Source organism: Candidatus Streptomyces philanthi (assembly GCF_059553635.1).
The window spans coordinates 1-47,544 of the sequence record NZ_JCANQV010000011.1 but is presented as its reverse complement, the minus strand read 5'-3'; the positions used below and the strand labels follow the sequence as shown (position 1 = coordinate 47,544).

42 protein-coding genes, 2 pseudogenes and 2 riboswitches are annotated in these 47,544 nt (G+C 72.8%); of the genes and pseudogenes, 19 read left to right on the top strand and 25 right to left on the bottom strand.

The features are described 5' to 3' along the window. Positions 1–358 precede the first annotated feature (358 nt). The gene (locus AC51EU_RS03330; RefSeq protein WP_496265090.1) at positions 359–2,350 is read left to right on the top strand and encodes an ATP-binding cassette domain-containing protein; all 1,992 of its coding nucleotides are present in this window, start codon (positions 359–361) and stop codon (positions 2,348–2,350) included. A gap of 234 nt (positions 2,351–2,584) precedes the next feature. After that, positions 2,585–3,322 (top strand): class I SAM-dependent methyltransferase, encoded by a 738-nt coding sequence (locus tag AC51EU_RS03325; protein WP_496265089.1) that lies wholly within the window; start codon positions 2,585–2,587, stop codon positions 3,320–3,322. Positions 3,323–3,375: 53 nt separating this feature from the next. On the opposite strand, the gene AC51EU_RS03320 is transcribed toward AC51EU_RS03325, so the two are convergent. Then, positions 3,376–4,002: a LysE/ArgO family amino acid transporter gene (locus AC51EU_RS03320; protein ID WP_496265088.1), complete on the bottom strand. Its 627-nt coding sequence runs from the start codon at positions 4,000–4,002 to the stop codon at positions 3,376–3,378. Positions 4,003–4,072: 70 nt separating this feature from the next. On the opposite strand from AC51EU_RS03320, the gene AC51EU_RS03315 reads away from it, so the two are divergent. Next, positions 4,073–4,978 (top strand): LysR family transcriptional regulator ArgP, encoded by a 906-nt coding sequence (locus AC51EU_RS03315; RefSeq protein WP_496265087.1) that lies wholly within the window; start codon positions 4,073–4,075, stop codon positions 4,976–4,978. Between the two features lie 85 nt (positions 4,979–5,063). Here the strand turns inward: AC51EU_RS03315 and AC51EU_RS03310 are convergent, their stop codons facing one another. Together AC51EU_RS03310 and AC51EU_RS03305 are read right to left on the bottom strand one after the other, a co-directional pair. Continuing rightward, positions 5,064–5,774, bottom strand: coding sequence for an SDR family oxidoreductase (locus tag AC51EU_RS03310; protein ID WP_496265086.1), 711 nt, complete (start codon positions 5,772–5,774; stop codon positions 5,064–5,066). Positions 5,775–5,877: 103 nt separating this feature from the next. Next, on the bottom strand, positions 5,878–6,279 hold the full coding sequence (locus tag AC51EU_RS03305; protein WP_496265085.1) for a VOC family protein: 402 nt from the start codon (positions 6,277–6,279) through the stop codon (positions 5,878–5,880). Positions 6,280–6,544: 265 nt separating this feature from the next. Here AC51EU_RS03305 and AC51EU_RS03300 point away from each other — a divergent pair, with 265 nt between their 5' ends. After that, positions 6,545–7,837 (top strand): flavin monoamine oxidase family protein, encoded by a 1,293-nt coding sequence (locus AC51EU_RS03300; protein ID WP_496265084.1) that lies wholly within the window; start codon positions 6,545–6,547, stop codon positions 7,835–7,837. Between the two features lie 85 nt (positions 7,838–7,922). Here the strand turns inward: AC51EU_RS03300 and AC51EU_RS03295 are convergent, their stop codons facing one another. Beyond that, positions 7,923–8,570, bottom strand: a complete 648-nt coding sequence (locus tag AC51EU_RS03295) for a TetR/AcrR family transcriptional regulator (RefSeq protein WP_496265083.1) — start codon at positions 8,568–8,570, stop codon at positions 7,923–7,925. A 132-nt stretch (positions 8,571–8,702) separates the two neighbouring features. Here AC51EU_RS03295 and AC51EU_RS03290 point away from each other — a divergent pair, with 132 nt between their 5' ends. Then, positions 8,703–9,533 carry a phytanoyl-CoA dioxygenase family protein gene (locus tag AC51EU_RS03290; protein ID WP_496265082.1) on the top strand — a complete coding sequence of 277 codons (831 nt, stop codon included), beginning with the start codon at positions 8,703–8,705 and terminating at the stop codon, positions 9,531–9,533. Between the two features lie 11 nt (positions 9,534–9,544). Next, positions 9,545–9,964 (top strand): RidA family protein, encoded by a 420-nt coding sequence (locus AC51EU_RS03285; protein ID WP_496265081.1) that lies wholly within the window; start codon positions 9,545–9,547, stop codon positions 9,962–9,964. 91 nt (positions 9,965–10,055) lie between these two features. Here the strand turns inward: AC51EU_RS03285 and AC51EU_RS03280 are convergent, their stop codons facing one another. Both AC51EU_RS03280 and AC51EU_RS03275 read right to left on the bottom strand, forming a co-directional pair. Then, on the bottom strand, positions 10,056–10,667 hold the full coding sequence (locus AC51EU_RS03280; protein WP_496265080.1) for a phosphatase PAP2 family protein: 612 nt from the start codon (positions 10,665–10,667) through the stop codon (positions 10,056–10,058). Then, the gene (locus AC51EU_RS03275; RefSeq protein WP_496265079.1) at positions 10,660–12,003 is read right to left on the bottom strand and encodes a diacylglycerol/lipid kinase family protein; all 1,344 of its coding nucleotides are present in this window, start codon (positions 12,001–12,003) and stop codon (positions 10,660–10,662) included. The genes AC51EU_RS03280 and AC51EU_RS03275 overlap by 8 nt, the downstream gene beginning before the upstream one ends. A 229-nt stretch (positions 12,004–12,232) precedes the next feature. Between AC51EU_RS03275 and AC51EU_RS03270 the strand changes: the two genes are divergently transcribed. From AC51EU_RS03270 to AC51EU_RS03260, 3 genes and pseudogenes are all read left to right on the top strand, one after another. Continuing rightward, complete coding sequence (locus AC51EU_RS03270; RefSeq protein WP_496265078.1) at positions 12,233–12,838, top strand: LysE family translocator; 606 nt, start codon at positions 12,233–12,235, stop codon at positions 12,836–12,838. A 130-nt stretch (positions 12,839–12,968) separates the two neighbouring features. Beyond that, positions 12,969–14,474, top strand: a complete 1,506-nt coding sequence (pdxR, locus tag AC51EU_RS03265; RefSeq protein WP_496265077.1) for a MocR-like pyridoxine biosynthesis transcription factor PdxR — start codon at positions 12,969–12,971, stop codon at positions 14,472–14,474. Between the two features lie 81 nt (positions 14,475–14,555). Next, positions 14,556–15,316, top strand: a pseudogene (locus AC51EU_RS03260) (class I SAM-dependent methyltransferase). 27 nt (positions 15,317–15,343) lie between these two features. Here AC51EU_RS03260 and AC51EU_RS03255 read toward each other — a convergent pair. Beyond that, on the bottom strand, positions 15,344–15,976 hold the full coding sequence (locus AC51EU_RS03255; RefSeq protein ID WP_496265076.1) for a cysteine hydrolase family protein: 633 nt from the start codon (positions 15,974–15,976) through the stop codon (positions 15,344–15,346). 146 nt (positions 15,977–16,122) lie between these two features. On the opposite strand from AC51EU_RS03255, the gene AC51EU_RS03250 reads away from it, so the two are divergent. The 3 genes from AC51EU_RS03250 to rox all read left to right on the top strand — a co-directional run bounded on the left by AC51EU_RS03250 (position 16,123) and on the right by rox (position 20,142). Then, the gene (locus AC51EU_RS03250) at positions 16,123–16,587 is read left to right on the top strand and encodes a pyridoxamine 5'-phosphate oxidase family protein (protein WP_496265075.1); all 465 of its coding nucleotides are present in this window, start codon (positions 16,123–16,125) and stop codon (positions 16,585–16,587) included. Positions 16,588–16,731: 144 nt separating this feature from the next. After that, positions 16,732–18,183: an acyl-CoA synthetase gene (locus AC51EU_RS03245; protein ID WP_496265074.1), complete on the top strand. Its 1,452-nt coding sequence runs from the start codon at positions 16,732–16,734 to the stop codon at positions 18,181–18,183. A gap of 531 nt (positions 18,184–18,714) precedes the next feature. Next, positions 18,715–20,142 (top strand): rifampin monooxygenase, encoded by a 1,428-nt coding sequence (gene rox / locus AC51EU_RS03240; RefSeq protein WP_496265073.1) that lies wholly within the window; start codon positions 18,715–18,717, stop codon positions 20,140–20,142. 148 nt (positions 20,143–20,290) lie between these two features. On the opposite strand, the gene AC51EU_RS03235 is transcribed toward rox, so the two are convergent. After that, on the bottom strand, positions 20,291–21,199 hold the full coding sequence (locus AC51EU_RS03235; RefSeq protein ID WP_496265072.1) for a LysR family transcriptional regulator: 909 nt from the start codon (positions 21,197–21,199) through the stop codon (positions 20,291–20,293). A 75-nt stretch (positions 21,200–21,274) separates the two neighbouring features. On the opposite strand from AC51EU_RS03235, the gene AC51EU_RS03230 reads away from it, so the two are divergent. Continuing rightward, complete coding sequence (locus tag AC51EU_RS03230; RefSeq protein ID WP_496265071.1) at positions 21,275–22,384, top strand: DMT family transporter; 1,110 nt, start codon at positions 21,275–21,277, stop codon at positions 22,382–22,384. 219 nt (positions 22,385–22,603) lie between these two features. On the opposite strand, the gene AC51EU_RS03225 is transcribed toward AC51EU_RS03230, so the two are convergent. Next, the gene (locus tag AC51EU_RS03225; protein ID WP_496265070.1) at positions 22,604–23,938 is read right to left on the bottom strand and encodes an aminotransferase class I/II-fold pyridoxal phosphate-dependent enzyme; all 1,335 of its coding nucleotides are present in this window, start codon (positions 23,936–23,938) and stop codon (positions 22,604–22,606) included. Positions 23,939–23,961: 23 nt separating this feature from the next. Between AC51EU_RS03225 and AC51EU_RS03220 the strand changes: the two genes are divergently transcribed. Together AC51EU_RS03220 and AC51EU_RS03215 are read left to right on the top strand one after the other, a co-directional pair. Continuing rightward, positions 23,962–24,636: a pyridoxamine 5'-phosphate oxidase family protein gene (locus tag AC51EU_RS03220; RefSeq protein WP_496265069.1), complete on the top strand. Its 675-nt coding sequence runs from the start codon at positions 23,962–23,964 to the stop codon at positions 24,634–24,636. 12 nt (positions 24,637–24,648) lie between these two features. Then, positions 24,649–25,311: an FMN-binding negative transcriptional regulator gene (locus tag AC51EU_RS03215; RefSeq protein WP_496265068.1), complete on the top strand. Its 663-nt coding sequence runs from the start codon at positions 24,649–24,651 to the stop codon at positions 25,309–25,311. Positions 25,312–25,374: 63 nt separating this feature from the next. Here the strand turns inward: AC51EU_RS03215 and AC51EU_RS03210 are convergent, their stop codons facing one another. The 3 genes from AC51EU_RS03210 to AC51EU_RS03200 all read right to left on the bottom strand — a co-directional run bounded on the left by AC51EU_RS03210 (position 25,375) and on the right by AC51EU_RS03200 (position 28,254). After that, positions 25,375–26,364 (bottom strand): DMT family transporter, encoded by a 990-nt coding sequence (locus AC51EU_RS03210; RefSeq protein WP_496265067.1) that lies wholly within the window; start codon positions 26,362–26,364, stop codon positions 25,375–25,377. 244 nt (positions 26,365–26,608) lie between these two features. Next, complete coding sequence (locus tag AC51EU_RS03205; RefSeq protein WP_496265066.1) at positions 26,609–27,637, bottom strand: EamA family transporter; 1,029 nt, start codon at positions 27,635–27,637, stop codon at positions 26,609–26,611. 83 nt (positions 27,638–27,720) lie between these two features. After that, positions 27,721–28,254: a peptidase gene (locus AC51EU_RS03200; RefSeq protein ID WP_496265065.1), complete on the bottom strand. Its 534-nt coding sequence runs from the start codon at positions 28,252–28,254 to the stop codon at positions 27,721–27,723. A gap of 278 nt (positions 28,255–28,532) precedes the next feature. Between AC51EU_RS03200 and AC51EU_RS03195 the strand changes: the two genes are divergently transcribed. After that, a complete protein-coding gene (locus tag AC51EU_RS03195; protein ID WP_496265064.1) occupies positions 28,533–29,354 on the top strand; it encodes a PhzF family phenazine biosynthesis protein in 822 nt (273 codons plus the stop codon). 29 nt (positions 29,355–29,383) lie between these two features. On the opposite strand, the gene AC51EU_RS03190 is transcribed toward AC51EU_RS03195, so the two are convergent. Together AC51EU_RS03190 and AC51EU_RS03185 are read right to left on the bottom strand one after the other, a co-directional pair. Beyond that, a complete protein-coding gene (locus AC51EU_RS03190) occupies positions 29,384–30,124 on the bottom strand; it encodes a CPBP family intramembrane glutamic endopeptidase (RefSeq protein ID WP_496265093.1) in 741 nt (246 codons plus the stop codon). 325 nt (positions 30,125–30,449) lie between these two features. Then, a complete protein-coding gene (locus tag AC51EU_RS03185; RefSeq protein ID WP_496265063.1) occupies positions 30,450–32,021 on the bottom strand; it encodes a glutamate-cysteine ligase family protein in 1,572 nt (523 codons plus the stop codon). Positions 32,022–32,585: 564 nt separating this feature from the next. Here AC51EU_RS03185 and AC51EU_RS03180 point away from each other — a divergent pair. Both AC51EU_RS03180 and AC51EU_RS03175 read left to right on the top strand, forming a co-directional pair. Next, positions 32,586–33,170: a hypothetical protein gene (locus AC51EU_RS03180; protein WP_496265062.1), complete on the top strand. Its 585-nt coding sequence runs from the start codon at positions 32,586–32,588 to the stop codon at positions 33,168–33,170. 311 nt (positions 33,171–33,481) lie between these two features. Beyond that, positions 33,482–33,679: a DUF5999 family protein gene (locus tag AC51EU_RS03175; RefSeq protein WP_496265092.1), complete on the top strand. Its 198-nt coding sequence runs from the start codon at positions 33,482–33,484 to the stop codon at positions 33,677–33,679. Between the two features lie 87 nt (positions 33,680–33,766). Here AC51EU_RS03175 and gcvP read toward each other — a convergent pair whose 3' ends face one another. Further along, a complete protein-coding gene (gene gcvP / locus AC51EU_RS03170) occupies positions 33,767–36,652 on the bottom strand; it encodes an aminomethyl-transferring glycine dehydrogenase (protein ID WP_496265061.1) in 2,886 nt (961 codons plus the stop codon). 64 nt (positions 36,653–36,716) lie between these two features. After that, positions 36,717–36,831, bottom strand: a riboswitch (glycine riboswitch). Position 36,832: 1 nt separating this feature from the next. Then, a riboswitch (glycine riboswitch) is annotated at positions 36,833–36,930 on the bottom strand. Positions 36,931–37,044: 114 nt separating this feature from the next. Here gcvP and AC51EU_RS03165 point away from each other — a divergent pair. Continuing rightward, positions 37,045–37,428, top strand: coding sequence for a PRC-barrel domain-containing protein (locus AC51EU_RS03165; RefSeq protein ID WP_496265060.1), 384 nt, complete (start codon positions 37,045–37,047; stop codon positions 37,426–37,428). Here the strand turns inward: AC51EU_RS03165 and AC51EU_RS03160 are convergent. From AC51EU_RS03160 to clsA, 10 genes and pseudogenes are all read right to left on the bottom strand, one after another. After that, positions 37,338–38,792 carry a DNA polymerase IV gene (locus AC51EU_RS03160; protein WP_496265059.1) on the bottom strand — a complete coding sequence of 485 codons (1,455 nt, stop codon included), beginning with the start codon at positions 38,790–38,792 and terminating at the stop codon, positions 37,338–37,340. The two genes, AC51EU_RS03165 and AC51EU_RS03160, sit on opposite strands and share 91 nt — an antisense overlap. Positions 38,793–38,870: 78 nt before the next feature. Continuing rightward, positions 38,871–39,476 (bottom strand): MerR family transcriptional regulator, encoded by a 606-nt coding sequence (locus tag AC51EU_RS03155; RefSeq protein ID WP_496265058.1) that lies wholly within the window; start codon positions 39,474–39,476, stop codon positions 38,871–38,873. 195 nt (positions 39,477–39,671) lie between these two features. Continuing rightward, a pseudogene (locus AC51EU_RS03150) lies at positions 39,672–40,136 on the bottom strand (bifunctional nuclease family protein); the annotation flags it as partial. 53 nt (positions 40,137–40,189) lie between these two features. Next, on the bottom strand, positions 40,190–40,942 hold the full coding sequence (gene ftsR / locus AC51EU_RS03145) for a transcriptional regulator FtsR (RefSeq protein WP_496265057.1): 753 nt from the start codon (positions 40,940–40,942) through the stop codon (positions 40,190–40,192). Positions 40,943–40,959: 17 nt separating this feature from the next. Further along, positions 40,960–41,751, bottom strand: a complete 792-nt coding sequence (locus tag AC51EU_RS03140) for an FHA domain-containing protein (protein WP_496265091.1) — start codon at positions 41,749–41,751, stop codon at positions 40,960–40,962. Between the two features lie 148 nt (positions 41,752–41,899). Then, entirely contained in the window at positions 41,900–42,790 is an 891-nt protein-coding gene (locus AC51EU_RS03135; RefSeq protein WP_496265056.1) for a DUF881 domain-containing protein, read from the bottom strand. 5 nt (positions 42,791–42,795) lie between these two features. Then, positions 42,796–43,128, bottom strand: coding sequence for a small basic family protein (locus AC51EU_RS03130; protein WP_003984969.1), 333 nt, complete (start codon positions 43,126–43,128; stop codon positions 42,796–42,798). Continuing rightward, positions 43,125–44,048, bottom strand: a complete 924-nt coding sequence (locus AC51EU_RS03125; RefSeq protein ID WP_496265055.1) for a DUF881 domain-containing protein — start codon at positions 44,046–44,048, stop codon at positions 43,125–43,127. Before AC51EU_RS03125 ends, AC51EU_RS03130 begins: the two co-directional genes overlap by 4 nt. A gap of 85 nt (positions 44,049–44,133) precedes the next feature. Further along, positions 44,134–46,629, bottom strand: a complete 2,496-nt coding sequence (locus AC51EU_RS03120; RefSeq protein ID WP_496265054.1) for a sugar phosphate nucleotidyltransferase — start codon at positions 46,627–46,629, stop codon at positions 44,134–44,136. A 116-nt stretch (positions 46,630–46,745) separates the two neighbouring features. Then, positions 46,746–47,354, bottom strand: coding sequence for a cardiolipin synthase ClsA (gene clsA, locus AC51EU_RS03115; protein WP_496265053.1), 609 nt, complete (start codon positions 47,352–47,354; stop codon positions 46,746–46,748). Between the last annotated feature and the right edge of the window lie 190 nt (positions 47,355–47,544).

Below are 47,544 nucleotides of genomic sequence, written 5' to 3'. Positions count from 1 at the left end.
CGGAGCGGGCCACCGGAGCGGGCCACCGGAGCGGGGTGCGCCGCCGCAGGCGGGCGCACCCCGCCGTCCTGGTGCGCCCGGCCCCGGCCTCCGCACTCCCCTGGCCAGCACTCCGGGCGGCGTTACGTGGAGGGCCGGGAGCTCGTTCCTAGGTCACCAGTTCCGTTGAACACTCGCTGGAGGGCCTCATGGTTCCTGTCCTGGTTGCCGCGTGCGCGTCCGTCATATTCTGTCTCCCGCCCGCCGTCCTTCTCCGCCGTCCCGCCGGACGCTTCCGCCCGCTCCCCATGCGGCGGCTCGCGGGAGGCGGCGTCGCCGGCCCCGTGGCGTGTGCCGGGGCGATCACCGGGTGGCGCGGATGACGCGGTCGGAGTCGGACTGGGGAGGGGTTTCGGCCGCCGAGCAGGAGCTGTTCGGCGGCCGGCTGCGCTGGGACCAGTCGTACATCGAGCACGAGGACGCGGTGGCGCGGGTGGGATTCGGCCAGATGGCCTCCGCCCTGCCGCGGACGGTCGCGGTCGTTCTGCGCGCCGGTTGGGCCGCTGACCGGCGTGCGCTGGCCGGGCTGGTCGTGTCGCAGGTCGGTCAGGGGGTGACGGCGGCGTCCGGGCTCGTGGCGGTCAACGGCGTGCTCACGCAGTTGTTCGCCGACGGCCCCACGGCGGACAAGCTGCGGCAGTCGCTGCCGGCCCTGTTCGTGCTGGCGGTGGTGTCGGTGGGGTCGGCGCTGCTGTCGGCGTGGTCGACGGCGATGTCCGGTCGGCTCGAACCCCAGGTGGAACGGACGATCTCGCTGCGGTACTACCGTGCGGTCGCGCGGGTGGAGATGGCGGCGACCGAGCGCCCCGAGATCCAGCGGCACCTGGAATCCGGGAAGTTCGGTACGGATTCGGCACGGCGCATGCTGGGGCTGTCGGTCGGGGTCGCCAATGTGCTGATCAGCATGGTGGCTTCGGCGGTCGTGCTGGCGTCGCTGCACTGGGCACTGTTGCCGATGCTGCTGGCGATCGCTCTGCCCAAGGGGTGGGGGGCGGTTCGTTCGGCACGTCGCGAGTACATCTCGCGGCGGCACTGGATCGACCACCGGCGAGCGGTGGCGACCCTCCTGCAGTACCTGACGATGCCGCACGCCGCGGCCGAGATCCGCGCGCACGCGGCCGGGGATCTGCTGCTGCGCGGGTACGGGGAGATGTCGGGGCTCATGGAGGACGAGCAGCGGCGTCTGGCCAGGGCCCAGGCGCACACCGACCTGGTGGCGGGCGCGTTCTCCGGTCTGGCGTCCCTGGGCTGCTACGCGATGCTGTGGTGGCTGCTGACCGGCGGAGGGCTTCCGCTGGCGGTCGGGGGTACCGCGGTGGTCGCCATCCGCAACTCGACCGCACGGCTCACCTCGCTGGTGCAGCAGGTCAACCGCATGTACGAGGAGATGCTGCGGCTGCGCGACACCGAGGAGGCCACGCAGCTGGCGGGCGAGCACGCCATCCCCCGGACGGGGGCCGACCTGCCGTCCGGGTTCCGGGCGATCAGCCTCCAGCACGTCTCCTTCACGTACCCGGGCGCCCGGACGCCGTCATTGGACGATGTGGACGTGTGCGTGCGCCGTGGCGAGGTGACCGCGCTGGTCGGTGCGAACGGTTCGGGCAAGACCACACTGAGCAAGATCCTCGCCGGTCTCCTGCTGCCCACCAGCGGCTCGGTGTGGTGGGAAGGGTCCGACGGCCGGCGGGTCGAGGTGCGGGAGGCCGACCGCGGCCAGGTCTTCCGGTCGGTCGGGCTGCTCTCGCAGGACTACCCCCGGTGGCAGATGACGGCAGCCGCCAACGTCGCCATCGGGGCCGGGGACCGCCCCCGGGACACGGCCCAGGTCCGGGCCGCCGCCCGGGCCGCCGACGTACACGCCCTGGTCGACGACCTGCCGCACGGCTGGAACTCCATCGTCCAGAAGGGGTACGAACGGGGTGTGCAGTTGTCCGGCGGACAGTGGCAGAAACTCGCCACCGCACGCACCCTCTACAGGACAGCCCCCGTCCTCCTGGTCGACGAACCCACCTCGGCCCTCGACCCGCATGCCGAGATCGAGGCGTTCGAACGGTTGCGCACCCTGGCCGACGAAGGCCACGCCGTTGTCCTGATCACGCACCGGCTGGCCGCCACCTCCTCGGCCGACCACATCTACGTCCTCGACCACGGGCGTGTCGCGGAGCACGGCACCCACGAGCAGCTCATGACGTCCGACGGCTTGTACCGCACGATGTTCCAGGCCCAGGCCGCGCAGTACGGAATCACGCCGACACGCAACATCCCCTCACCACGGCGGCACTCCGAGTCACAGCGGCACGAGAAACACTGACCGCCGGCGACACCGGGTCACCCGGCACGTACCGGTCCGGGCGGGACCGTCCGACCGGACCGGTACGTGCCTGGCTCCGCCACGGCCGACCGGCCTTGGGCACGAGCGGCTGCTCCGGCAGGAACTCCCCGTCGTCACGTCTCCCCTCCCGGCAGGAAACCCGCAGGACGGAAGCAACGCGTCGTATGCACTACCGCACGAATGCCTGCGAAGCGCATCGGAAAAGATTCGCGCATGGAAGACAAAGACCAGTTCGATGCTCTCGGGGCGATGTACGAGGAGATGTTCCTCCTGCCCTGGAGAAGAGACCTGGAGTCGTTCAGCGTGTTCGCCTCGTCGGGGAGTGCTGCCGGGAAGAACGTCCTGGACATCGGGTGCGGGACGGGACTGTACAGCCGGGAGTTCAAGCGGCGTGGTGCGGCGCGGGTGGTGGGTTATGACATCTCGTCCGGCATGCTCGAACTCGCCCGGCGGGCCGAGCGGGCCGAGCCGCTGGGCATTGAGTACACCGAGCAGGCCGGCGTCATCGGCGACGGTGTCTTCGATGTCGCTCTGGCCGTGTACGTCCTGCCGTACGCGGAGGACTACGACACGCTGGTTCGCCTGTGCACGCTGGCCGCGCGGGCCCTTCGCCAAGGCGGCCGGTTCGTCGCCCTGCCGGTGAATCCCGACTTCCGTGGAGAGCGCGCCTACTACGAGCGTTATGGCCTGCGTCTGTCCGAGGCGGAGCCGCGACGCGACGCCTCGCGGGTGACCTTCGAACTGTGCTTCGGCCGCTACGACGAACGCATCACCGCACGGTACTGGAGCCGCGCCACGCTGGAACGGGCTCTGCGGGAGGCCGGCTTCGGCTCGATCCGCTGGCCCGCCCTGCGGGTTTCCGGGGAAGGAATGGCCCGCCATGGCGAAGACTTCTGGCGGCCCTACCTCGCCTGCCCCCATGCGGCGCTCATCACCTGCACCAAAGCCTGACGATCCCCACGGCACCGGCATGGCGCAACGTGCCGCTTCCGCCGGCGCATGGGTCACAGGGTGCGGATCAGCAGCATCACGCCCATCACGAGCATGGTGGCGGCGACGAGGGTGTCCAGTACGCGCCAGGCGGCGGGGCGGGAGAGGATGCCGCCCAGGAGGCGGGCGCCGTAGGCGAGGGCGGCGAACCAGGTCACGCTGGCCAGCATCGCGCCCAGGCCGAAGATCCAGCGCAGCGGGCCGCGGTCGGACGCGACGGAGCCGAGGAGCAGCACGGTGTCCAGGTAGACGTGCGGGTTGAGCCAGGTCAGGGCCAGACAGGTGAGCACCGCGGTGCGCACGGACCCCGCCGTGGCGCCCGCCGTCGTCAGGCCCGCTCCGGCGGCGGGGCGCAGTGCGCGGCGGGCGGCCAGGATGCCGTAGGTGATCAGGAAGCCGCCGCCGGCCAGGCCGACCACGGTCAGGGCGAAGGGCCACGCGGTGACCACCGCACCGAGCCCGGCCACGCCGAGGGCGATGAGGACCGCGTCCGAGGCGGCGCATATGCCGACCACCGCGAGGACGGCCTGCCGGTGCACGCCCTGGCGCAGCACGAACGCGTTCTGCGCTCCGATGGCCACGATGAGGGAAAGGCCGGTGCCGAATCCGGCGAGGGCCGCCGGGAGGATGCCGCTGTTCATGGCTCCCGACGCTACGGATCACCGCTCCTTCAGTACAGCTAAGATTTCTTACATAACATTAGCGTTCGTGATGAAAGAGCTTCCTCTCGACCACGTCCGCACGCTGCTCGCCGTCGTCGACGAGGGCACCTTCGACGCCGCCGCCGCGGCACTGCATGTGACGCCCTCCGCGGTGAGCCAGCGGGTCAAGGCGCTGGAGCAGCGCACCGGGCGGGTACTGCTGATGCGCACGAAACCGGTCCGGCCGACGGAGTCCGGGCAGGTGGTGGTGCGGTTCGCCCGGCAGCTGGCCGCGTTGCAGGGCACCGCGCTGACGGAGCTGGGTGCCGCCGAGGGTCCGGGGCCGGCCCGGCTGCCGATCGCGGTGAACGCGGATTCCCTGGCCACTTGGTTCCTGCCGGCGCTGACGCGGATGCCGCCGGAGCCCCCGGTCTGCTTCGAGCTGTACCGCGAGGACGAGGCGCACACCGCGGCGCTGCTGCGTGAGGGGCAGGTGATGGCGGCGGTGACGTCGTCGGCGGAGCCGGTGGCGGGCTGTACGGTGCGCCCGCTGGGCCTGGCCCGGTACCTGCCCGTCGCAAGCCCCCGCTTCGTGGCGCGCCACCTCGCGTCGGAGCCCCTGGAGAACTGTCTGCCCGGCGCGCCCGTGATCGTCTTTGATCGCCGCGACACGCTTCAGGACCGGTTCGTACAGTCTCTGGTGCCCGGCGCGCCCGGTGCCGGACGCCTCCGCCACCATGTGCCGACCTCGGAGGGCTACTGCGACGCGGTGGCCGCGGGTCTGGGCTGGGGCCTGGTGCCGGAGCCGCAGGCGCGACCGCTGCTCGACGCGGGCGTCCTGACGGAGCTGGCGCCGGGCCGGCGGACGGACGTCCCGCTCTACTGGCAGCAGTGGAAGCTGGATGTGCCGCCCCTGGCGCGTGCGGCGGAGGCGGTCGCCGCCGTGGCGGCCGAGTCCCTGCATCCCCAGGAGTGACAGCATTCCCAGGGATGACGCGGCCGTGGGGCCCCGCGCTCGGCGCCCGCCCGTGAGCGCCGGCGCGAAGGATGCCGTGACGTGTTCAGCGTCCGCCGAGGCTGCTGCCGCCGTCGACGTCCAGGACATGGCCGGTGATGAATCCGGCGTCGTCGGAGAGCAGGAACGCGACGGCCGCGGCGACGTCGTCGGGGGTGCCGAGGCGGCCCAGGGGGATCGAGGCGATGGCCCGGCGCTCGGCCTCGCTGCCGGCGGGCCGCGTACGGCGGAACAGTTCGGTCGCGGTGGGGCCGGGGGACACCGCGTTGGAGGTGATGCCGTCCGGGGCGAGTTCCAGCGCCCAGGAACGGGTGCAACCCACGAGCGCGCTCTTGGCCGCCGCGTAGGACGTACGGTCCCTGGCTCCGTGGGTCGCACGGGAGGTGATGTTGACGATCCGGCCGAACCGTGCGGCGCGCATGCCCGGCAGCAGGGCCTGGACGATCTGTACCGAGGCCCGCAGGTTCAGGTCCACCACCTGCCGCAAGGTCGCCAGGTCGAGGTCCTGGATCGGCTGGGGCCGCGCGATACCGGCGTTGTTGACGACGCGGCAGATCGCGCGCTCCCGGAGAGCCTCCTCCAACATGCGGGCGGTGTCCGACACATCGGAGAGATCGCACCGCAGGAACCTGCCGGGGAACTCCCCGTCGGGCGCGCTCCGCGCCACGCCGATCACCCCGTACCCCGCCTTCGCGAGCCGATGGGAGATCGCCAGCCCGATGCCCTTGCTTGCGCCGGTGACCAGTACGTCCTTCATGCCGCTCCTCCGTTCTCCGTGACTCGTCCCGCCGTCGCGCACGCCGTTGGCGAGGCGCCGGACCACGGCGGGAGGCCCGCGCCGATGCCGCTGTGCGGCACGCTCAGTAGGACTGGAGTTCCACCAGCGCGCCGTCCGGCGTCCTGACGTGCGCGGTGCGCAGGTTGGGGCCCCATGCGGGGCGTTCCTGGGGTGCGGCGAGCACCGTGGCGCCGTGTCCGCTCAGGCAACGTGTCGCCTTGTCGACGTCGTCGACCCGCAGGACGAGCATCGCGGCGTCCTGGGCGGGCGCTGACGGCAGGTTGCCGGTACCGATGACCTGGGCGACGGCCTCGCTTCGGAACAGTACGAGAACGGCCTCACCGTCCAGGTCCCAGTTGGCGTAGCCGGCGGCGGCGATGACCTTGACGGGCTCGATACCCAGCAGATCGCGGAGCACCCCGGACCAGAAGCGCACCGCGGTGTCGAAGTCCTCGACGAGCAGTCGGGGGTACAGGGCGTCCATGACGGGTGATCGTATCCGCCCGCGCCCTTCCCGCCGCGGGCGGGTTGTCAACTCCCCGTCCTGGAGGGCAGTTTCACGTGGCGATTGCGCCGTACCGCTCTCGTTCCGAGGGGGCGCGGCACCCCTCCTCCCGCACCCGGGGCCCGGACGGAGAACCCCGGACCGGCCGCCTGCCCAATTTCCCATAACAGTCGTTGCGGCAATTCTGCGGACTCAGTACGGTGCCGCCCACCATCCGGTACTCATGACGGGACCTCGTGACGACATGTATGACGTTGTGGTGGTCGGCGGCGGCTTCGCCGGCATGACCGCGGCCCGGGACCTCAGCATCGAGGGGCACTCCGTGGTGCTGCTCGAAGCGCGTGACAGGGGCGGGGGCCGGACCTTCCTCGGGGAGGCGTTCGGCCGCACGGTGGAGTTCGGCGGCGGATATGTGCACTGGACCCAGCCGCACGTCTGGCACGAACTCCAGCGCTACGGCATCGGCCTGGCCACGCCGTTGGGCACGCAGAAGGTCCACTGGCTCGCCGACGGCACGGTGCGCTCCGGGACGCCGGACGAGTACGCCGCCGTCAGTGGTCCGCCGGTCGCCCGGTGCCTGGCGGACGCGCGGGCGCGGTTTCCGCTGCCGTCCGACCTCGCGGCCGGTGACACCGGTGCGATCGAGCGGGAGACGCTCGGGGACCGGCTCGACTCGCTGGGCCTCTCCGCGTACGAGCGGGACGTGCTCGGCGGTGCGCTGTCGTCGCTCGTCCACCGCGAGGGCGAGCAGGGCGTCGCGCAGTTCCTCTTCTGGGCCGCGCTGACCTTCGGCAGCTGGGAGGCGTTCATCGAGACCGCCGGCACCTGGCCGATCGCGGGCGGGACCCGGCGGCTGCTCGACGCGATCGCGGCCGAGTCAAGGGCCGAACTCCGTCTGTCCACCCCGGTGACGGCGATCGAGGACTACGCGGCCGGGGTCGTCGTCACCACCCTCGGGGGCGAGCGCGTGCGCGCACGGCACGCCGTCGTCGCGCTCCCCCTCAACGCCCTGGGCGAGGTGGCCTTCACACCGCCGCTCGCGGAGCCGGTGCGCACCGTGATCGAGCAGAAGCAGCCGATGCGGACGGCCAAGATCTGGGCGCGGGTGAGGGGCGAGATCGAGCCCTTCACCGCCATGGCCCCGGCCGGCAAGCACCCGGTCAACACCGCGAGGACGGAATACCGCCACGACGGTGACACCCTCGTCGTGTGCTTCTGCTCCGACGCCGCAGCGATCGACGGCGGTGACCGTGAGGCCGTGCAGCGCGCCCTGCGTCTGTTCGTCCCCGGCCTCGAAGTCGTCGGCACCGCCTGCCATGACTGGGTGTCCGACCCGTTCTCGCAGGGCACCTGGGCACACCACCGGCCGGGCAACCTGACCGGGGCCGTGCCCCGGATGCGCGAGCCGCACGGCCGGGTCCGCTTCGCCGGCGGTGACATCGCGGCGGTCGGCGTCGGCGGCATCGACGGCGCCGTCGAGTCCGGCGCCAGGGCGGCCCGGGACATCGTCCGCGCGCTGGACGGCGGCTGCGACTGATCACACCCGGCCGGCAACGGTCGCGGCGCCGCCGTACGCCGGCCGGGAACGCCCGGGATCGCTGACGGGTGAGACCTGCCGGGCCTCAGGCACCGCTCCCGCCGCGGGCGCCCGCTGCGGGAGCGATCAGGGCGACGGCGGCGTCGGCGAGGGCCCGTACCCGGCTCGGGGTGAATCTCTCGGGTTCGAAGGGGGACATCGTCATCCAGCCGTCGCCGAGGGCGCTGAGCTGGTCGGCGAGCAGGTCGGCGGGGATGTCGTCACGGATGGTGCCCCGCGCCTGCCCGGTCGCGAGGATCGAGGTGTACGTGTCGCGGTAGTGGGCGTAGCGCCGTTCGATGAGGGCCGCCAGGGCCGGTTCGTAGCGTGCGTGGGCGAGCAGTTGGTACATGACGGGCCAGAACTCGGGGTCGCCGGTGGCCAGCGTCAGCCACCGTTCGAAGAGTCCCTTGATGTCGGTTCCTGCCCGGCTGTCCTCCAGCATCGCGTCGTACTCGTCGAACCGGCTCCCGGCCAGCGCCAGGACCAGTTCCTCCTTGTTCGCGAAGTAGTACGTCACCGCTCCGGTCGTGTACCCGGCGCGTTGGGCGACCTTGCGCAGTGACGCGTTGGCGTAGCCCTCCTGCGCGATCACCGTCGCGGCCGCCTTCAGCAACGCCGCGCGCTTCGCCGTGTGGTCACCGACCGGGCGGCCACGCCGCACGACCGGCTCGGTTCCGGTACCGCCACTCACTCGTCCGCCCTCCTCTTCGCTCTCTCCTTGATTCTGCTCGATTCTGCCGCATCTTTTTCGTGACAGTCGTTGTGTTAATTGTCGGCGCCCCCTACCGTTCTTCCCGTGCCCGACGCGAAGGAGGGACCACCGATGAACGAGTCAGTACGGGAAGCGTTCCGGAACGACGGCGCCGTCCTCATCGAGGACTGCCTCGACGCAGCGCAGTCGGCCCGGTGCCGCGAGGCGTTCGACTGGGCCGTCGCGCACCACGGACCGAACGCCTTCCGCACCTTCGACGGAACCGAGCAGCAGTCGCACGTCGACAACGCCAACCCCCGCGCCAAGGCCCGGCTGGACGCACTCGTCGCGTCACTGCCGTTCGGCCGGCTGTTCGCCGAGCTGTGGGGCTCGGAGCACGTCTGGTACTTCGCCGAGGAAGTGTTCCTCAAGTCCGGCGGACGGGGCGCGCGAAGCGCCTGGCACCAGGACACCGCGTATCTGCCCTGGGCCGGCGAGCACCTGGGCAACGCGTGGATCAGCTTCCAGCCGCTCCCCCGGCGCGACTCGCTGGAGATCGTCCGTGGTTCCCACCGCGGCGTCCAGTACGACGGCAGCACCTTCGCCAACCCCGACGATCCGACCGAGCCCCTCCACGGCGGCGGCGTCCTGCCCCGCCTGCCGGACATCGACGCCGACCGCGCGCGCGACCCCGGCGCCCATGACGTGATCGCGTGGGCGACCAGGCCCGGCGATGTCGTCGTGCTCCACCCCCGCTCGCTGCACGGCGGCGCCGGCGTCGACGCCGGCTGCCCGGAACGCCACACGCTGGTCCTCCGCTTCTTCGGCGACGACGCGACGTTCCGCCCCCTCCCGGACGTGAACAAGCACTTCGCCCGCAACGGCGTTCTCTTCGTCGAGGAGATGGCGAAGCTGAACCCCGGCGACCCGTTCCGCTCCCCCCTGTTCCGCCAACTCCTGTGACCGGAGCCGCGATGAGTTCCCACGACACGAAGCGCCGATCGATCAACCCGCCGCCCACCAAGGCGATGTACGACAGGCTGCACTTCTCGCAGGCCACCCGCGTCGGTGACCTGATCTGGGTCTCGGGCCAGGTGGGCGTCGACGCGGCCACCCTGCGACCCGCCGTCGGCATGGAGGCCCAGGCCCGGCTCGCGTTCGAGGGCGTCAGGACCGTCCTCGAAGCGGCGGGCGCGTGCCTGGCCGACATCGTCGAACTGACCACGTTCCACACCGATCTCCGGGGCGGCACGGAGGAGTTCAGCCGCGTCAAGGACGCCTGCCTCCCCGACCGCTACCCGTCATGGACCGCGGTCGGAGTGACCCAGCTGGCCCTGCCCGAGCTGCTGGTCGAGATCCGCGCCGTCGCCGCGGCCGGCAGCGGCGGCGGCTGAACCAGCCACCCGCCGGCCGGACGGCACCGGGGCGTGCGCGCCGTGACGTCACCACCACCTCGGTCACGCCCTCCCACCCCGCGCGGGCCCCTCAGGCCCCGGGCCCGCGCGGGGGCAGCGGGACGTGCACGACGGCCAGGGACACCGCCGCGGCCGCGAAGCCAAGCACCGCCCCGGCCGCCACATCCCCCGGGTAGTGCACGCCCGTGTGGACGCGGGAGTAGCCGACGGCGGCCGCCAGCGCGCCCAGCGGCACCGCCGCCACGGGGAACACGACGCCCACGGCGGTGGCGAACGCGGTCGCCGACGCCGTGTGGCCGGACGGGAAGGACGCCGATCGCGGCATCGGTACGTGCCGGGCCACGACGACCCGGGCCTGTTCCCGGTCGGGCCGCCGCCGGTGGACCATCCGCTTGCCGAACAGGTTCGCCGCCGCCGAGGCCAGCGCGGCCGCCCCGATCCCGGCCAGCGCCGCGCGGCGGGGGCGGCCCGGCCGCAGCGCGAGGCCCGCCGCGACGGCGAGCGAGAGCTTGGAGTGGTCGGCCGCGTGCGACAGCCTCCGCAGCGCCCGGTCCAGTGTGGGCGTGGGGGTGGCGGCCACGGCCGCGTACATCGCCCCGTCGATCGCGTGGAGATCCCTGAGCACGGCCGGTACGGAGGAGCGGGCCGCGTCGGCGGGCGGGACGGCGTTCCGGTCAGACACGGCTCTGCTCCTTCGAGGTGCGCCGGCCGAGGGCGAGATCGACGAGGCGCCGCCAGTCCACGGGCGGCGCGGGAGCCAGGACGCCGGGACGGTCGCGCGGCACCAGGACACGCAGCGCGCCCGGCCGCAGCGTGCACACGACCGGGGTGGGCATGCGCAGGGCCTCGCCGTCCACCGCCACCGGGATCTCGTCCGCGTCGGAGGTCACCTCGACCCGGTGCGCGGTCAGGACGGTCAGTCCCGGGGACTGCGCGCCCCGCACGGCCAGGTCGGCGGCCTGCGCCGCGTCCTCCACCCGGACGCCCAGCACCCCCAGTTCACCGCCGTCGAGCCGGGGCCTGCGGCCGCCGCCGATGAGGTCGTCGGGAGAGCCGTACGGGTTGTTGCTGACCAGCAGTGCCTGCTGGGACGAGAGCACGGTGGCGTCCGCGCGCGCGTCGAGCCGCCGTACGCCCTCGCCGACCAGCAGGTCCGGCATGAGGTTCAGTGCGGTGCCCGCCTTGTCGTCGCGGTACTCGGGGCGCTGTACGACGTCCGCGTACACCCCGAAGGAGACCGTGTTGACGAAGGCCCGGCCCGCGACGTCACCGAGGTCGACGCGGAGTTCCTCACCGTCCGTCAGGGCGTCGAGGCAGCGGGCCGGGTCGGAGCGGTCGAGGCCGAGGTCCATGGCGAAGTGGTTGCGGGTGCCGGCGGAGACCACCAGGAACGGCAGGCCGTGCTCGGCGGCGACGGCCGCGACCAGCGCCTGGGTGCCGTCGCCGCCCGCGACACCGAGCAGGTCCGCGCCCTCGGCGACCGCCCGGCGGGCCAGCGCGGCGACATCGGCCGGGGCGGACGGGTCGAGCAGGACCACCCGCGCGCCGAGTTCCTCCGCCCGCTCGGCCAGCCCGAAGCGGCCGACCTTCCCGCCCCCGGACCGCGGGTTCATGACGAGGAACGGCCGCCTCGGCGGGGCCGCGGTGACGGCCCGCGGCCGCGGAGGGTCCGACACGCGCAGCGCCGCCTGGGCACAGGCCAGCGTCACCACCCAGCACAGGATCAGCACCAGTGCCGTCAGCCACAGGCCGCCGTACGCGAAGAACACCAGGACCGCGACGGGCGCGACGACCGCGACGAACGCCCCGAAAAGCCGCACCACCCCACGGTGCGCCAGGAACCACCACACACCGGCGGCGCAGACGACCAGCCCGAGGAACCCCGCCCCGAGGATCAGCAGCCCGCCCTCCCCCAACGCGAGCACCAGCACGACCACCGCGCCGACCGCCGCCAGCACGGCCACCCGCGCGAGCACCCGCCCGGCCACGCCCCCGTCGGAGCCCGCCGTCCGCCCCATGCCGTGCTCCGCCTCTCGCCTGGTCCGGGGCACCATCCTGGCCGCTCCCGGAGGAGGGGGCATCCGTACGGGGCCGTGCGGGTGAGGGCACCGGCCTCCGGAGCGGCAGCCCTCCCCCACGCGGAACGCCGGGCCGTTGTGGTCCGGTGCGTCCCGCTCCCTTTGGCTCTGTGCGCCGGGCCAAGGGCGCGGCAGCGTGGGAGGCCCCTGAATCCCGCGGAGGTCTCTCTTGAGCACGGCGTTCCTGCTGACCACTCTCGTCATGGTGGTCACTCCCGGCACCGGCGTGGTGTACACCCTCGCCGCCGGGCTGTCCCACGGCCGGAGGGCGAGCGTCGTCGCCGCGTTCGGCTGCACGCTCGGCATCGTCCCCCACCTCGCGGCGACGGTCACCGGGCTCGCCGCGCTGCTGCACACCAGCGCCGTCGCGTACGAGGTGCTGCGCTATCTCGGGGTGGGCTATCTGCTGTACATGGCATGGGCGACGCTGCGCGGCAAGGACGCGCTGACGGTCGAGGGCGGGGGCGGGCCGCGGCCGGCGGCCCGTGTGATCGGCTCGGCGGTGCTGCTCAATTTGCTCAACCCGAAGCTCACGATGTTCTTCGTGGCGTTCCTGCCGCAGTTCGTCCCTTCCGGCACCTCCGGCTCGCTGGGCGCGATGCTCCGCCTCAGCGCGGTCTTCATGGGGCTGACCTTCGTGGTCTTCTCCGCGTACGGGATGTGCGCCGCCGCCCTGCGCGACCGGGTGCTGGCCCGGCCCGGGGTGATGACCGGGCTCCGCCGGGTGTTCGCGGTGTGCTTCGTGGGGCTGAGCGTGCGGCTGGCGGTGGGGTGAGGGTGCGTTTCCGTCATGCCCTTCACGGGGATGCCGTGCGGTCCGCCGTGATCGTGCCGTACGCCACCGGCGTGGCCCGCGCCCCGGGGCCCGCCTCCACCGTCCGGGAGCCCGAGCGGCACCTGGCAGCATGAGCACGGTGAACCGGACGGAGGTAACGGTGGACGGTGCTCCCGTGGCGGCACCGTCCCATGGCTCCGACTTCCTCCAGCTCGATGTCGGCGACGCGCCCGTGGGTGGCAAGGCGGAGTGGCTGGTGGGGCGGTTGCGGCAGGCGATGGCCGACGGGCGGCTGGTGGTGGGCAGCAGGCTGCCGCCCACCCGGGTGCTCGCCGCCGAACTGCGCGTCTCCCGAGGAGTGGTGACCGAGGCGTACCGGCGGCTCGCCGAGGAGGGACATCTCCAGGGGCGCCGCCGTGGTGGCACGGTGGTCGTCACGGCGCCTCCGGGGCCGTCCCGTGACCCGGTCCCGGTTCCCGGTGACCGGGCCGCGCCCGGGGCGCTGTTCGCGGGCGAGCCCGGCCCCGGTGTGTTCGACGCGCTGCGCTCCGCGCCCGCCCGCTTCGACCTCACGCCTGGCCGGCCCGATCTCACCGCGTTCCCCCGCACGGCCTGGCTGCGCGCCGAACGGGCCGTACTCGCCGAAGGGTCCGCCGACAGCCTCGGCTACGGCGACCCACGGGGCGACCCACGGCTGCGCCGCGCCGTCGCCGACTGGCTGGGGCGCACCCGGGGCGTCCGGGCCGGACCGGACGAGGTGCTGATCGTCTCCGGTATCGCGCAGGCCCTCACCCTGCTGCACCCCGTCCTGCGGGCGGACGGCGTCCACGACGTCGCGGTGGAGGACCCCGGCTCGCTCGGGGCCCGCCAGCATCTGCGCGGCGACGGCCTCGCCACCCCGCCGGTGCCGGTCGACGACGACGGGATACGGGTCGGTGCGCTGCGCGCCACCGGCGCCCGCGCGGTGCTGCTCACACCGGCGCACCAGTTCCCGACCGGCGTGGTGACGAGCGGCGAGCGCCGCCGCGAGCTGCTGCGCTGGGCCGAGGACGGCGGACTGATCGTGGAGGACGACTACGACGCGGAGCACCGCTACGACCGCCCTCCGGTGCCCGCGCTCCGCGCGCTGCTCCCCGACCGGGTGTGCTACCTCGGCAGTGTGTCCAAGCTGCTGGCGCCGGCGCTGCGGATCGGCTGGGTGGTGGCCCCGCCCCGCCACCGTGAGGCGCTGACGGACGCGAAGCGCTTCTCCGACCTGGGCAACGCCGTACTGCCCCAGCTGGTGCTCGCCCGTCTGATGGAGTCCGGTGCCCTGGAGCGGCATCTGCGGTTGCTGCGCGGCCGCCACCGGCGCCGCCGCGACGCGATGATCGACGCCCTCGCCGCGCACCTGCCGGGCGCGGTCGTGCACGGCGCAGCGGCCGGACTGCACCTCACCGTCACCTACGCGCCCGACGTCCCCGACACGGCCCTCGCGGCCGCCGCGCTCACCCGGGGCGTGAAGTGCCACCCCCTGTCCTGGCACCGGCAGCTCCCCGGCCGCCCCGGCCTCGTCCTCGGGTACGCGGCCACCCCGCCCGGGGTGCTCTCCGAAGGGGTGAAGGTGCTGGGGGAGGCGCTGCGCGCGCTGTCCTGAGGGAGGTGTGGGCGTTGTGGGCCCTCCGGCAGTGTCCGCGTTCCGCTGCCCTGCTCCCGTCCGCCGGTTCAGGATGGGCGGATGACCGCTTCCTCCCGCGCCCGGTCGTTCGACACGGCAGCCGCCCCGTACGCCGCGAACCGGCCCTCCTACCCTGCCGTCCTCCTGGACGCCGTCGAGGAACTCATCGGACGCCCGCTCGCCGGGGCCCGGGTCGCCGATGTGGGAGCGGGGACCGGGATCGCCACCGTCCTGCTGCGCGCACGCGGCGCCGACGTGGTGGCCGTCGAGCCCGGCGCCGGCATGGCGGCCGCGTTCCGCGCCGCGCTTCCCCGTCTGCCGCTCGTCCGGGGTGACGGCGACGCCCTGCCCCTCGCCGACGCGTCCTGCGACCTGATCACGTTTGCCCAGTCCTGGCACTGGACCGACACCGGTCGTTCCGTCCCCGAGGCGCTGCGTGTCCTGCGTCCGGGCGGGGCGCTCGCGGTCTGGTGGAACACCGACGCTGTCGATGTCCCGTGGATCGCCGCGCAGCACACGCGCATCGCACACCACTGCGGCAAGGAACCGTCCCCCAGGACACGCCCCGACGACGAGCGCGCCGTCCGTCTCGCGGGCCTCACCGGTCTCTGCGTCGCGCGCCGGCAGCTCCGCTGGAGCCGTACCGTCCCCTCGGCACCCACCTCGCCAACATCGGCACGCGCTCGGCCCTCCTCGTCCTCGGCGAGGCGGCGACCCGCGCCTTCCTAGCGGAGGAACGCACGCGTCTGCGCGCCCTCTTCCCCGACGGGACGGTGGAGGAGACCTACGTCGTCGACCTCTTGGTGGCCGCCCGTCCCTGAGCGGTCCGCGATGCCGGGCACGGGCCGTCAGCGCCGGCGCCAGCAGGACAGCACGGCGTCCGTGCAGGTCACGGTGGCGACCAGGGCGAGGGTGTGGCGCACCATCGCCGTGGTGTAGTCGGCGGGCACCCCGGCGATGGCGTCCTGGGGGACCACCGCCGTATAGCCGAGGTTGACGGCGTCGAACACGGCGTTGGGCACCGCCACGTTCGCCGACACCCCGGTGACGACGAGCGTCCGGCAGCCGGTGTTGCGGAGCAGGGCGTCCGTCTCCGTACCGGCGATCGGCGACAGGCCGTGCAGGCGGCGGACCACCAGGTCGCTCGCGGAGACGGGCACAGGTTCGGCGATCCGTACGGCCTCGCTGCCGGTGGTCTGGCGCACGGGCAGGCGCTCGGCGGCGCGGAAGAGGCGCGCATTGCGGCTGGCGCCGCGCCCGTCCGGGCGGCGCTCCGCGACGGCGTGCACGACCTGCACTCCGGCGTCGTGGGCCGCCGTGACCAGCCGGGCGACGTGGGCGAGCGCCCCGGAGGAGCGGGCCGCTGCGGCGAGTTCGGGCAGTGCGGAGCGCGGGCCGACCACCCCGCGCTGGCATTCGACGGTGAGCAGCACCGTCGTCCCCGGGTCCAGCAGTGCGGCAAGGCGTGCGTCGGACGGCATGGGCCCCTCCCGTGGCGGTGACGGTCCGGCCGCTTTCCCCGGTGCGCGGCACGCGAAGGTAGCGGCCCTTGCCCGCGAAAGGAAGACCCTCCATTCTTCTCCTGACATTCAGTCAGTTCTTTTTCGGGGCACGGGGAGGCAGGGCGATGGCCGGTACGCAGCGGCGCGGGCGGCGGATCATGATGACGGAGGACGAGCGCGACGCGTTCCTCACCGGGCAGCGCACCTGCCGGGTGGCGACGACGGGCCCGGACGGTGCCCCGCACGTCGGGGCGCTGTGGTTCGTCTGGGACGGAACGGCGCTGTGGCTGTACTCGCTCACCCTGAGCAGGCGCTGGGCCCAGGTCCGGCGGGACCCGCGGATCGCCGTGGTCGTCGACGACGGTCACGCCTACGGGGAGCTGCGCGGCGTCGAACTGTCGGGCCGCGCGGACCTCGTGGGCGAGGCACCGCGCACCGGTCTGTCCTGCCCCGCGCTCGACGTCCCGGAGCGGATGTTCGCCGCGAAGTACTTCGGTCCGGACGCGATGCCGCACGACGGACGGCACGCGTGGCTGCGGCTGGCGCCGGACTCCGTCGTCTCGTGGGACTTCCGGAAGATCCCGGACTGATCGCGGGGAAAGGGCCGCCCGGCGACCGCGTTGTCAGTGGTCTCTGCGACAGTGGTGGGGTCAGTCCGTCCGGCGTCGTCACGGTGCGGGACGGGGTGGCTCCGGCCGCCGTGGCCGGGCGCCGACGAGGACGAAGGAGATCCGGTGAACGTGCTCTTCCCCGCGCTGCGTGACGGTTCGCCCGCCCCTGCCCTGCGCTTCGGCGACCGGGCGCTCAGCCACCGGCAACTCGCCGCCGTGGCGGGCCCGCTCGCCGAGCGGATCGGCGGCCTGCCGCGCGTCGCGGTGTGGGCGACGCCGTCCCTGGAGACCGCGGTCGCCGTGGTGGCCGCGCTGCTGGCGGGGGTGCCCGCCGTACCGGTGAACCCCAGATCCGGCGAACGGGAGTTGGCGCACATCGTGGCCGACAGCGCCCCGGCGCTGGTCCTGGCCGAGCCCGGCGCCACACTCCCGGACGCGCTCGCCGCCCTCCCCCGCCTCGATGCCGAGGTCACCGACGGGGCGGAAGCACCGCCCGTCCCCCTGCCGGAGGAGCCCGGCGGCGAGACCCCCGCGCTCATCGTCTACACCTCCGGTACGACCGGCCCGCCCAAGGGCGCGGTCCTGCCCCGGCGTGCCCTGGCGCACACCCTGGACGCGCTGGAGGACGCCTGGCGGTGGACCGCGGACGATGTCCTGGTGCACGCGTTGCCGCTGTTCCATGTGCACGGTCTGATCCTGGGCGTCCTCGGCCCGCTGCGCCGCGGCGGCAGCGTCCGCCACTTGGGCCGGTTCACCACCGACGGGGTCGCGGCCGCGCTCTCCGGGGGCGGCACGATGCTGTTCGGCGTGCCGACGATGTACCACCGCCTGGCCGCCGAGGCGGATCGTGATCCGGCGCTCGCGAAGGCCCTGGCCGGCGCCCGGCTGCTGGTCTCGGGTTCCGCGGCACTTCCGTTGACCGTCCACGAACGCATCACCGCGGCGTGCGGCCGGCGGGTCATCGAGCGGTACGGCATGACGGAGACGCTCATGACCACCAGCGTCCGCGTGGACGGCCCCCCGGCCACCGGCACGGTCGGCGTACCGCTGCCCGGCGTCGAGGTACGCCTGGTCGACGAGGCGGGCGGCACCGTCGACGCGCACGACGGCGAGACGGTCGGCGAGATGCAGGTCCGCGGGCCGCATCTGTTCCTCGCGTATCTCAACCGTCCCGATGCCACGGCCGCCGCGTTCGACGGCGAGTGGTTCCGTACGGGTGACATGGCGACGCGGGACGCGGAGGGCAACTACCGCATCGTCGGCCGCAAGGCCACCGACCTGATCAAGAGCGGCGGCTACAAGATCGGCGCGGGCGAGATCGAGAACGCCCTCCTCGCGCACCCCGGGGTGGCCGAGGCCGCCGTCACGGGCGAACCGGACGAGGACCTCGGCGAACGGATCGTGGCCTGGGTGGTCACCACCCCCGGCGACGGACCGCAGCCCTCCGCCGACGAACTCATCGACCACGTCGCCCGCCAACTGGCCCCCCACAAACGCCCGCGCGTCGTCCGTTTCCTGTCCGCACTGCCCCGGAACGACATGGGCAAGATTCTTAAGCGCGATCTTCGGATCTGAGCCCGAAGGCTCCGCGGTCGGCGGGGGACGGCGCCGGGCGGTGAGGAGGCGAATGCCGGTCTTTCGGTCCCGTGTTTCGCTTGTCCGCACCGGCTCCGCCGTCTGCGACCGCTGGTATCCGAGCCCGTTCCCATAACGGATCTCAAGAACGACGTACGGAATGCAGAGAGGGATCTTCCCAGGTCAGTACGCCGTCGCGGGCGGAACCCTGCCGCCGCAGGGACGTCGTCCCTCCACAGGGCACCGCGAAAGCAAGAACAAAGGCAAGAAGGTCACTCGCTCCTCCTTGCCGTAATCAACGTACAACGCACTGGGGGCCTTGCCACAAGGCCCAGGCCATGCCACAGAATCACCGTCCAAAGCCGGAACCTGCGGACATCAGGAATCCGCGGTGTACGCGCGCTTCGCCGACGCAAGAGGCGCAGGGACCTGTGATCGGACGGCAGGCCCCGCAGCAAGGATGTGGGCGTGCGTACCCCGCGATGACGCAGAACGACCGGTGAACTCCCTTCTCGCGGAACGGACGTGGTCATGATCGACGTAATCGTGGTCGGCGGTGGACCGACCGGGTTGATGCTGGCCGGAGAGTTGCGGCTGCACGGCGTGCACGTGGTCGTCCTGGAGAAGCTGGCCGAGCCGACCGGGCAGTCCCGCGGGCGCGGCCTGCATGTGCGCAGCGTCGAGCTGATGGACCAGCGCGGCCTGCTGGACCGGTTCCTCGCGATAAGCAAGAAGTTCCAGGCCGGTGGTTTCTTCGGCGGCATCGTCAAGAAGTGGCCGGACGGGCTGGACACGGCCCACCCGTACAGCCTCTCGGTCCCGCAGCCGGACACCGAGCGGCTGCTCAACGAGCGGGCCCTGGAACTCGGTGCCGGGATCCGACGCGGCTGCGAGGTCGTCGGACTGCACCAGGACGATGACGGGGTGGGCGTCGAGCTGGCGGACGGCACGCGCCTGCGCTCGCGCTACCTCGTCGGCTGCGACGGCGGCCGCAGCACGGTGCGCAAGCAGATCGGCGTCGGCTTCCCCGGCGAACCCTCCAAGGTCGAGACGCTGCTGGGCGACATGGAGGTGACCGAGGACCCGGCGACGATCGCCGCCGTCGTCGAGAAGGTCCGCAGGACCCAGCTGCGGTTCGGCGCCCTGCCCCTTGAAGGCGGGGCGTACCGCCTCGTCGTCCCCGCCGACGGCGTGGCCGAGGACCGTACGAGCCCACCGACCCTCCAAGAATTCACGAAGCAGCTGCGGGCCTGCGCGGGCACCGACTTCGGGGCGCACTCACCGCGCTGGTTGTCCCGGTTCGGCGACGCCACCCGGCAGGCCGAGCGCTACCGCGTCGGCCGGGTGCTGCTGGCCGGCGACGCGGCGCACGTCCACCCGCCGACCGGCGGTCAGGGCCTCAACCTCGGTGTGCAGGACGCGTTCAACCTGGGCTGGAAACTGGCCGCCACGGTGAACGGCTGGGCACCGGAGGGACTGCTGGACAGCTACCACACGGAACGCCACCCGGTGGGCGCCCGCGTACTCGACAACACCCGCGCGCAGATCACCCTCCTGGGGGCCGACCCGGGCGCGACCGCACTGCGAGAACTCTTCTCGCGGCTGTTGGACTTCGAGGAGGCGAACCGGCACGTGACCGGGATGATCACCGCGGTCGAGGTCCGCTACGACCTCGGCGAGGGCCACGAACTGCTCGGCCGGCACCTGCGGGACGTGAAGCTGAAGCACGGCCGCCTCTACGAACGGATGCACCGCGCCCGCGGCCTGCTGCTCGACCGGACCGGCCGGCTCACGGTGGCAGGCTGGGCGGACCGCATCGACCACATCGTCGACGGCAGCGACGAACTGGACGTCCCCGCGGTACTTCTCCGTCCGGACGGCCACGTGGCGTGGGCCGGCGAGAGCCAGTCGGACCTGCTCGCCCAGATACCCAAGTGGTTCGGCGTGCCCGCCAAATGAATGCGTGATCCGGCCCGACGGGACGGGCCGTGTGACGGGATGTGCGGCGCCTTGGCAACGGTACGAGCGCGGCTGACCCCCGCGCTCCCCGAGGCTCCGTCGGCCTCGGCTCGTAGGACGTGCTGGGCGCGGGATCAGGCGTGGGGCATCAGCCGTCCTGCATGCTCCGGCCCACGAGGGTGAGTGCTTCCACGGCGGCGCGGATCGAGGGGCGCCGGTCGGCGTCCGCACGCCAGATCGCGTAGACATGCCGGCGCATCGGGTGCCCCACCGGCACCACGCTGACGCCGTCGGGGACCGGTCCGCGCCCGAGGCGCGGGGCGACGGCGACGCCCAGGCCCGCGGCGATCAGGGCGAGTTGGGTGTGATGTTCCTCGGCGAGATGAGCGATGCGCGGTTCGATGCCCTTGCTGCGCAGGGTGAACATCAGCCAGTCGTGGCAGAACTCCCCCTGCGGCCAGGAGATCCACTCGTCGTCGGCGAAGTCCTCCAGCTCGACGGTGCGGCGGCGGGCCAGCGCGTGGCCCGCCGGCATCGCGACATCGGCGGGGTCGTCGAGCAGCGGTGCCTTCGCCAAGCCTTCGGGCAGTGACAACGGGCGGTTGTACCAGTCCAGGACGACCGCGAGGTCGGCGTCGCCCCGCACCACGTTCCGTACGGACTCGTCCGGTTCCCTCTCCGTCAGATGCACGCGTAGCTGCGGGTGCGCATCGCGCAGGGCGACGAGCGCGGACGGGAAGAGGCCACGGGCCGCGGTGGGGAAGGCGGCCAGACGGAGTTCGCCGACGGCCTGCCCGCGGTGTGCCTCCAGGTCGGCCTGGGCCAGCTCGACCTGGGAGAGAATGCGCGCGGCGTGCTCGGCGAGCAGCCGGCCCGCGTCGGTGAGCCGCACGCCCCGTCCGTTCTTCGCCAGCAGTTGCTGACCGGTCTCCCGCTCCAGTTTGGCGATCTGCTGGGAGACCGCCGATGTCGTCACATGCAGGCCGTCGGCGGCCGCGCTCACCGAGCCGTGCCGGGCCACAGCATGCAGCGTCCGCAGGCGATCAAGGTTCAACATATAAGCAATGCTAAGCGATATCTTCTAAATCTTTTCACTTGTGCTACGAGATTGTGCGCCCGCATCGTAGACGCCATGAGCACCACCGCCTCTCCCCCGGACTCCTCCGCCATTCCCGCACCCGCCTCTCACACCGCCGTGACCAGCGATCCCGCTGCCGCGTCCGCCGCAGCCGGCTCCGACCGGCACGGGAACACCCCCCGGCCGCGTCGCGTCGTCGACTGGCGGATCCGCTTCACCGTGCTCGCCCTGATCTGGGGATTCAGCTTTCTCTTCATCAAGGTGGGGACAGAGGGGTTCGCGCCGTTCCAGGTCACGCTGGGGCGGCTGGTGTTCGGGGCGTTGGTGCTGTTGGTGGTGCTCGTGGCCAAGCGGGAGCGGTTGCCGCGTTCCGTACGGACCTGGGGGCATCTGGCGGTCGCCGCGCTCCTCCTCAACGCCCTTCCGTTCTCCCTCTTCGCCTACTCCGAGCTGACGATTCCGTCCACGCTCGCCGGCATCTGCAATGCCACCTCACCGCTGTGGGGAATGGCCCTGTCGCTGGTGGCCCTCTCCGAGGACCGCCCCACCCGGCGCCGGGTCGCCGGTCTGGGCGTCGGCTTCCTCGGGGTACTCACCGTGCTGGGCGCCTGGCAGGGGTTCGCGGGAACGGACCCGGCAGGCACCGCGATGGCCCTCGGCGCCTCGCTCTGCTACCCGCTCGGCTGGATCTACGTCCGCCGCACCTTGGCCGGCGGCGGGGACTCCCACCTGTCGATGTCCAGCGCCCAAATGCTGCTCGCCACCCTCCAAATCGCCGTGGTCACCCCCCTGTTCACCTCCATGCCGACATCCTTCCCGGTCTGGCCCGCGCTCTCGGTCGTCGCACTCGGCGCCCTGGGGACCGGTATCGCGTTCCTGCTCCAGTACGGCGTGGTCGCCGAGGTCGGCCCCACGACCGCGCAGATGGTCACGTACTTCACCCCCGTGATCGCCACCGCCGCGGGGGTCACGCTCCTCGGCGAACCACTGAACTGGAACACTCCCGTCGGCGCCGCCATCATCCTCGCGGGCGCCGCCCTCACCCAGAGCCGGCCCCGCCGCACCACCACCGCAGCACTCCCCGAACAGCGCGGCTCCGGGCAGACCGCGACCTCTCGCGGCGGCGAGGCCGCTGGGGCCGCAGCGGCGACAGGCGACAGCTGACGCCGTGCGGGAGGGCGGGTGACGCCGTGGTGGGCATAGGGGCGTCAGGCTCGGACGATGGGTGACGCCGTGGCGGACTTGGGGGGCGTCGGACGTCACGCCGTTGCCGGAAGGTGGGGGGCGGTGGGCGGAGTTGGGTTGCGCCCCGCCGCCAGCGTGGCACGTTCGGGCCTTCTCTCCCCTCCCCCACCCGCCCACCGCCACCACCACACCGCCCCCTCACTCGTACCGCCCCACCTCCCCACCCCGTCCCCCGGCCTCGGCAACGGCGGAGGCCAGGGGAGCGATGTCCCGTTCGGACAATCCCGAGACCGTGATGCGGATGCCCGGCGGGGAGTCCATGCGGAAGCGCGCCCCGGGGGCCACGGCCCAGCCGGCGTGCAGGAGGCGGGCGACGACTCCTGTTTCCTCGGGGACCGGGACCCAGACGTTCATGCCGCTGCGTCCCCGCGCCGGTATTCCGTGGGCGGCCAGTGCGTCCAGCAGGGCATTGCGCCGCCGGTCGTAGGCCGCGGCCACCTTCGCCGGTTCGACGGCGGAGGTGCGCCACAGGTGGACCACGGCGTCCTGGAGGAGATGGCTCACCCAGCCCGGCCCCAGGCGCTGTCTGCCGCGCACCCGGTCGATGGTGACCGTGTCGCCGGTCAGGACCGCGAGGCGGAGGTCCGGGCCGTACGCCTTGGCCGTGGAACGGACCAGTGCCCAGTGGTCGGTGGCGCCGGAGAGGGAGTGCAGGGAGAGGTCGGTGATGCCGTGGCCATGGTCGTCCTCGATCAGCAGGACATCGGGATGCCGGGCCAGCAGGCCGCGGAGTGCGGTGGCGCGTGACCGGCTCACCGCCGCGCCGGTGGGATTCTGCGCGCGGTCCGTGATCACGACGGCGCGTACACCCTCCGCGAGAGCCTTCTCCAACGGGGTGGGCAGCGGTCCCTCGTCGTCCAGGGCGACCGGCACCGTGCGCAGGCCGAGCGCCGGGACGAGGTCGAGGAGGGAGCCCCAGCCCGGGTCCTCGACCGCGACCGCGTCACCGGGCCGCAGACGCGCGGCCAGCACTCTTTCGATGGCGTCGAGGGAGCCGCTGGTAACGGCGACGGGACCGTGCTCCACGCCGTCCCGGTCGAACGCCGCGCGGGCCAGCGCTCTCAGGTCGTCGTCGACGGCGGACGTCCCGTAGAGGGCCGGACAGCGGGCGTGGCGGGCGGCCGCCTCGGCCAGCGCCCGTTCGAGCGGGGGCAGCAGCGACGGGTCGGGATTGCCGTCCGAGGCATCGCGGACGCCCGGGGGGACCTCCACCCGCACCGCCTCCCGAGGGGTGGAGGCGGGCCGGGGACGCACCCGGCTGCCGCGGCGGCCCGCGGTCTCGATGACCCCGCGGTCGCGCAGGGTGCGGTAGGCGGCCGCGACCGTATTCGGGTTGACCTCCAGGTGGACGGCCAACTCCCTGAGTGGTGGCAGGACTTCGCCCGGTTGGAGCGCGCCCGCACCGACGGCCCGCTCGACGCTCGCGGCGATTTCCGATGCGCGCCGCCCTTCGATCCGATACTCTCCTAGCACAAAGCAGATTATGCACTAGTGCAATGGAGATGGCAATGGTCCACGCCGCGGCATACACACCGACCGAGCGCACCGTCCCCACACGCGCCACCGAGCGGGCCGCCTACGACCACGAGACGGTGCACGCGATCCTCGACGAGGGGTACCTCTGCCACCTCGGCTTCGTGCGCGACGGCCGCCCCGTCGTTCTCCCCACCCTCTACGCGCGCGTCGACGACCGTCTGTACCTGCACGGTTCCACGGGCTCCCGCCCGGTGCGGATGGCGGGCACCGCCGACCCCGGCCTCCCCGTGTGCGTGACGGTCACCCACGTCGACGGCCTGGTGCTGGCCAGGTCCGCCTTCCATCACTCCATCAACTACCGCAGCGTCGTGGTGCACGGCACCGCCCGGCAGGTCACCGACCCCGCGGAGAAGACCGCGGCGCTCGACGCGCTGGTCGACCACGTCCTGCCGGGACGCGCCGCGGACTCCCGGCCGGGCAACGCCAAGGAGCTGGCCGCCACCGCCGTCATACGGCTCGACCTGCGCGAGGTCTCCGCGAAGATCCGCACGGGCGGCCCCAACGACGACGCCGAGGACCTGGAGCTGCCGCACTGGGCGGGCGTCCTGCCCGTGGCACCCGTGTACGGCGCCCCCGTCCCGTCCGACGACCTCGCCCCCGGCACTCCCCTGCCCGCGTACCTCACCGCCCGCTGAGGAGACCCTGCGATGCTGATCCATCCCTGGGACGCGGCGGCCGACGACGGCGAGTGGCGGCAGTGGCTGGCCGCGCACGACTTCGGGCAACTGGCGGTGAACGGGCCGCCCGGCGCGCCGCCGCTCGTGCAGCCCCTGCACTTCGCCTACGACGCGGCCCGCGACGAGGCCGTCACCCACCTCGGCCGCCCCCACCCGATATGGGAGGCGCTGGAGAAAGAGCCGACGGTACTGCTCAGCGTGGTCGACGACTACACCTTCATCCCCGGTCCCTGGCAGGCGGAGCCGGACCGGCCGCCCGAGCACGGCGTCCCCACGAGCTTCTACGCCGCCGTGCAACTGACCTGTGCCGCCCATGTGGTGGACGCCCCGGAGGCCAAGGCCGCGCTGCTGCAGCGGCAGACCGCGCACTTCCAGCCGGAGGGCGGTACGGCCCCGGTCGTCGCGGGCCGGGCGCCGTACGGCCGGCTGCTGTCCGGCATGCGGGGGTTGCGGCTGGAGGTACGGGAGGTGCGCGCCAAGTTCAAGTACGGCGGGATGCGGAGCACCACGGTGCAGCGGCGTATCGCGGAGCGGCTGGCCGAGCGGGACGGCCCCGGGGACGCCGCCGCGCGGGCGCACCAACTGCGCCGTCTCGCCGCGCGGGGCGAGGACGGGGGTGGTGCCCCCGCCTGACCACCGTCGCTGCTGTCCCTACCGGGCCGTCATGACCCGGTAGGGACAGCAGCCGCTCCCCCGTCAGCCCGTGGCGTGCCCCGGACCGGTCGTCAGCGACGCCTTCGCGGTGGCCGCGCCGCGCGCCTCGGTGACGGCCAGTGCCGCGACGGCCGCCAGGAGCACCCCGGTGCCGAGGACGGTCGCCGGGGTGAGGTGTTCGCCGAGGAACAGTACGGCGATGACGGCGGCGGAGACCGGTTCGACGAGCGCGACCACGGACGCGGTGGCGGCACGCACGGCGGCGAGTCCGGCGAAGTACAGGCCGTAGCCGAGGGCGGTCGGCACGGCGGCGACGTACCCCATCAGCAGCAGGCTGCGGCCGAGGCCGTGGGCCTGCGGCCACAGCCCCTCCAGCGCGGCGAGCGGCAGCAGGCACACCGCTCCGGCGGCCAGGGCGCCGATCGTCGCGGCACAGGGGTCGTGTTCGCCGTCCTTGCCCGAGCGGCGGGTGACGAGCGTCATCGCGGCGGAACCGGCCGCGGAGAGCAGCGCCCAGCCGACACCGGCGGGCCGGACCGTACCGGTACCGCCGCCGAGGACGAGGACCACCAGCCCGGCGAGCGCCCCGCACACGGCCACCACGCCCCCGGTGCCGAGGCGTTCACCCATGAGGACGCGGGCGCCGACGGCGATGAGGACGGGTCCGGCGCCCATCGTCACGACGGTGCCGACGGCGAGACCGGTGTCCCGGACGGCGGCGAAGTACGCGGCCTGGAAGACGGCGAGGGCGACGCCGGTGACGGCGACCCGCGCCAGGCGCCGGCGCAGCGGCTCCTGGGGGCGCGGGGTGCGGACGGGCGTGCCGGCGCGCCGCCGGAGGACGGCCAGCGCGGCGAGCAGCAGGAGCATGCCGCCGACGGTGCGCCAGAAGGTGAGGGCGATCGGGCCGAGTCCGCTGCTCCGGTAGAGGACGGCGGCTGCCGCGCCCGCGGTGCCCCAGGCGGTGGCGGCGATGGTCACATAGAGGAGTCCGCGGCCCACGGGAAGGGCCGAGGAGTCAGAGGTGTGCATGGAAGGGGTGCTCCGGGAAGGTCAGAGCGGCGCGTGGGCGCCGTCGGTCGGTCGCGTGGTCCCGTGTGCGGGCAGCGCCGACCGGCCCGGGGACTCCTCCCGGGCCGGTTGTTCACCGGAGTGGGCCGCCCGCGCTACGCGGTCGGCGGGGAAAGCACCGTCATCTGCATGATCGTCATCTTAAAGTGCGCGGGGCCGGGCCGCCAGGCCGTCCCGCTCCTCGGGACGGCCCCCGGGGCGCCGTTCAGGGTGCCGTGGCCTCCGGGGCCGCGGCGACCGGCTCCGCCTTGCCCGTCTTCGGAGTACTTCTCTGCGCGATGAAGGCCCCGGCGAGGACGACGGCTCCGCCGAGGAGTTGCGGGGCGGAGAGATGCTCGCCGAGCAGGACCCAGGCCAGGACGGTGGCGATGACCGCTTCGAGGCAGGCGACCACACCGGCCACCTGCGGGGAGAGCCGCCGGATCGACAGCACCCCGGTGAGATAGGCGAGGACCGTGGCGATCAGCACGAGCCAGGCGAGGAGCAGCAGCGCGGGCACCTGCGCGCCGTCCATCGGCGCGAGGCCCCCGAGGACCCGGGCGTCCATGGTCCAGGGCCGGGCGACGACGGTGAGGACGGCGGCGCCGACGAGCAGCCCGTAGGCGATCACGCCGAGGGGGTCGGCGCGGTCCTCGCCGTCGGCCCCGTGGTCCGACAGGACGAAGTAGCCGACCTGGCAGCAGGCCGCGCCGAGGGCAAGGGCGAGCCCGAGGGCGTCGAAGCTCAGCCCCGACCACACCTCGACGACGCAGGCCAGGCCGCCGGCCGCGAGGACGACGCCGACCGCGGCGGCCCGGGAGACGGGGCGTTTCTGCACGCACCGCACCCAGCCCAGTACCAGGGCGGGCGCCAGGTACTCGACGAGCAGGGCGACGCCGACGGGGATGCGGGAGAGCGCGGCGAAGTAGAACGCCTGGACGCCCGCCACGGCGAGGAGGCCGAAGCCCGCCACGAGGGCGGGGCGGCGGCGCACCAGGGAGCGGTGGCGCCAGGCGACGGGCAGCATCACCAGCGCGGCGCCGCTGACCCGCAGCCAGGTGACGTGGAGGGGTTCCAGGCCCGCCTCGATGAGCGGTTTGGCGGCGACGCCGGAGCCGCCGAAGGCGAGGGCGGAGAGCAGGGCGAGGCCGAGCCCCGCGCCCCGCCCGCGGGGGTGGGGCGTTCCGGCGGGGTGTGCGGGGGAGGGCCGGGTCCCCGGGGGCCCGGCGGCCGGGGTCCGCGAAGTCGCGCGCATGCGCGCCATCATGACAGCAGCCGTCAGGAGCGTCACCCCTTACACACCTGTCACCTGTGGCGCGCGCCCAGGCGCCGTACGGTTCAGCCCCCGAGGTCGCGGTCCCCGTCGAGGCGGGCGGCGAGCCCGCCGGTGTCGACGGAGGCGCGCCGCAGGATCTCGACGGCCCGTGACTCGTGGTCGTCGACGAGGGCGGCGAGCAGGTCGAGGCAGTCCGCGTGGCACGCGTAGCGGGCGTGGGCGCGGTCGAGGGCGCCGTCCATGGCGGCGGCCGCGGCGGGCGACCAGCCGGGGACGCCGCCCTCGGTGACGATCGGGACGGCGCCGGAGTCCTCGACGGTGCCGTGCCACCGGAGTCCGTAGCCGATGCTGCGCTGGACGAGGTAGCCGAGCAGGCGGGCGATCTGCGGGGCGCCGCCGTCGAAGACGTCACGGACGGCGGGGTCCGACTCCAGGAGGCCGTGCAGGAGATGGGCGGTGTCGACCTGCCGGTCGCCGTCGCGGGTGGCCCTTCTACGGGCGGCGGAGACGACGGATGCCAGCTCAGGGGTGAGCCGGGTGTCCGGGTCCCCCGGGGCGGAGCCCTCCCCGGGGCTGTACGCGGTACCGTTTCGCACGGTTCCCACCCCATCAGCCGGGAGGTCCGGAAGCATCCCCGCCGGGGAGCATTCGCGCATCCCACGTGAGGTGGGGATGCCCGTAGCCCTTCTCCTCCGCAAGGAGGAGGCGGACGCATCCTGAGCGGCCCGGGTACTGCCCCGTGGTGGCATGACTCCACCACAGGAATGACGGGCCGTCACTTACGACTGGCTCCCGGAACCCCGCTCCCCCACCGGTCCAATTTTCCGCGATTGGCCTTGGCCCGCGACTCCGGCGGGAACCTACGCTCACGGCCATGAGAATCCGTTTCGTCGACGCGTTCACCACCCGTCCCTTCGCCGGCAACCCCGCGGCCGTCGTCCTCCTGGACGCCGACGGCTTCCCCGAGGACGCCTGGCTCCAGCAGGTCGCCACCGAGGTCAACCTCTCCGAGACCGCGTTCGCCCATCCGCTGCCCGGGGGCGGCCCGGCCGACTGGGCGCTGCGCTGGCTGACGCCCGCCACCGAGGTCGACATGTGCGGCCACGCCACCCTGGCCACCGCTCATGTCCTGCACACCACGGGGACGGCCACCGGAACGGTCCGCTTCACCACCCGCAGCGGCGTGCTCACCACCACGGCAGGCGCCGACGGGGCCATCACCATGGACTTCCCGACGGCCCCCCTGACCCCCGTCGCGGTGCCCGGGACCGTCGCCACCGCGCTGGGCGCGCCGGTCCTCTCCGCCCACGACACCGGGCCGCACGTCGGTGACCTCCTCGTGGAACTGGCCGGCGAACAGGCCGTGCGCGACCTCGCGCCGGACCTCAAGGCGCTGGCCGGACACGGCGGCCGGGGCGTGATCGCCACCGCCCGCGCCGAGGACCCCGACGGCGGCCACGACTTCGTCTCACGCTGCTTCTTCCCCGCCGTCGGTATCGACGAGGACCCGGTCACCGGCAGCGCGCACACCGCGCTCGCCCCGTTCTGGTCGGCGCGCCTGGGCCGGGACGCCCTCGTCGGGCTCCAGGGCTCGTCCCGCACCGGGCTCGTACGGACCGAACTGCGCGGGGAGCGGACGCTGCTGACGGGCTCGGCGGTCACCGTCATCGACGGCGAACTGCTGGCCACCGCCTGATCCCGTGGGGCGGGCCCGGTGCCCGCCCCTCACAGGGTCGGCAGCCAGTCCACGCGCCCGGCGAGCAGCGCGTACCCGAGGAACGCCACGATGTCGATGAGCGCGTGCGCGGCGACCAGCGGGCCGACCCGCCCCCACCTCCGGTAGAGGAGCACGAAGAGCGCGCCCATCACCATGTTGCCGACGAACCCGCCGATGCCCTGGTAGAGGTGGTACGAACCGCGCAGTACGGCGCTGATCGCCAGCGCGGCCACGGGCCCCCGGCCCAGCTGGTCGAGCCGGCGCAGCAGATAGCCGACGACGATGACCTCCTCCAGCACGGCGTTCTGGATCGCGGAAGCGATCAGTACCGGGAACTTCCACCACACGTCGGGCAGCGCCTCGGGCACCACCGTCAGATTGGCCCCGGCCGCCCGCGCGCCCAGATAGAGCAGCAGGCCCGAGCCGCCCACGGCCGCCGCCAGCAGGGTGCCGCGGCCGAGGTCGGCGCCCGGTCTGCGGCGGTCGAAGCCGAGGGCGCCCAGCCCGCCGGCCCCCTCGCGCCGCAGGAAGTGGGCCACCAGGGCGACGGGCACCAGCGCGGTGGTGATACCGAACAGCTGCCAGGCCAGGTCCAGCCACGGCCGCCCCGGGGCGTGGGAACCGTTGAGTGTCGCCGCCTGGTGGGCGAGCCCCCCGGGCCGGGTCAGCGCGCCGATGAAGCTGATCAGGGCCGACACTCCGCTGGCGCCCAGCGACAGGGCCAGGACCAGCAGCGTCTCGTTCCGCAGGAGTCCGCGGTCCCCGGCCGAGGCCGTGCCGCTCCCCTGCCCGGCCCCGCGGTCCCGTGCCCGCTCGTCACTCCCGCCGCTCGTCTCCGTGCGCACGGTCTCCGTCTCCTCCGTCACTGCCGCCCTCCCGCGTCGTGATGCGTCCCGCAAGGGTCACGCACACGACGGCGAGGAGCGCGCGACGGGCCGGACCCGGTGCCGTCCCGTGGGGCGTTTCCCTCCCTCCGCCGTACTCCGGGCGGGCCGCGGCGGAGGGAGGACGTGCCGCACGGGCGATGCCCCAGCTTGCCCCATGTCCCTCCGCCGGGCCGCGCGGGGCCCGTGTCTAGCCGGCCTCCGCCACCTCCGCGCCGTCGTCCCGACGGGTGCGGCGCCGCGGCGGGACGGAACGGGCCGCCACCGGCCAGGCGGTGGGCCAGGTGTGGACGGGCTCCCCGGCGAGCATCAGTTCGCCGTAGCGGCGGGTCATCGCGGCGAGCGCGTCGTCCCGGTCCAGGCCCTGGCGGCGGGCGTGGTGGTAGGCGGCGGCCTGCCACTCGGCGCCGTTCGTCCGCAGGACGCAGCGCTGCTCGATGATGCCCAGGTACAGGTCCCGGTCGCTGGGTTCGACGCCCCAGGCGTCCAGTCCCGACGCGGCGAGCGGCAGCAGTTCCTGCCGTACGAGGCGGGTCACCGGGAAGGAGCCGAGGCCGCCGGAGCGTCCGGGGCGGGGCCAGGTGACGCTCGCGCCGATGCCGTGGCGGCAGGCGGCGTCGAAGTTGGCGGCGGCCGCGGCGAACGGCATCCGCGACCACACCGGGCGCGGTTCCTCGGCCAGGGCGCGGACGAGGCCGAAGTAGAAGGCGGTGTTGGCGAGAACATCGGCGACGGTGGGGCCGGCGGGCAGGACCCGGTTCTCGACGCGCAGGTGGGGGACGCCGTCGGCGACCGCGTACACGGGGCGGTTCCAGCGGTAGACGGTGCCGTTGTGCAGGACGAGTTCCGCGAGGTCGGGCACCCCGCCGTCGGCGAGCACCCGCAGCGGCTGCTGCGGTCCGCAGATCGGCAGCAGCGGGAGGAAGTAGCGCAGGTTCTCCTCGAAGAGTTCGTACGCGGAGGTGACCCAGCGCTCGCCGAACCAGGTGCGCGGGCGCACCCCTTGGGCCCGCAGTTCGGGCGGGCGGGTGTCGGTGGCCTGCTCGAACAGCGGCGGCCGCGACTCGCGCCACAGCTCGTGCCCGAAGAGGAAGGGCGCGTTGGCGCCGAGCGCGACCTGTACCCCGGCGATGGCCTGGGCGGCGTTCCATACGGCGGCGAAGCGGCCGGGTGTCACCTGGAGGTGGAGCTGGAGCGAGGTGCAGGCCGCCTCGGGGGCGATCGACGGCGACCGGGAGACCAGGTGCTCGACGCCCTCGATGTCGATGGCGAAGTCCTCGCCGCGGGCGGCGCGGATCTGGTCGTTGAGCAGGACGTAGCGGTCGATCTCGGAAAGGCTGGCGGCGGTGAGGTCGGAGGGGCCCAGCGTCGGGAGGATACCGATCATCATGATCCGCGCGGCGACCTCCCCGGCCTTGCGGTCGGCGTAGGAGAGGCCGGCGCGGAGTTCTTCGGCGAGTTGGTCGAGCACCCGCCCGGACAGGCGGTGCGGCAGGACGTTCACTTCCAGATTGCACTGCGCGAGTTCGGTCTGGAAATCCTGGCTGGCGATGCGGCGGAGTACCTGTGCATTCATCATCCGGGGGCGTCCCGAGGCATCGGCGAGATTCAGCTCGATCTCCATGCCCATCAGGTCTTTCGGCCGGTCGAACCGTTTCTCCCCGAGCAGTACCGCCAACGCTTCGAGACACTGGTGGAGCTTTCTTCGGTAATGGAGCCGGTCCGTCAGGTCGATGCCGTCCGCGGCGACCTTCTCGCCCATGGAAGAGTCCCTTCCTCCGGTGGACGGCCCGCGGCCACGGGCCGCTGGGGGCCTTCCCCGGCACCGCCCGGGGCTCATGCTACGGACGATGATGCCCCGGCAATCCGATCCATAACGCGACGCGGGGGTTCCGGTGCCGATAGGCTCGAAGTGGGACACGACGGGCACGTTCCACCGGCATATCCGTACGGTATTCACCAGGAGCATTTCCCGGCGAAAAACACCGTCGATATCCGGTCGATCACGCCCGGGGAAGGCCGCGAGGTAACCGTTCCGAGGGCCCGAGCAAAACGGCGTAAAGCACCTCCGGCGGCGGTCCGGATTTCGTCTTGCCATGAATTCACGTACCGTTCGGACCGCACACATTACGAACACATGTCGTATAAACTCTGGCGACGAGGCAGAGAATTGGCGCCCGGTGTGCTGTCGTTCCCACGGTACCGGGGAACCGCGGCCGGGCCGCGCGGCCGCGAGCGCGGCCGGCCGGACTCCGACCCCGCACGCAGACAGCGTCGTCCGCGTTTGCCCCGCTCCACCGTGTGACCCAGTGAGAGGCGATCCGCCATGCCGCTGCATGTCCCCGCTGCCCCCGCGCCCGCCGTGCGCAGCGTCCTCGCCGCCCTCGGCTCCCCCGCCGCCGTCCGCGACACGGGCACCTCCGCCCTGCGCGGCCACCAGGGACCGCTGAGCGCCGACCACCCGCTGCCCGTCCATGTGTGGGACACCGTCACCGGCACCGGCGCGGCGCCCCGCACCCGGCTCACCGGCTGGCGCTTCCTGGTCCGCGGCGGCGAACGCGCCCTGGCCACCGCGCAGGCCCGGCGCACACCGGACGGCTGGGCCTTCTCGCACTTCTGCGGCGGCCCCTACGTCACCGCCACCGAACTGGCCGTGGCACAGGCCGAGTCGCTGGCGGCGCCGTACCAGCCGCGGCTGCTGTCCGTACCGGAGCTGTACATGCTCACGCTGTGGCTGCACCACGACATCGCCTCGGACGGTGCCGGCGGCAGCCCCGCGCCGGGCGATCTGCTGGTACCGCTGGCGCCCGCGCCGCCGGGCATCGCCGCGCACCGGCCGCAGCGGGTGGCCGACCTGGTCCCGCGGCTGTCCCGCCGGCTGGCGCCCGCGCCGCTGCGTTCCACGGCCTGACCTGCCCCGCGGCGGCAATCCGTCGCACAGGTGAGCGCCCCACGCCCCGAACGGACGTGGGGCGCCGCGCCGTGCGCGGAGGCCGGGGGCGCCGGGGTCCCCGTCAATCTCCTTGACGCGCAGCGCACTTGGGGTGAACCGTCCGCTCGGGTGACGCGTCGGTACCGAGTGCGTACCGCTGAGGTGAAATCCCTGCGGAATCCCTTCCGTGGGGCAACACTGGAGACGACCGGAGAAACGGGGGAGCGGCCATGTCCACCTCATCACGCCGTACCACGGTGTCCATCCATCCGCAGCGAAAGACGACTCCCATGTGCCAGCACCAACCTCCCTGCCCCTCAGCCGACTCCACCGACCGGGAAGCCGCCCATCCCGTGGCGCACCACCCGGAACAGGGCTGGAGTCTGCTGTGCAACGGCGTCCTGCTCTTCGAGGACACCGGTGAACTGCTGCCGGACGGGCAGGTCATCGCCCCGCACCGGCCGCTCGGCGTCGCCGCCGCGGTCTGACGACGGCACCGGCCGGACGGCCGGCACGGTGCCCGACGACAAGGGCCCCCGGCGTGCTGCCGAGGGCCCTCCATGGAGTGCCGCGGGTCAGTCGTCGTACGCGTCGAGCGGCGGGCAGGAGCACACGAGGTTGCGGTCACCGAAGGCGCCGTCGATCCGGCGCACCGGCGGCCAGTACTTCTCCGCCGCCACCACGCCGGCCGGGAAGACGGCCTCCTGGCGGCTGTAGGGGTGCTTCCACTCGCCGGCCAGCACCGCCGCGGTGTGCGGGGCGTTGCGCAGCGGGTTGTCGTCCTTGTCCCACTCCCCCGAACCGACCTTGTCGATCTCCGCACGGATGGCGATCATCGCCTCACAGAAGCGGTCGAGCTCGGTCAGGTCCTCGCTCTCGGTCGGCTCGATCATCAGGGTGCCGGCCACCGGGAACGACATCGTCGGGGCGTGGAAGCCGTAGTCGACCAGCCGCTTGGCGACGTCGTCGATACTCACGCCCGTCGCCTTGGTCAGCGGCCGGACGTCGATGATGCACTCATGGGCGACCAGCCCGCCGGGGCCCGTGTAGAGCACCGGGTAGTGGGGCTCCAGCCGCTTGGCGATGTAGTTGGCGCCGAGCACCGCGACCTGGGTGGCCCGCTTGAGCCCCTCGGCCCCCATGAGCCGCACATACGCCCAGGAGATCGGCAGGATGCCGGCCGAGCCCCACGGCGCCGCCGAGACCGGGCCGACGCCCGTCTCCGGACCCGCGGTGGGCTGGAGCGGGTGGTTGGGCAGGTACGGCGCCAGGTGGGCGCGGACCGCGACCGGGCCGACGCCGGGGCCGCCGCCGCCGTGCGGGATGCAGAACGTCTTGTGCAGGTTCAGGTGCGAGACGTCCCCCCCGAAGCGGCCCGGCGCGGCCAGCCCGACCAGCGCGTTCAGGTTGGCGCCGTCGACGTAGACCTGACCGCCGGCATCGTGCACCGCCGCGCAGATCTCGGTGATGTGCTCCTCGAACACGCCGTGGGTGGACGGGTAGGTCACCATCAGCACCGCGAGCTGCTCCCGGTGCTGCTCGATCTTGGCGCGCAGGTCCTCGACGTCCACCTCGCCGTTCTCGGCGGTCTTGACGACGACGACCTTCATCCCGGCCATCACGGCGCTGGCGGCGTTGGTGCCGTGCGCCGACGACGGGATCAGGCAGACGATGCGCTGCGCGTCACCGTTGGCACGGTGGTACGCGCGTACCGCCAGCAGGCCGGCCAGCTCGCCCTGCGAACCGGCGTTGGGCTGGAGGGAGACCTTGTCGTAGCCGGTGACGGCCGCCAGCCGCTCCTCCAGCTCCCGGATCAGGGTGAGGAAGCCCTCCGCCTGGCCGACCGGGGCGAACGGGTGCAGCTGCCCGAACTCCGGCCAGGTCACCGGCTCCATCTCGGTGGTCGCGTTGAGCTTCATCGTGCAGGAGCCCAGCGGGATCATGCCGCGGTCCAGCGCGTAGTCCTTGTCCGCGAGGGTGCGCAGGTAGCGCAGCATCGCGGTCTCGGAGCGGTGCCGGTGGAAGACCGGGTGGGTGAGGTAGTCCCCGGTGCGCAGCAGCTCCTGGGGGAGCGCGTCGGCGGTGGCCGCGTCCAGGGCCTCGACGTCGCCCTCGACGCCGAAGGCCGCCCAGACGGCGGTGAGGTGCTCGCGGCGGGTGGTCTCGTCGCAGGCGATGCCGACGTGGTCGGCGTCGATGTGCCGCAGGTTGACGCCGGCGTCCAATGCGGCGGCGACGACCTCGGCCGCGCGGCCCGGGACCCGGGCGGTCAGCGTGTCGAAGTACGCCTCGTGCGCCAGCTCCACCCCGCCCGCCCGCAGACCGGCGGCGAGGACCGCGGCGTAGCGGTGGGTACGCCGGGCGATGGCGGCCAGGCCCTCGGGGCCGTGGTGGACGGCGTACATGCCGGCCATGACGGCGAGCAGCACCTGCGCGGTGCAGATGTTGCTGGTGGCCTTCTCGCGGCGGATGTGCTGCTCGCGGGTCTGGAGGGCCAGCCGGTACGCCTTGTCGCCGTCGGCGTCCACGGAGACGCCCACCAGGCGGCCGGGCAGGTTGCGGGCGAACTTCTCGCGGACGGCCATGTAGCCGGCGTGCGGCCCGCCGAAACCGAGCGGGACACCGAAGCGCTGGGTGGTGCCGACGGCGATGTCCGCGCCCAGCTCACCGGGCGGCGTCAGCAGCGTCAGGGCCAGCAGATCGGCGGCGACGGTGACGACGGCGCCCAGGTCGTGGGCCTGCTCGATGACGGCGCGCGGGTCGGTGACCGCGCCGGAAGCGCCCGGGTACTGGAGCAGGACGCCGAAGACGCCGCGTTCGGCGATCTCGGCGGGGATGCCGCCGGACAGGTCGGCGACGGCGACCTCGACACCGGCCGGCTCGGCACGCGTCTGGATGACGCCGAGGGTCTGCGGCAGGCAGTCGGCGTCGACGAGGAAGACGCCCTGCTTGACCTTGCCGACACGGCGGGAGAGCGCCATCGCCTCGGCGGCCGCGGTGCCCTCGTCGAGCAGTGAGGCGCCGGAGGTCGGCAGTCCGGTGAGGTCGGCGACCATGGTCTGGAAGTTCAGCAGGGCTTCGAGGCGGCCCTGCGAGATCTCCGGCTGGTAGGGCGTGTACGCCGTGTACCAGGCGGGGTTCTCCATGACGTTGCGCAGGATCACCGGCGGGGTGAACGTGCCGTAGTAGCCCAGGCCGATCATGGAGGTGAGCACCTCGTTGCGGCCGGCGAGGGCGCGCAGTTCGTCGAGGACCTCGGCCTCGGTGCGTCCCTCGGGCAGGCCCAGCGCCTCGGCGCTCTTGATCACGTCGGGGACGGCGGCGGCGGTCAGCTCGTCCAGCGAACCGAAGCCGACGTACGCGAGCATCTTGGCCCGCGCCTCGTGGTCGGGGCCGATGTGCCGCTGCTCGAACGGTGTGCCGCGCTCCAGCTCGGTCAGCGGGATGCGAGGGGTGGTCATCTGCGGGGGCCTCCTGGTCGTTGCGACCTGCGAGGGGCACCACGGCGCGGGTGCCCGGACGGCCTCCCCCTCTGTCATCGCGACCTGAGAGCTTCACCGGCCCGTGGGCGGCCCGGCTTTCACCGTCGGTGAGGAGGGGTTCCGGCGCTTCCCGTGGCCCGCCCTGCTTTCCAGAGTGACCTCGCCCGTGCGGTACGTGTGCCTGAGAGATTCCGGGGAGGATTTGCTCCTTCGGCGCCCCCGCCGCGGACGACGAGGGACTCTCCCGCACGGGTTCTGCGGCCGCTGCCAGCCTACCAGCGGCTTCACCTGGGTGATCGGCCGAGTGGCCGGGCCGGGGAAAGTGCCGTTGGGTAGGGGACACAGGGCAGTTGCGACCCGTTGGAGGGACCGTGCAAGCCGATATCGACCCCCGGAGCCTGATCGGCCGCAAGGCGTTCGACCGGCACGGCGCCAAGATCGGCACCGTGGACGAGGTGTACCTCGACGACGCGACCGGCGAACCGGAATGGGCGGCCGTACGCACCGGCTTCTTCGGCCGGGACGCCTTCGTGCCCCTGGAGCCCAGCGAACTGTCCGCCGACGGGCTGCACGTCCCCTACGACCGCGGACTCGTCAAGGACGCGCCCGACTTCGGCGTCGGCCGGCACCTCTCCCCCGAACAGGAACTCCGGCTCTACCGCCACTACCGGCTGGACTTCTCCCCCCGCGAGACCGACGCCGTGCCCTCCTCCCCGGACGAGGCCCCCGGGCGCGCGGGCGGCGCACCGGACTGACCCGCGGCCTCCCCCTGGGGCCCGCCGCCCACCAGCGGCAGCGGCTCCCCCGGGCGCAGCGCCGGATCGTCGACGGCGAAGGTCCGCACCCGGCCGGGCGGGGACCAGGGCTGTTCGAACCGCACGGTCACCCGGCCCACCCCGCTGCCCTGCACCCAGCCCGCGCCGAACTCGTCGTGCACCACGTCCGCCCCCGGGTTCCAGTGGCGGGGCCGCTCCTCCTCGGCCTCCCGGCCGTCCGCGGGCCCCGGTTCCCGCTCCGCCCGCGCGGCCTGAGCCGTCTGCCGCTCCTCCGCGAGCTGGGCGAACAGGTCCTCCTGCGTGAAGTCGGCGAGCCCGCTCACGCCCACGCCCAGCAGCCGGACCCCGCCGGTGGTGTCCACCGTCTCCAGCAGCCGGGCGGCGGCCTCCCGGACCACCGCCGGGTCGTCGGTCGGGCCGCGCAGCGTCTCGGAGCGGGTGAGGGTGGAGAAGTCGTAGTTGCGGACCTTGATCACGACGGTGCGTCCGGAGCGGCCCGCGCCCCGCAGCCGCTCGACGCAGCGGTCGGCCAGCCGCATCAGCTCGCCGCGCACCCGTATGCGGTCGGTGAGGTCCACGTCGAAGGTGTCCTCGACGGAGACCGACTTGGCGTCCCGTTCGGCCACCACGGGCCGGTCGTCGCGGCCCAGCGCCATGGCGTACAGCCCCGTGCCGTGCGCCCTGCCCAGCAGCCGTACCAGCTCCGCCTCGCCGGCCTCGGCGGTCTCGGCGACGGTGGTGATCCCCGCCCGGCGCAGCGCCTCGGCGGTCGCCGGGCCGACGCCCGGCAGCACCCGTACCGGCATCGGGGCCAGCAGCTCACGTTCCGTGCCCGGCGCGATCACCACGAGTCCGTCGGGCTTGGCCCGCTCGGACGCGATCTTGGCCAGCATCTTCGCGCCCGCGAGCCCCACCGAGCCCGTCAGCCCCGTCCGCACGTGGATGTCGGCGCGCAGCCGCTCCCCCACGGCCCGTGCGGCGGACGTCTCGGGCGCCGTGCCCCCGGCCTCCAGGTCGACGAACGCCTCGTCCAGGCTCAGCGGCTCCACCAGCGGCGACAGGGCGTGCAGCAGCTCCATCACCGTGTCGCTCACCTGGCGGTACACGCCGAAGCGGGGACTGAGGTAGGCGGCGTTGGGGCACAGGCGGCGCGCCTGGGCCGTGGGCATCGCGGAGCGGACGCCGAAGACCCGCGCCTCGTACGACGCCGTGGAGACCACGCCACGCGGCCCCACGCCCCCGACCACCACGGGCTTCCCGCGAAGGCTCGGCTTGGCCGCCTGCTCGGCCGAGGCGAAGAACGCATCCATGTCCAGGTGCAGGATCGTCGGCGCACGTCTCACACCACCGATGCTGCCGTACGGCACTGACATTCGAGCCCCGCGCCGTCCCGCGCCGCGCCGCGGCCGGGGTTCGCGGTGTCAGCCGGCGCGGTTGCGGCGCCGGGCAAGCTCGTCGTGCGGGTTGTGCCCGACGAGGGTCTCGCCGGTGTCCACCCGCTCGCCGTGCAGCTGGGACAGCGCGGCCTCCACGTCCCGCCACACCACTCCGATGGCGATGCCGAAGACGCCCTGACCGCCCTGGAGGAGCGCCACGACCTGGTCGGGCGAGGTGCACTCGTAGACCGTCGCGCCGTCGCTCATCAGCGTCATACGCGTCAGGTCGGCGAGCCCGCGGGCGCGCAGGTGCTGGACGGCGGCGCGGATGTTCTGGAGCGACACACCGGTGTCCAGCAGCCGCTTCACGATCTTGAGGACGACGACGTCACGGAAGCTGTAGAGCCGCTGGGTGCCGGAGCCGTAGGCGGGACGGACGCTCGGCTCCACAAGGCCCGTACGGGCCCAGTAGTCGAGCTGCCGGTAGGTGATCCCGGCCGCCGCGCACGCGGTCGGCCCGCGGTAGCCGATGGTCTGTGTCTCGTGTTCCCCCGACACCGCCACGGTGTGTACGGGGGGACGGTTCGCCCGCGCGCCCGCCTGGAGCGGGAACGCCCCTTCCGCCGCCGTACCGTCGCCGGTGATTCCCACGCCGCCCTCCGTCCTTCACGTCCCGGACGGGACCTGCTCATCGACGGTATGCAGTCGCCCGGGGTGCGTCAACGATCGCCGCGCTCGCCACGCCGGGTGATAATCACCCTGCGAGTGGTTTCCCGTGACCTCGCGCGGGGAAGGTGTGCGGGGTTTGGCCGGAATCCGATCAGCGGCGGCCGAAGTCACTGGTTTGCTGGTGCCGAAGTCCTCGGGAGAGATCTGGTCGAGGAACTCGCGGAACTTCTCCACCTCGTCCTCCTGCTCGTCCGGGATGGCGATCCCCGCGTCGTCCAGCACACCGTCGGTGCCGAAGATCGGCGTGCCGGTGCGCAGCGCCAGCGCTATGGCGTCGGACGGACGGGCACTGACCTCCACCCCGCTGGCGAAGACCAGCTCGGCGTAGAACACGCCCTCGCGCAGATCCGTGATGCGGACCTGCGTCAGCTCCTGTCCGACCGCCTCCAGGACGTCCTTGAAGAGGTCGTGTGTCAGCGGCCGGGCGGGGACCATGCCCTGCTGTGCGAAGGCGATGGCGGTCGCTTCCCCCGGCCCGATCCAAATGGGCAGGTAGCGGTCGCCTCCCACCTCCCGCAGGAGCACGATCGGTTGGCTGGAAGGCATTTCCACCCGGACACCCACGACGTCGAGCTCGTTCACACAGCAACCCTAGGACGTGCCCGGCCGGTTTGGGTAGTCGGGCACTCGTTTGCTCAGGGAAGCAGGTCCCGCAGCGCGGTCTGGACCAGCGCCGCGTGCAGCCGTACGCACAGTGTCGCCAGCTCCCGCGCGGTGGCCTCCGCATGGGCCCTGGTCTGCGGATTACGGTGCCGCCGAAGGGGTGCCACGACCTGCTCGACCAGCCCGGCCTCCCGGTCGGCCGCGGCCTTCACGGCACGAAGATGGCGCGGTTCGAGGCCGAAACGGCCCAGATCCGCGACGAGCCGGGCGACCGTGACGTCCTCGGCGTCGAAGGCGCCGTCCGCGCCGGCCGTGAGCAGCCCGTAGGACTCCCAGCCGGCCAGCGCCGCCTCGTCCACCCCGGCCGCCTCCAACAGCTCGGCACGGCCGATCCTGGCGGCGGCAGCGGGGCGCCCGGCACCGGGATCGCCCACGTCGTCCACGAGGTCGCGGACGGGCGCCGCCGGGGCGGACAGCGCCACCTCCTCGCCGCGTTCCAGGGCCTCCAGGTGCTCCCGGATGACCTTCAGCGGCAGATAGTGGTCGCGCTGCATCCGCAGGACGGTCGCCAGGCGCTCCACGTCCCGCGGGGTGAACTTCCGGTACCCGGAAGGCGTCCGCGTCGGCTCGACGAGCCCCTCGGCCTCCAGGAAGCGGATCTTGGAGATGGTGACCTCGGGGAATTCCTCGCGCAGCTGGGTGAGCACCGTGCCGATGCTCACCGGTTTGCCGTCCGAGGAGGCGGCGCCGGAGGACCCGGCACCGCCCGTCGGTGCAGTACGCATATGCCTTCCCCGGCCGGTCAGATACCGACGCCTCGCGGGCTGGCGTAGAAGACCAGGCGGAACTTGCCGATCTGGACCTCGTCGCCGTTGGCGAGGGCGGCCGACTCGATGCCCTCCCGGTTGACGTAGGTGCCGTTGAGGCTGCCGACGTCGGAGACGGTGAAGACGCCGTCCTGGCCTCGGCGGAACTCCACGTGGCGCCGGGAGACCGTCACATCGTCGAGGAAGATGTCGCTCTGCGGGTGCCGTCCCGCCGTGGTCAGCTCACTGTCCAGCAGGAACCGGCTCCCGGCGTTGGGGCCCCGGCGCACCACCAGCAGCGCCGACCCCGCGGGCAGCGCGTCCACGGCGGCCTGGGCCTCCGGGGACAGCAGCGGCATCTGGGTCTGGCCCGTCGTCTCCGCGTCGTACGCCTCAAGCCCCGAGATGGAGATCGTCGACGTCGTCTCGGAGGCGCGCTCGGCATGGGCCCCCGGGCGCAGCGGCGTACCGCAGTTGGAGCAGAACCGGCTCGTCCCCGCGTTGCGGTGACCGCACCGCGAGCACATCTGCACGGCCCCGCCGCCCGCCCCCGGGACGTCCTGGGAACCTATGGGGGCGGCCCCGGCGGAACCGGCGGAGGCCCCGCCGGCCGGACCCGCGACCTCGTCGCGGAACAGCGGGCGGTCCTCGGCGCCGCCCTCATCGGGACGACCCGAAGCGCGGTGCCGCGCCTCGCCGCCCTCCTGGCGTGCGTTCTTGCCGAACAGCTTTGCAAACAACTTCACGGGCGATTCCCCTTGACCGAAACAGACCCGCCCGTGGGGCAGGACGAACCCTCAATGCACACACCGGCCGGTCCGGACGTCCTGTGAACGTCCGCGGCCCTCCGACAGTTTCCCTCACGCACCTCGCTCACGGTGCGTCGACCCCCCGCCACGTCATGCCCTACCCGGGCCCTCGCCATCCGTTCATCCCTCACTGCGATGACGACCGAGCGTAGTCAGGCCGCTTCGCCTCTCGCAAGGCGTCCACAGTGATCTTCCGCGCATCGGTCACCACCACCTTGGCCTGCTCCTTCTCCAGCGTCTGCACCACCCCGCCGGGGATGTTCAGCGCCGGTCCCAGGTCCTGCGGCTTGCCGATGACCTTGAAACGATACGGCTGCTCGACCCGTTTCCCGTCGATCTCCACCGCGCCGCGGGCGTCGGACAGGTAACTGTTCGCGACCACCCGCACCTCGTTGACCTGGATCGCCTCGGCCCCGGCGGCCCGCAGCTCCTGGACGGCGTCCAACAGTTTGTCCGCCTCGACGGAATGCGTCGGGTCCTCGATGGTCAGGGTGATGCCGGGGCCCTGTGCCGCGACGGTCCCCGCCAGCACACCCAGCTGCCGTTCCTTCTCCACGGTCTGTCTACGGGCCTCCTCGGCCTGGTCCGAGCTGTTCTCCAGCTCGGTCTTCTGCCCTTCCAGGCGCCGCTGTTCGTCCGTCAACCGCTGGGAACGGTTGTCCAGCTCGTCCAGGATGCGCACCAGGTCCTCCTGGCGCGCACCGCGCAGCGCACTGCTGTCACTGGTGGAACGTACCTGAATCGCCAGGCCGAGGCCGAGAATGAACAGGAGGAGCGCAACGATCAGTTGAGCACGGGTCACCCGCGGCGGCCACAGACCGGCCTTCAGCCGCTGCCGTCCGGTGAGCGGCGCCTCGCCCGGATCCGCCTCCGCGGCGTCCGCCTCGGGCGTCTCGTCCCGCGGTGTCCGCCCGGGGGCGCCGGGCCGCTCGGGCGGCATCGGCCGCCTGCCCGCGGGCCGCCCGTCCCCCTCCGTCTCCTCGCGCCGTTCCGGCTCCGGGGTCTCGTCCTTCGCCATCCGCCTCACGCCCTGAAGACGTGCCGGCGGATCGCGGCGGCGTTGGAGAAGATCCGGATGCCCAGCACCACCACGACACCGGTGGAGAGTTGGGCGCCGACGCCCAGCTTGTCGCCGAGGAAGACGATCAGCGCGGCCACCACCACGTTCGAGAGGAAGGAGACGACGAAGACCTTGTCGTCGAAGATGCCGTCCAGCATCGCGCGCAGACCGCCGAACACGGCGTCCAGCGCCGCGACCACGGCGATCGGCAAGTAGGGCTCGACCACCGTCGGCACCACGGGTCGGACCACAAGTCCGACCACGACTCCCACGATGAGGCCCAGTACGGCGATCACGATGTGCCCTTCCCTGTGTCGGCGCCGCCCGTCGTCGCGGCACCGCCCTGCGGCTTAGCTGTGCGTACGATCACACTGGGGGCCGGTGGCAGCGTCACCTTGCCCTCCGCGGAAATCCTGGTGCGCACGCCGTAGTTCTCCTGCAGCACCTGCAGATAGCGGCCGTCGGCGCTCTCCTGGAACGCGGCGCTCAGCCGCTGCCCGTCCCCCACCGCGAGCACCGTGTACGGCGGCACCAGCGGTTTGTTGTCGACCAGTATGGCGTCTCCCGCGGCCCTGATCGCCGAGAGTGAGGTGAGCCGCTGCCCGTTGACGGCGATGGCCTCCGCCCCCGACTGCCACAGGCCGTTGACGACGCGTTGCATGTCCCGGTCGCGCACCCGACCGGTGTCGGAGAAACCACTGCTCTCCCGGGGGCCGCCGGTGCCGGACTGCGCGCCCTTGGCGTCGTCCACGACCAGCTTCACCCCGGGCCCCGTCACCTGCGTCGAGCCGGCCAGCAGGGCGAGCAGCTCGGACCGGTCGCCACCGTGCCGGCGCAGCGCCTCACGCTGCATCGCGACGACCGTGCCGCGCAGTTCGTCGACGCGGTGCTGCTGGGTGTCGGCCGCCGCGGTGCCCTTCTGGATGCGGTCGATCAGCTCCTCGCGCTCCTTGGCCAGCGTCGGGGCGGATATCCGCGCCTGGGCCGCGCCCACGGTCACCACCGCGGCCGCCAGCACCAGTCCGGCGGCCAGCCCCAGCTTCGCCCGCAGGGCCCGCGGCAGCCCGCGCACGCCCGCCGCGGAGGCGCGGGCGGCGGCCTCGGCGTACCCGTCGTCGAGGCTGTGGTCCATCACGTTGGTGAGCAGCGACATGGACGCGTCGGGGCGCGCGGCCGACGTACGGGGAGTGCTCCGATCGGGGGGCTGCGGCGACATGCCGCACATCGTCGCACGTCGGCCGCGTCGTCTCCCACACGGCCCCGCCGACGCACCCGCCAGGGGCACGCCGGCGGGGCGGGGTTCAGTGCCCGGCGCCGTCGACCACCGCGGACCACTCGTCGAGCAGATGACGGGCCGAGTCCTCGTCGGGCCCCTCCGCCCACAGATGCGTGACCGCCTCCGCGGGGTCGGGCAGCACCAGCACCCAGCGCCCGTCGCTCTCCACGACCCGCACGCCGTCGGTGGTGTCCACCGACCGGTCCCCGGCCGCCTCGACCACATGCCGCATGACCAGGCCCTTGACCGCCCACGGCGTCGCCAGGTCACGGCGCAGCACGTGCGCCCGCGGGATCCGCGCGTCGATCCGGCTGAGCGTGAGCTGCGTACGGGCCACCAGCCCGATCAGCCGCACGAACGCGGCGGCGCCGTCGAAGACACTGCTGAACTCCGGGACGATGAACCCGCCCCGGCCGTCCCCGCCGAAGACCGTGCCCTCCGCGCGCCCCACCCGGGTGAGGTCGTCGGGCGAGGTCGTCGTCCATTCGACCCGGGTGCCGTGGTACGCGGCCACCTGCTCGGCGATGCGGGTGGTGGTCACCGGCAGCGCCACCCGGCCGCTGCGCCGCTCGGCGGCCACCAGGTCGAGCATCACCAGCAGCGCCCGGTCGTCCTCGACGATCCGTCCACGCTCGTCCACCAGGGACAGCCGCTCGCCCACGGGGTCGAACCGCACACCGAACGCGGCACGCGCCGAGGCCACGATCTCCCCGAGCCGGACGAGTCCGTTCCGCCGCGCCTCGGCGGTCTCGGTCGGGCGGGACTCGTCGAGACCGGGGTTGATCGTCAGCGAATCCACCCCGAGCCGGCCGAGCAGGCTGGGCAGCACCAGGCCCGCGCTCCCGTTGGAGGCGTCCACCACGACCTTCAGCCCGGCCTCGGACACGCCCCGGGTGTCCACGGCGCGCAGCAGGGCGCCCGTGTACGAGTCGAAGACGCTGGAGGGGAAGCTGAGGTCGCCGATCTCTCCGGGGAAGGCACGGCGGTACTCCTGGCGTGCGTAGACCCGGTCCAGTTTGCGCTGCCCCGCCTGCGAGAGGTCGGCGCCGCGCTCGTCGAAGAACATGATGTCGACGGAGTCCGGCACGCCCGGCGTCGTACGGATCATGATGCCGCCGGCGCTGCCGCGGGCGGTCTGCTCGCGGGCGACGGGCAGCGGCACGTTCTCCAGGTCGCGGACGTCGATGGCGCTGGCCTGGAGCGCGGAGATCACCGCGCGTTTGAGGGCCCGCGCACCCCGGGAATGGTCACGGGCCGTGGTGACCGTGGCGCCCTTCTTCAGCGTCGTCGCGTACGCGCCGGCGAGGCGCACCACGAGTTCCGGGGTGATCTCGACGTTCAGGATTCCCGAGACGCCCCGCGCGCCGAAAAGATGGGCCTGGCCGCGCGATTCCCAGATCACGGACGTGTTGACGAACGCGCCGGGCTCGACCGTCTTGAACGGGTAGACCCGTACATTCCCCTGGACGATGGATTCCTCGCCCACCAGGCATTCGTCCCCGATGACCGCGCCGTCCTCGATCCGGGCGGCCCGCATGACGTCGGTGTTCTTCCCGACGACGCAGCCCCGCAGATTGCACTGCGCGCCGATGTAGACGTTGTCGTGGACCACGGCCTTGTGGAGGAAGGCGCCCTTCTTGACGACGACGTTGGACCCGATGACGGTGTGTTCGCGGATCTCCGCCTCCGCCTCGATCTTGGCGTAGTCACCGATGTACAGCGGGCCGCGCAGTACCGCGTCGGTGTGGACCTCGGCGCCTTCGGCGACCCATACGCCCGGGGAGATCTCGAAGCCGTCGATGTCGACGTCGACCTTGCCCTCAAGGACGTCGGCCTGGGCCTTCACATAACTCTCGTGGGTGCCGACGTCCTCCCAGTAGCCCTCGGCGACATAGCCGTAGACGGGTTTGCCTTCCTTCATCAGCTGCGGGAAGACGTCACCCGACCAGTCCACCGGGACATCGGGCCGGACATAGTCGAAGACCTCGGGCTCCATGACATAGATGCCCGTGTTGACGGTGTCCGAGAAGACCTGTCCCCAGGTCGGTTTCTCCAGGAAGCGTTCGACCCTGCCCTCGTCGTCGACGATGGTGATGCCGAATTCCAATGGATTGGGCACCCGCGTCAGGCAGACGGTGACGAGGGCGCCCTTCTCCTTGTGGAAGCGGATCAGATCGGTGAGGTCGAAGTCGGTGAGCGCGTCACCGGAAATGACGAGGAAGGCATCGTCCCGAAGGGCTTCCTCGGCGTTCTTCACGCTGCCGGCGGTGCCCAGCGGCTTTTCCTCGTTGGCATAGGTGAGCTCCATGCCGAGTTCTTCCCCGTCACCGAAATAGTTCCGGACGAGCGAGGCAAGGAATTGCACGGTCACCACGGTCTCGTGGAGACCGTGCCGCTTCAGCAACCTGAGCACATGCTCCATGATCGGCCTGTTGGCCACCGGGAGCAGCGGTTTGGGCATGCTGGACGTCATGGGGCGCAGTCGGGTGCCTTCCCCGCCGGCCATCACCACGGCCTTCATGTCGGAAGCGTCCTCCTCTGGGAGACGACGGTCTTGCCGACTTCACCCGTCCGGCTCGCCCACTGTTCTCACGAACGGGCGCCGCGGTGGCACAGGACTTTCCTGCTTCGGCGAGTTCAGTCGGCCGTGGTGGCCACCCTGATGATCCGGCGGACCTGAACCACGTAGAGGATTCCTGCCCACCAGTAGAGCGCTATACCCCAACCGGCGAACGCCCATCCGAAAATAGCGGCGAGATCACCGAGCCGGCCGGTCGTGTCACTCAGGAGGAGCAACGGGAAGGCATACATCAGGTTGAACGTCGCGGCCTTGCCGAGGAAGTTCACCTGAGGAGGTCCGTAGCCGTGACGGGCCAGCAATCCGACGGCGATCAGCAGCATGAGTTCCCGTGCCAGCAGCGCCAGGGTGACCCAGAGCGGCAGGATCTCCCGCCAGGTCAGACCGATCAGGGTGGAAAGGATGTAGAGCCGGTCGGCGGCCGGGTCGAGGATGCGCCCCAGGCTGCTGATCTGATTCCAGCGCCGGGCGAGCTTGCCGTCCAGGTAGTCGCTGACTCCGCTCAGGGCCAGCACCAGGAGCGCCCAGCCGTCGGCGTTGGGGCCGCCGAATTTCGGCCACAGAATCAACCACAGGAACAGCGGTACGCCGGCGAGGCGCGCCATGCTGAGAATGTTCGGGATGGTGAGGACGCGATCCGTCTGGATCCGCGTCTCCTGGACCTCCACGCGGAAGCCTCCTGTGGGAAATGTACCGACGATGCCCCACGACTTTACCTGGGCGGCCGCCCGTACGGTTCTGCGGGTCCGGCAAGAGGCCCCACAGTACGCAAAACACACCGTAGGCCTGCAAAAGCCCGGGAGAAGAACGGCCGTGAACGCAGAAAGGCCCCGCACCATACGGTGCGGGGCCTCCCCT

Excerpts from the sequence above, each read along its gene's own strand:
- AC51EU_RS03330 (WP_496265090.1), top strand. The coding sequence starts at position 359 with ATGACGCGGTCGGAGTCGGACTGGGGAGGGGTTTCGGCCGCCGAGCAG.
- AC51EU_RS03325 (WP_496265089.1), top strand. The coding sequence starts at position 2,585 with ATGGAAGACAAAGACCAGTTCGATGCTCTCGGGGCGATGTACGAGGAG.
- AC51EU_RS03320 (WP_496265088.1), bottom strand. The coding sequence starts at position 4,002 with ATGAACAGCGGCATCCTCCCGGCGGCCCTCGCCGGATTCGGCACCGGC.
- AC51EU_RS03315 (WP_496265087.1), top strand. The coding sequence starts at position 4,073 with ATGAAAGAGCTTCCTCTCGACCACGTCCGCACGCTGCTCGCCGTCGTC.
- AC51EU_RS03310 (WP_496265086.1), bottom strand. The coding sequence starts at position 5,774 with ATGAAGGACGTACTGGTCACCGGCGCAAGCAAGGGCATCGGGCTGGCG.
- AC51EU_RS03305 (WP_496265085.1), bottom strand. The coding sequence starts at position 6,279 with ATGGACGCCCTGTACCCCCGACTGCTCGTCGAGGACTTCGACACCGCG.
- AC51EU_RS03300 (WP_496265084.1), top strand. The coding sequence starts at position 6,545 with ATGTATGACGTTGTGGTGGTCGGCGGCGGCTTCGCCGGCATGACCGCG.
- AC51EU_RS03290 (WP_496265082.1), top strand. The coding sequence starts at position 8,703 with ATGAACGAGTCAGTACGGGAAGCGTTCCGGAACGACGGCGCCGTCCTC.
- AC51EU_RS03285 (WP_496265081.1), top strand. The coding sequence starts at position 9,545 with ATGAGTTCCCACGACACGAAGCGCCGATCGATCAACCCGCCGCCCACC.
- AC51EU_RS03275 (WP_496265079.1), bottom strand. The coding sequence starts at position 12,003 with ATGGGGCGGACGGCGGGCTCCGACGGGGGCGTGGCCGGGCGGGTGCTC.
- pdxR (WP_496265077.1), top strand. The coding sequence starts at position 12,969 with ATGAGCACGGTGAACCGGACGGAGGTAACGGTGGACGGTGCTCCCGTG.
- AC51EU_RS03255 (WP_496265076.1), bottom strand. The coding sequence starts at position 15,976 with ATGCCGTCCGACGCACGCCTTGCCGCACTGCTGGACCCGGGGACGACG.
- AC51EU_RS03250 (WP_496265075.1), top strand. The coding sequence starts at position 16,123 with ATGGCCGGTACGCAGCGGCGCGGGCGGCGGATCATGATGACGGAGGAC.
- rox (WP_496265073.1), top strand. The coding sequence starts at position 18,715 with ATGATCGACGTAATCGTGGTCGGCGGTGGACCGACCGGGTTGATGCTG.
- AC51EU_RS03235 (WP_496265072.1), bottom strand. The coding sequence starts at position 21,199 with ATGTTGAACCTTGATCGCCTGCGGACGCTGCATGCTGTGGCCCGGCAC.
- AC51EU_RS03230 (WP_496265071.1), top strand. The coding sequence starts at position 21,275 with ATGAGCACCACCGCCTCTCCCCCGGACTCCTCCGCCATTCCCGCACCC.
- AC51EU_RS03220 (WP_496265069.1), top strand. The coding sequence starts at position 23,962 with ATGGAGATGGCAATGGTCCACGCCGCGGCATACACACCGACCGAGCGC.
- AC51EU_RS03215 (WP_496265068.1), top strand. The coding sequence starts at position 24,649 with ATGCTGATCCATCCCTGGGACGCGGCGGCCGACGACGGCGAGTGGCGG.
- AC51EU_RS03210 (WP_496265067.1), bottom strand. The coding sequence starts at position 26,364 with ATGCACACCTCTGACTCCTCGGCCCTTCCCGTGGGCCGCGGACTCCTC.
- AC51EU_RS03205 (WP_496265066.1), bottom strand. The coding sequence starts at position 27,637 with ATGCGCGCGACTTCGCGGACCCCGGCCGCCGGGCCCCCGGGGACCCGG.
- AC51EU_RS03195 (WP_496265064.1), top strand. The coding sequence starts at position 28,533 with ATGAGAATCCGTTTCGTCGACGCGTTCACCACCCGTCCCTTCGCCGGC.
- AC51EU_RS03185 (WP_496265063.1), bottom strand. The coding sequence starts at position 32,021 with ATGGGCGAGAAGGTCGCCGCGGACGGCATCGACCTGACGGACCGGCTC.
- AC51EU_RS03180 (WP_496265062.1), top strand. The coding sequence starts at position 32,586 with ATGCCGCTGCATGTCCCCGCTGCCCCCGCGCCCGCCGTGCGCAGCGTC.
- AC51EU_RS03175 (WP_496265092.1), top strand. The coding sequence starts at position 33,482 with ATGTGCCAGCACCAACCTCCCTGCCCCTCAGCCGACTCCACCGACCGG.
- gcvP (WP_496265061.1), bottom strand. The coding sequence starts at position 36,652 with ATGACCACCCCTCGCATCCCGCTGACCGAGCTGGAGCGCGGCACACCG.
- ftsR (WP_496265057.1), bottom strand. The coding sequence starts at position 40,942 with ATGCGTACTGCACCGACGGGCGGTGCCGGGTCCTCCGGCGCCGCCTCC.
- AC51EU_RS03135 (WP_496265056.1), bottom strand. The coding sequence starts at position 42,790 with ATGGCGAAGGACGAGACCCCGGAGCCGGAACGGCGCGAGGAGACGGAG.
- AC51EU_RS03125 (WP_496265055.1), bottom strand. The coding sequence starts at position 44,048 with ATGTCGCCGCAGCCCCCCGATCGGAGCACTCCCCGTACGTCGGCCGCG.
- AC51EU_RS03120 (WP_496265054.1), bottom strand. The coding sequence starts at position 46,629 with ATGAAGGCCGTGGTGATGGCCGGCGGGGAAGGCACCCGACTGCGCCCC.